Origin of the sequence: Maledivibacter sp. (genome assembly GCA_025210375.1) — a bacterium.
Lineage (GTDB): Bacteria > Bacillota > Clostridia > Peptostreptococcales > Caminicellaceae > JAOASB01.
In genome coordinates this window covers 1-57,671 of sequence record JAOASB010000022.1, presented here as the reverse complement: position 1 = coordinate 57,671, position 57,671 = coordinate 1, and the positions used below count along the sequence as shown (strand labels likewise).

Genomic DNA, 57,671 nt, shown 5'->3' with positions numbered 1-57,671 from the left:
GGCAAATTTATATAAATTACTATTATTCCTAATACTTTTACTACTTGGAAGCATTATATGGGCCATTCCAGATACTTTTACTACAGGGTCATAGAGGCAAATCCCAACACAAGAACCTAGTCCCAATGTCGTCAATATTCCCGGTGATTTTGTTGTTTTTAAATCAGCCATTCCAACCTTTACTAAATCACCCATCGCTCGGTACTCCTAAGCTATTTAATAATACGTCATATGAATCATAATCCGGAACCAGAAAGAAAAAGCCTCTAACATTATCATGACCTTCCATAAATGCTGTCTCAATTATAAGTATTTTATCACTAACTTGCCCAAATTCAATAGCAGGTACACTGAGTATTGCCCCGGCCATATCAATAGCTAGTGATGGAATAGATATTTTCATATTCAATCCTGTCAAACCCGATAACGATGAAACATAGGCCCCAGAAAGAATATTGCCTATTTCCTTTAATGCCGATTTTGCAAAATCGTCAATTTCATTTAGCTCATATCCATTCATCAGTAAATTAATTAAGGTTTTTGACGATTCAATCTCTAAAAGAAACATTATACTTCCATTTAAATCTCCTTCTATTTCAAAGAAAATACTGCAAACTAGAGTTTCTGCTCCACCAATCAAATCTGCTACATCTGAAAAATCTAGGATATTAACTTTAGGAACTGTCATGTCAATCTTTTTATTTAGCATTTTAGCTAAGGCTGTAGTAGCATTACCAGCTCCTATATTACCAACCTCTTTCAATATGTCAAGAACTAATGCATCCATATTATTTAGATAATTATTCATATTAGCACTCCTCATTAATTATATATAGGGTTTTCATAGTATAATTTAATTTATACATGGACAAGTATGCGATGGCTTTGGGCATTTTGGACTTGTATAAGTTAAAGTCTATACTAAAATCCCTATAGAGAGTTTAGGTTAAATCTTAATCTATGCATATCTAAATACTCGATCTTAAAGTTTTTCAGACATATAAAATTCAATAATTTTATTTTAATTTCTATATGTCCTTTTCAATATCATTTATATCTAGTATCTTTTGAAGGTCGATAATCATAATAATGCGTTCATTTTTCTTCCCAATACATTTAACAAAGTTTTCTTCACTATTGCCCTTAAGGGATGGAGCTTCTTCAACATCTTCTTCCGATAATTGGATAACTTCCGACGAAGAGTCTACGATCATTCCAACTGTTATTTCATCTAATTTAACGATGATTATTCTTGAATTCTCGTCATATTCTTTATCCGCAAGTTCAAATCTTTTTCTCAAATCAATTACAGGTACAACGTTACCCCTTAAATTTACAACACCTTTTATAAATTTTTTTGTGTAAGGTACACGGGTTATTGGCATAACCTTTTCTATGGTCTCTACATTGTGAATATCAATGCCATAGTATTCGTTATCCAATTTAAAAAGAACATATTCTTGAATAGACATACGCTTCCTCCTTTTACGATGACTTATTGAACAATCTTCTTAGTCAATTTCTATACATTTTAGAATAATGAATTTGGATCTACTATTAAAGCTATTTGCCCATTTCCTAAGATTGTAGCTCCAGCTATAACTTTTATTCCCGATAAGTATTTCCCTAGGGATTTTATTACGACCTCTTGTTGACCTATTAAGTTATCCACCACAAGCCCAGCCGTTCTGTCGCCCTTCTTCACAACTACAATTATCATTTCCTCTTTATCCTGTGAAGCAGTATCAACTTGAAGAATATTATTCATTCTTAGTATTGGTAGGGTACTATTTCTAAATAGAACAACTTCTTGATTATGTACTTTTCTTATAGTATTTGACTTTATTGTTGCTATTTCCTTAATTGAATTCAATGGAAGTGCATATTTTTCTTCACCTATTGTAACCATTAAAGCTTGTATAATTGCTAAGGTCAGCGGTAATCTGATAACAAACTTAGAACCCTTCTTTGCTTCTGAATGAACCTCAACTAATCCACCTAGGGATTCAATTTTTGTTTTAACTACATCAAGTCCAACTCCTCTTCCCGAGATGTCAGAGATTTTTTCTGCCGTACTAAATCCAGGCTTAAATAAAAGATTTATTATCTCCTGATTATTCATATTAGCAACGGCTTCTTGGGATATTATGCCCTTTGACATAGCCTTATCCTTTACCTTCTCTATGGAAATTCCTTTACCATCATCCTCTACTTCTATTACAACAGTATTTCCATCTGGGTATGCCCTTAAATATACATTACCAGCCTTAGGCTTCTCTAATTTTTCCCTCTCCATAGGCTCTTCTATACCATGATCAATAGAATTCCTTAATAAATGTATCAATGGATCTCCTATTTCATCAATTACAGTTCTATCTACCTCTGTTTCTTCACCCGTCATAAATAGATTTATTTCTTTACCTAATCCTTTAGTTAAATCACGAACCATTCTCGGGAATCTATTGAATACTCTTTCAATAGGAACCATTCTTACCTTCATAACTGCATCATGTAGACTAGTGGTTATTCTTTCAAGGTATTCAACGGCTTCATTCATATTTGCATTTACCTTTGAATCCTCTATATCTTCTAATCTAGTCTTTATAATAATCAATTCACTTACAAGATTCATTAAGTTATCCAAACGATCAATATCTACCCTTACGGTTTTAGAAGTTTTTGTTGTTCTCGATTTAGTCTGATTTGGCCTAACATTATTAGGTGATTGATTCTTTGTATTAGTCTTTTCTTTCTTTTCAACTGACTTGTCCTCATTGCTAGTATTAATATCCCTTTGGTTTTGAATTTTTTCTACTATTACTTCTTCTATTTCCGATATGTTTTGTATCTCATTTTTAACTGTCAAACCATCTAATTTAGTAATATAGATGATCTCAAAGAAGTCATTAAACTTTTCATCCTCTATTTCCTCTGCACTAGGTCTAGATTTTATGATCTCACCGAATTTTTCCATGGTATTAAATACAATAAAGGCTCTAGCTGCTTTCAACATACAATCGGAATTCAAAACAACCTTGATCTTAAAGGAGTTAAAGCCACTCTTGCTTGCCTTACCTATAACATTAGATGTGATTTCTTCAATATCAATTGTAAATTCTGCTTCAGTATTATTATGATCTTCTTCTATACTTTCTTCAACCTCGATTTGTACTGGATCATCATGATTCATAATTCCAGTTAGTTTTTGTATCAATGGTTTAGGGTCAAGATCTCCTTCAACACCATTTTTAGTTAGCTCATTAACATATTCCTCAAGGGTATCAAAGCATTCAAATAATACGTCAATAATATACTCATTCACTTCAATTTCTTTATTCCTAATGGACTGAAGAACATTTTCCATCTCATGGGTTAAGTTTGCCATTCTTACATATCCCATTGTTCCAGACATTCCCTTTAGGGTATGGGCAATTCTAAATATTTCATTTAAAAGACTTAGGTCATCGGTAGCAGCTTCTAGCTTCAGAAGCAATTGATTCATGTTTTGAAGATGTTCCTTAGACTCTTCAATAAAAATGTCAAGATACTGATTCATATTCATATCCATATTCTACCCCTCCACTGCTTTTGTTATTTCATCACTAATATCATAAATTGGTAATACCTTGTCAACGATTCCAAGCTTTATTGTTGACTTAGGCATTCCAAAAACAACACAACTTTCTTCATCTTGAGCAATTATGTATGCTGAATTCTCCTTTAACTTTTTAAGCCCCTGAGCCCCATCAGCACCCATTCCAGTAAGAATAACGCCAATAACATTTCTAATTCCTGTATCAGCTATGGAACCCATTAATACATCAACCGATGGTCTATGACCCGATACTGTTGGGCCACCATCTAGGTGTATTTTAAGTTGATTATTCTCTTTAACAACAACCATATGATGGCCACCCTGTGCAATATAAGCATGACCTGGGAGAAGTATATCATTATGCTCTGCTTCCTTAACACTTATTTCACATATTGAGTCCAGTCTATTTGCTAAGGATTTTGTGAATCCTGAGGGCATATGCTGTACAATGACAATTGCTGCATCTATATCCTTTGGTATACTTGGTAAAAGGTTTTGTAATGCTCTTGGACCTCCTGTAGATGTACCGATGGCTACAACTTTTTTAAAAGTGGTTTTTTTCACACCCAAATCCCTAGTTTTTCTTGGATATGTCTTCCTTATTTCCCCACGAGGTGAAGTATTTAAAAGAACTTTTTTTCTAAACTTTACCTTTGAAGCAACAATGATTTTATCAAGTAAATGCTTTCTCATATCTTCCACATTTATTTTAAATATATTACTTGGCTTAGCTATAAAATCCACTGCCCCAAATTGTAGTGCCTTAATAGTCTCATCAGCACCTTTTTTAGTTAAACTACTTAGCATCAATACTGGGACCGGGCAATTTTCCATTATTTTTTGAAGTGCATCCAATCCATCCATCTTTGGCATTTCAACATCTAGGGTTACAACATCAGGTTTTAGCTTTTCTATCTTAACTAATGCATCTTCTCCATTTCTAGCTGTATCAATAACCTCGATATCAGGATGGGAATTTATAATATCTGAAAGTATCCTCCTCATAAAAGCCGAATCATCTACTACAAGAACCTTTATTCTAGACATCTATATCAACCCCTTTTTAATTATTTTTCTTTGGCTATCAAAGACAAATGAAATTATTTTTGAACGATTTTTTTCATCAATAGATGTAAATGAAACTCCTACATCATACTTTAATATGGAATCCGGCATTGGATCGCATCTCACAATTTTTCCAAGGGCCTCTATGGCTTCATCATCAATGTATATAATACATTTAACAGCAGTATGCTTTTGTATTTTTTCTTTAGTAATTATTCTTAGTCCACCACCACTTATATCTTTACTTATAGCTGGCACGGTTTTTACAGTAACCCCATTTTCAATTATTTCCAAATTTATATTCAGAAGAATACTCAGTCTGTAAAAGTCTCTCCTTTGAAAATGCCTTATATCACTGTGCTTCTTAACAAATAATACTGTTAAATTCCCCTTTTTCTTCCTATCAATAATTTCACCTATAAAATAGAATTTCCCTTTACTATCCTTATTAAAAACAATAGTCACATTGCTTCCAACCGATATAGGATAAATCGTTCCTTTGTGAATCGGAGCAGATATACTTATGATACTGTCATTTAAAACCTTTACTATATCACTTTTCATCTTTAGAAAAGAACTACCTTTTTCAATTTCTATTTCAATGTTATCACCGATATTTAACAAATTAGTAATTTTCTTTTCCAAAAGAAGTCCTCCTTAATTTCTGTAAAACTAAATTTTATTGAATAGATTATTAACAAAACGCTTAAAGCTATTTACATTTTTTACCTCATTTTTCTTATTAATCAGATTATATGCTATAAGATCAATTCCCTTACTCGCAACAGAATTAGGAAACTTTAGGATAAAGGGTTTTTGTTCTCTAACTGATTTCCTTACGGCTGAATCTTCATATATAAAGCCTAGGTTTTCTACCTCAAAATCTAAAAATCTTTTAGTAGCTGAGTTTATCTTATTATACACCTCATAGCCTTCTTTACTTGACTCGATGCGATTGACCATCAATTTAACGGATTTATTACTTCTTCTGATATTTTTAATTAGTGCATATGCATCTGTGATAGAAGTAGGCTCGGGAGTTATAACTATAACAACCTCATCGGATGCTTCTATAAAAGATACAACAGAACTATTTATGCCAGCCCCCGTATCTATTAATATATAGTCGGAAATCTCATTAAGTAAATAAAAGTTAGATATTAGATTATCGATCTCTTCCCTAGACAAATCAATTAAATCATTTATTCCTGAACCTCCTGATATGATATTGATCCCATTAGGCCCCTTATTAATTATATCAAGTATACTGGCTTCTCCTCTCATTACATTAGCCAAAGTAAACCTTGGAACCATACCTAAGACAACATCCACATTGCCAAGTCCTAAATCTGCATCTATTATGGTAACTTTTTTATTTTTTTTACTGAGTGCAATACCTAAATTAATAGTAAAATTAGTTTTTCCTACTCCACCTTTACCACTGGTCACAGCAAGTACCCTTGCACCAGTCTCCGGCTTTTGGTTCATTTTAATTATCTTATTATTATTTTGTCTAAAGCTGCTTATGAGTTCTCTTAAGTTAGTGGCTTGATCATTCATATTAATCACCTACAAACGTATTGACAAGATTTTCCATATCAACAATTTCAATATCATCGGGAACACTTTGTCCAATGGTTAAATATGATAAGGGCTTAGAAGTAAGAAATTTTGCATTAAGAATATTACCTAAGCTTGACGACTCATCTGCTTTAGTAAATATCAAGCTGTAATCCTCTAAAAATTCATATGATTTTACTATATCTTCAATGTTATCATAGGAAGTAGTCAAACTCAAAAGAAGAAATATATCCGGCGATTCAACATAGTCTATAAGACTTTTTAATTCCGTTAACAATTCCTTATTTTTATGATTTCTTCCAGCGGTATCAATGAAAATATAATCTTTATCTGAATACTTTTCGATGGCATCCTTTACTTCACTTGGTTCATAAATAACAGTTAAAGGAACATCTAAAATCTCACTATAGGTTCTTAGCTGGTCAACAGCAGCAATCCTATATGTATCAGCAGTAATAAATGCAACAGAACGCTTGTTTATTATAGTTTGTTTTGCTGCAAGCTTTGCAAGGGTTGTAGTCTTTCCAACACCCGTTGGCCCCGCAAATAATACTACATTCTGTTTGCCTAATTTGTTCTCCATGGCATATGGTGTTCCCAGATAGTCCTTTAAAATTATTTTTAAAGCATTTTTAATAGATTGCTCATTTCCATTTGATATACTTATCTGCCTTTTAACAATAGATAAAATTTTATCGGTAACTGGCTTTATCACACCTTTTTCCTCAAAGATTTTTTCATACTTGCTAAGGATACTATTGTTTTCCTTTGAAGGCTCATCCTGCATTTTGCCAAGTACCGTTGAAAGCATGGATTTAATTGAGTTTATATCTTCATTCATATTGTTTATATCTATTAAACTTTCATTTTCAACTTCATTCCTGGAAATTATATTCTGTTTTACTTGATTTCTACTTGGAGAATATTCGGGTTTTATATCCTCTTTTCTGCTGGAATCTATAGCAGCTACCACTTCTACCAAGGGCTTCTTAAATAATCCTTTCAAACCTCGTTCTTTAATCTTCCTTGTATGAAGAATAATAGCATCTCTTCCTAATTCATTTTTTACTTTTATCATAGCTTCTTGTACATCCTTAGCTAAATATCTCTTAACTTTCATCTATATTTTCACCGTCCCTATAGACTGAATATCAACATCAGAATCTAATTCATTATAAGATAAAACAATTAAATCAGGAATAATCTGCTCAGTCAAGCTTTTAAAATAATACCTTACTATGGGTGCAGTTATTACTATAGGCTGTTCTCCTATGGATACCAGCTTTTGAATTTCTATAGAAAGATTATTCAATATTACCTGTGTGACACTAGGCTCTAAGGATAGATATGAACCGTGTTCCGATTGTTTAATTGATTCCATGATCAATTTCTCAACATCAGGTTCCAGCATAACAACTTTAGCTCCTTTATCGGGTATATATTGTTTAGTTATAGTCCTACCCAGTGCTTGTCTAACATACTCGGACAACATGTTTGCATCCTTTGTTATTAGACAATAATCAGCAAGGGTTTCTAATATTGTAACTAAATCTCTAATAGATACCTTTTCCCTCAATAGATTAGATAAAACTTTTTGTATTTCTCCATATGACATGAGCTTTGGTACCAGTTCATCAACCAAGGCTGATTGACTTTCCTTAACATTATCAATAAGGGTTTTAACCTCTTGTCTACCCAGTAATTCATAGGCATATTTCTTTATGATCTCAGTTAAATGAGTTGATATTATCGATGATGGATCTACCACCGTATATCCTAGAATTTCAGCCTTTTCTCTATTATTGTCGGTTACCCATTTAGCAGGCAATCCAAAGGCCGGTTCTATAGTATCAATTCCATCAATATTACCTTCAACATTACCGGGATTCATGGCAAGATAATGATTGAACATTATACTTCCCTCTGATACCTCAGTTCCTTTTATTTTAATTAGATATTTATTGGCATCTAATTGTATATTATCCCTAAGTCTAATCATCGGTACAACCATACCTAATTCCAATGCAATTTGTCTTCTTATCATAACTAATCTATCGAACAAATCACCACCTTGATTTGGATCAGCTAAAGGTATGATTCCATAACCAAATTCTAATTCTATAGGATCAACCTGCAACAATGGTATAATGTTTTCTGGTTTTCTTATTTCTTCAACCTCTGCTTCCTCTACTTCCTCTAATTCTACGCTTTCACTCTTGATAATTTCACTACGTAATATATAGCCTAGATATACAAAGGCTGCTGACAACATGAAATAGGGAGTGTTGGGAAGGGGTGTAATACCTAATACAAATAGAACCCCCGCTATAATGAACATTATCTTTGGCTGTCTAAATAGCTGCTGTAGCAAATCATTCCCTAAATCAGAGTCAGAGGCAGCTCTAGTAACAACAATACCTGTTCCCGTTGAAATCAGAAGGGCTGGAATCTGGCTAACAAGACCATCACCAACGGTTAGTAGAGTGTATCTCTGTATTGCCTCGGATATCTCCATGCCATTCATAAACGAACCAATTATAAATCCTGCAACAATATTTATAATTGTTATAATAATACCCGCTATTGCATCATTCTTAACAAATTTACTTGCTCCATCCATAGCTCCATAAAAATCAGCTTCTTTTTGAACTCGAGTCCTACGTTCCCTAGCTTCACTTTCTGTGATCAATCCGGAATTTAAGTCTGCATCAATAGCCATTTGCTTACCTGGCATGGCGTCTAAGGTGAAACGAGCAGCTACTTCGGAAACCCTCTCTGACCCCTTTGTAATAACTAAAAATTGAATAATTATTATGATCATAAATATAATGAAACCTACTATTGCGTTACCACCTATAACAAAATTACCAAAGGCTTCAATTACATTACCCGCATTTCCATCCTTTAAAATATATCTAGTTGTAGATATATTTAAGGATAACCTAAAAAGTGTGGTTATAAGCAGTAATGATGGAAACACTGAAAATTGTAGTGGTTCCTTATTATATATGGAAATTAGTAATATTAACAGTCCAAGAGAAATATTTATACTCAATAATAGATCCAATACTACTAGTGGGACAGGTATTATAATTATTATTACAATGGCTATTATAGCTAAGGCAACAATAATATCGCCAAATTTCATCTAAGTTCCTCCTAATATAGCACTTAGTATATTTCACTATCTAAGATAATTTAATATTTAAAAATATATCGTACATTTTATACGATTATTGATTTTTCAAACTATAAATGTATGCCAATACTTCTGCAACAGCGTGATATAAGTCCGGAGGTATAAACTCTCCAATATCTACTGTGGCAAAAAGCTTTCTGGCAAGGGGTTTATTTTCAAAAAGGGGAATATCATTTTCTTTTGCTATTCTCTTAATATTTTGAGCTATTAAATCCTGTCCCTTTGCTATAACCCTTGGTGCTTCCTGAGAATCGTCATTATATGCTAAGGCAACGGCAAAATGGGTTGGATTTGTTATAACTACATCTGCCTTAGGGACATCCTGCATCATTCTTTGCATAGCTATTTGACGTTGTTTTTCCTTTATTTTTGACTTGATTTTCGGATCCCCTTCTGTTTGTTTATACTCTTCCTTTATTTCTTGTTTGGACATTTTCAGCCCTTTTTCATGCTCCCATTTTTTATAATAGTAATCAATGATTGCTAAAACCAATAAAACCAATGCTGATCTAATAACGATATTCAAAACCAAACTCCAGGCATATTCAACGGTTTGTTCTATATTCATGTCAAATACATTTAATATATTATTATATTCTTTAAGTAAATAGCTAGAAGTCACATATATAAGTACAAATGTCTTGAAAAGAGATTTTAATAACTCTACAATGGACTTCATTGAAAACATTCTTTTTAATCCGCTTATGGGATTAAGCTTACTAAGCTTCATAGTAAGGGTTTTTGTAGTGAAAAGAAAACCTACCTGCATATAATTACATATCAGTCCAACTGCCAATGAAATAAGTAATAAAGGCAAAGACAGTTTTAAAATAAAAAATAAAGTCTCACTTAAAAACTTAGTTATATTTTTATAGGTATAAATGGAGTTTATATCACTTGAATAAGCTAAAACCTTGTGATAGAATTTATAGAACTCTAAATACCAGTACTTCTTAAACAAGTTCATGGATAAAAAAACAGCAAGCAGTACCAATGCCGAATTTATTTCCTTACTTTGAAGAACTTGCCCCTTCTCTCTTGCTTCTCTTCTACGCTTTGGCGTCGCCTTTTCAGTTTTTTCACCAGTGAAAAGCTGCAAATTTATTTTAAGTTTTTGCATTTCATCATCCTTTTACTGCACTGTTTATGAATTCCTTAATATAATCAAACATGATGCCGAAAATATTTCCAAATATTTCAAAGTAAATTGGTAGTATTATAAATATAGTAATAAGTCCAATAAAAATCTTTAATGGCATACCCACAACAAAAACATTCATCTGCGGCATTGCTCTAGATAGAACCCCTAGTAGAACGTTAGTGGCAAATATAGTTATCATTATTGGAGCCGCCATTTTAAATCCTAAAACAAAAGCAGTTCTCATTATTTCGATAACTTTATCAACAAACAAGAGATTAACATTTTCATAACCAATAGGTATGACCTTAAAGCTATGCAAAACAGCTTTTATTAAAATATGATGTAAATCTGTCATCAAAAATACCATTATAGCCATTACATAAAACAAATTAGATGTAATGGGAATTTGAGTCTCGTCCTGGGGATTTATAACACTAACCATGGAAAATCCAATATTCCTATCTATTATAGTACCAGCAATATATATTGAAGAAAGAATCAAAAGGGATATAAATCCAAACACAAGACCAATAAAAAATTCAAATATCATATAATATAGCAGCTGATAAATACTCATTATATGTATAGCCGGTGATAACGTAACAATTGGAAGAGCTATATAGGTTAAAAATCCCGCTAATCCTATTTTTAAAGTTCTAGGAATATTTTTACTACCAAATACAGGAGTTAATAAAAAAATGCCACTAACTCTTGAAAAAACTAAAAAAAGTATAATTGACCTTTCCATTATATCCATATATTTTCTTCCAATCTAATTAAATGGGCAAATTGCATAACCATATTTAGATTATGTGAATTTTACAATTTGCCATGAATTTTACAGCAATTATTTATTCGAAGTAATTTAATAACTCTTACTTGGCTAAGTCTAATATGAGAATATCATCTTTAATTTAATTATTTAAGATATAGCATATTCGGCGGTTCGCCTTCGTAGATACTAAAACTATATATAGTAGATAGCTTTCACAGAAGGTAATTATGCAATTTGCTCATTGAACAAAATTATTTATATTAGAAAAAACATAGGTCGCAAATTCAGTTATTTTTTTCAGCAGCCAAGGTCCCAACATAACCAATGTAAGAAATACCGCTAAAATTTTGGGTACAAAGGCTAAAGTAGCCTCTTGTATTTGCGTGGTTGCCTGAAAGATGCTTACAGCCAAGCCAACAAATAATCCTGCCAATAACAAAGGGGACGCAAGAATAATAATGTGATACAAAGCCTGCTGGAATAAATCCAGTACTAATCCTTCATCCATTTACATAACACTCCTAATTAAAGCCCAGCAAAATATGCTTTATAATTAAATTCCAACCATCTATCATGATAAAAAGCAATATCTTAAATGGTAAAGAAATCATAACCGGCGGCAGCATCATCATGCCCATTGACATAAGAGTACTAGCAACTACCATATCAACTACAATAAAAGGTATAAACAACAGGAATCCTACGGAAAAACCAGTTTTTAATTCACTTATTATAAAGGCTGGTATTAATGCTTTTGTAGGTATATCATCTATACTTTTTGGAACTTCTTCCCCAATGATATTTAGAAATAAAGCTAAATCCTTTTGTCTCGTTTGCTTGAACATAAATTTTCTTAATGGCTTTACAGCATTATCCGTAGCTTCTTCAAAGGATATTTCACCATTAGTATAGGGTTTAATGGCGTTTTCATTAATAGCATCAAAGGTCGGTGCCATAATAAAAAACGTTAAAAAAAGAGCTAGTCCAACCAATACTTGGTTTGGTGGAGTCGTTTGAGTAGATAGCGCTTTTCTTAAAAAGGATAAGATAATTATTATCCTAGTAAAACTAGTAGTCATTATTAAAATAGATGGAGCTATAGTTAAAATTGTAAGTAAAACAAGTATTTCTATACTTGATGCTACTTCCTTTGGATTCTCGGCTTCATCTATATTAAGACTAAGCTTGGGAATCGGAAATTCCGGCTCCGCATAAGCAGTATTAATAACCCCATTAATACAAAAGATGCTTATTATAATTACTGCCATTAATGTGATAATAAAATATTTCGATATTTTATTCATTTTTTCATCCTTACCTGTCTTTGAAATTCTTAAAACTGGAGAGTACATCACTGAATGACATATTTTTAGTTTTGGTTTCTTTTATCTCTAAAGAATCTAATTTATCAATTAGCTGCGCTCCAGTTTTACTTACATACATAAGATAAAAATGTTTATCTAATTCAATTAGAACAAGGGATTTATCAACTCCTAATGGCAATTTATCAATATACCTAATGTTCCTACTTGAATTTTGAATACTAAGCCCCCCAGAAACCAACTTGGTCGTGAAAAAGGCCAGTATTATTATAAAGATCGATGCAATTAAAACAATAATTGGATAGTAGCTTGTCATTTATACAAAACTTCTCCCTTCCCTTATCCAATAACCTTCTTAACAGCTTCAATAACTCTATCAGCTTGGAAAGGCTTCACGATAAAATCACGGGCACCTGCTTGGATTGCTTCTATAACCATAGCCTGTTGTCCCATAGCAGAACACATAACTACCTTTGCATCAGGTGATATTTTCTTAATTTCTTTAACTGCTTGAATCCCATCTACTTCTGGCATAGTTATATCCATAATCACTAGGTCTGGATTTAACTCCTTAAATTTTTCTATTGCCTTTTGTCCATTTTCAGCTTCTCCTAAAATTTCATAGCCATTTTTACTTAGAACATCTCTAATCATCATTCTCATAAATGCTGCATCATCAACTATTAAAATTCCATTTGCCATAATATTTCCTCCTTTAAATTAACTAGAAATTATTTATACGTCTTTGTGGATTAATAATATCTGTAACTCTAATACCATAGTTTTCGTCAACCACTACTACCTCGCCTTTTGCAATCTGTTTGCCATTAACAAATATATCTAATGGCTCACCCACAAGTCTATCTAATTCTATAACAGTTCCAGGTCCAAAATCAAGGATTTCGCTTATTTGCTTAGTTGTTCTTCCTAATTCAACGGTAATACCTAAAGGTACATCCTTTATAAGCTCTATATCACTATAAGCATTATATCCTTGGCCTTCATCATCAAAACTTTCAAATTGCAAGGGTTGTACATTCACTGGATTATTATGAGCATTTTTTTCAATTCTAGGATTAACATTTGCATTTGTTTTCACATTATTAGATCTAGGCTGCTTGACAGTATTCTGATTAGGTATATTAACCGCCTGAGGACTTTCTTCTACCCTAGTATCTGATAATTCACCCATATCATATTGCTCTGGACTAGGGTCAGTATTACCACTTAATAAAGGGGCCACTAATTTTTTCGCAAATTCTATGGGAATAATCTGCATTATTTCACTATCAATCAAATCTCCTACAGTCATTCTAAAGGCAATTCTAACAATTTTTTGACTGCTGTCGATTCCCAAATTATCATACTTCTTATTGGGTAAATCAACGGAAAAGGCATTTGGTGGAAGAATATCAATCTTCTTGCTAAATATTTCGGAAAGAGATGTACACGAAGAACCAATCATTTGGTTCATAGCTTCTCCAATGGCACTTAAGTGAATATCCGTAAGATCTTGAGAAACGTTTTGTCCATCGCCTCCCATCATCAGATCAGTAATTATTTTTACATCTTCCTCATTTAATATCAGTAGGTTGAAACCTTCAATCCCTTCTCTATACTTTATCATGACAGCTACACATGGTATATCATATTCACCAGATAATTCATCCAAGGATGTTATAGAGACTTTTGGCGTGGTAATAGTGACTTTTTGCCCTAACAGTGTAAATAAAGTAGTGGCAGATGTTCCCATGCTAATATTACCTATTTCACCTAAAGCATCTTTCTCATCATCAGTTAATGCATTTCCTTCTTCAATATCAGAAGTAGTTCCCTTCAGTAAAGCATCTATTTCTTCTTGAGAAAGCATATCAGCCATCTAGTCATCTCCCTCCTCTTTGAAGTCACTAATTTTTATAGCAACCTTCTTCTTTTTGATCCCAGGCTTGGCAGTAAATTTATGTTGTTTTCCTACTACAACCTCTATATCTTCATATATTTTCCTATCCAATTGAATGACATCTCCTGGCTGTAAATTTAGGAAATCACTTACAGTAATACTTGCATTACCTATAATTGCTCTAACATTTACATATGTTTTTTCTAATCCAAGCTTTATAGCATCCTTTTCTTCATCTGTAATATCCTTATTATTGTTTGAAAACCAAAGTCTAGTACTTAATTTTGGAATTATTGGTTCAAGGACATAATAGGGAATACACATATTTAACATTCCTTCTACCTCTCCGATTTTTATATTCAAAGTAACTAAAGCTATTATCTCATTCGGAGATACAATCTGAGCGAATTGAGAGTTTGTTTCTATTTTTTCCAAAGAAGGATTCAAACCAATAATATTTTCCCAGGATTCAACTATGAGTTTGTTGATTTTTATAAGAACCCTCTTTAAGAGAGTTACCTCGATCTCAGTAAAGCCACGGGTTTCTTTAAGTAGGCGTCCATTCCCTCCTAAAACTCTTTCGATCATGGTAAAAGCAATATCTGTAGAAACATCCATTATTATCTGTCCATTTAATGGCTCAAAATTAATTATTCCAAGTACTGCGGGGTCCGATATGGAGTTGCTGAATTCATGATAAGTTAACTGTTCAACTGAAAGAACATCTATTGTAATCAATGTTCTAAGATAACCAGATAAAAAAGTATTTAAAAGTCTAGCAAAATTTTCATGAATAATTTGAAGTGTACGTAATTGATCCTTGGCAAATTTATCAGGTCTTCTAAAATCGTACTTCTTTATCTTTTTTTCCTTTGTATCATCTTTGAATTCTTGGACATCAACTTCCCCTGTACTTAATGCTTGAAGCAGATCATCTATTTCACTTTGTGAAAGGACATCTGACAATTACGTCACCCCCAATACTATTGGATTATAAATTCTGTAAAATAGATATTAGAAATGGTATTAGTCCTAACTATTTCCGCTACCTTATTTTGTATATCTTTTCTAGCTTTTTGCTGCCCCTCTTTCCCAGACAATTCCTTTATGGTTTTATTTCTGAGAAGTTCAAGGATATCATTAGAAATTCTTGACTTACCTTTATTAAGGGTTTCAGCAAGCTGGCTATCCGTATATTCTATGGATATATTTATCTTCAATATACTGTTACTTTCCTTAATATTAGTATACATCTCATCAAGTTTAAACTCAAAATATTCAACCTTTTGCTCCTTACTTTCTCCTTTTTTATTGATCACTAGGAAGAAAACTAAAGTGAATATCAATGCTAGGACAAGCAATCCTATTAAGCTTAAAACAAGAACTTTCTTTAAATCCATACCTTTGTCCCCTTTTTATAAATTTGATTTCGTAAATTAATAATTCGGCTCACTTTTTTCATAATCCGAGTTTAATATTACTATATCAACTCTTCTATTTTTAGCCTTGTTTTTTGCATCATCATTTGGAACCACTGGATGGTATTTACTGTAGCCCGATACAACTATTCTTTCGGGAGTCATATCTGTACCCTCAATTAAAAATCGTGCTACATTAACAGCCCTTATAGTCGATAATTCCCAGTTAGTAGGGAACTTTCTACTACTTTTAATAGGATCTGAATCAGTATGCCCTTCAACCCTAATAATTTTGTCAGAAAATTGATCTTGTCTTAATAGTCCCGACATAAACTGCAAGGTTTCCTTCGATTGATACTTTAATTCTGCCCTACCGGAATCAAAGAGAACATTATCGTCAAACCTAATCAAAAGACCTCTATCATCAAGCTCAACTAATATCTTGTTTTCCAGCTTATTCTCCTTTAAATGCTCTTCAAAGCTTTCCTTAAGAGCCTGTAAATCCCTTATTTCCTTTAAGTTATTAGCTATTTCATCTTCAAGGTTCGAATTATTTACAAACTCAGTATCATCTAAGGTTTTACCACCTCTCATAACTCCTGCAGAACCTTGAAAGGATTCCATTATCGCATGAAATTTTTTTGAGTCAATTTCTGAAAAAGCAAACAACAATACAAAAAAGCATAACAACAATGTCATCATATCCCCATAGGTGGCCATATACTCTGGCACTCCACCCGGTTCTTCTTCTTGAGGTTTCCTTCTACTCATCTGCTAAAGCCTCCGTATCCTCGTTATCATTTAATGATTTACGTATTGAAGGTGGTAGGAAGGCTTTAAGTTTTTCCTCTATTATTCTAGGGTTCTCACCTGCCTGGATGGATAATAAACCTTCAATCATGATTTCCTTTAATAGGATCTCTTCTCTACTCTTTAGCTTCAATTTTTTTGCTATTGGTATACAAACTAAGTTTGCTATAATTGACCCATAAAGGGTTGTAATCAAAGCAACTGCCATACTAGGCCCTATTGAACTGGGATCATCAAGCTGCTTAAGCATGGCCACTAACCCTATAAGGGTCCCTATCATACCGAAGGCCGGTGCAAGGGTTCCCATGATATCAAAAATACTTTTCCCTTCATTATGTCTTTCCTCAAGGAAAGCTATCTCTGTTTCAAGTATATTTTTAACCAGTTCTGGGTCTGTACCATCAACAATTAGCATGACACCCTTTTGCAAAAAATCATCCTCAATTTCTTCTACAGCTTCCTCCAGTGCTAGCAGACCTTCTCTCCTAGCAACGTTGGCCAGATTTACTACCTTGCTTATAATTAAGGCAACTTCAAACATATTGTTTGCAAAGGCCTTTTTAACAACCTTTAATGTAGCTAAAACCTTTTTCAGCGGAAAAGCAATAAAAGTTGCTGAAATTGTTCCCCCCAATACTATTAGCAATGAAGAAAGACTCCAGAACCAGCCTAGCTCACCGGCATCAATTATTCCCCATAGAATAAGTACAATACCTGCTATCATTCCTAAGACCGTTGATAAATCCAATGACTACACCTCATTTCTATGATATTTTGTATCGGGGACATTCTCTACAAAAATCCTCTTCTTATATTCTAATATTTTGACAATAATCTCGTCAATACCTTCTTTTACTACAATTTTTCTTCCAGTAGTCATGGATACGACAGTATTGGGCGTAGCCTCTATAAACTCTATTAGGTCTGAGTTCACAGCCAAAACCTCTCCATTAAGCCTAGATACATATATCATATAAATCATCCTTTAAAACGGGACTGTCCCAAAGGACAGTCCCTTGAGTTCATTATCAAAGGGGATTTCAAAATGAATTAAGTCCCTCAATTTGAAATATCCCCATCATTTACCTATTTATCTTTTGAGGTTAACAAGCTCTTGAAGCATCTCATCGGTAGTAGTGATTATCCTAGAGTTAGCTTGGAATCCCCTTTGTGTAGAAATCATATCTGTAAACTCCAGTGAAAGGTCAACATTCGACATCTCCAATGCCCCCGGCGATAGATCACCAAAGCTGCCGCTTGATGGAGTACCATACTTAGGAGTCCCTGAGTTAGGTGAATCTACAAACATGTTGCCGCCTATCTTGAGAAGACCAGCTGGGTTATCGAAGTCTGCCAAGCCTATTCTAGATAAAATCTTCCTTTCCCCGTTTGAGAAGATACCAACTACCTCTCCATTTGGAGATATGGTGAAATCGTTGATCGTTCCAGCTGAGTTACCGTCTACTGCAACGCCCTTGGCATCTGAGGTATTGCTAACTTGTGTTAATAATGGCTTGCCATTAGCATCTTGGAAAGACGAATCATCAATAGTGATCTTTAGGGCTGCCGCTCCAGGTACATCTAAAGTTATGTCCTGAGTAGTAATTTGTGTAGGGGTACCATCTTGTATTTGGGAAAAATTTCCAGACGAATCAAACTGAATATACCTTTCTTCACCTGACTTTCCAAATAAAACTGTTCCTTTTTCATCTTTTATCTCTATTTGTCTAGTACTACCAAGAGTCGGTGCTGTAGTTGCTGCAAAATTCGAGAATTTTATAGTAAATGTATGTACATCACCCAAACTATCATATACATCTACAGTCGTTGTATATTCTGAATCATTTAAATTTATATTCCCTTTAATCTGCATCTTGCTTGTTGGAGTTGCAGCCTTTGTCTCAGACTTATTGATCTGTATAGGCTTTAAATTTTCATCCAATACCTTGTACCCATTCGGTGCAACAAGATATCCTGCTCTGTCCACATTAAAGTTACCTGCCCTAGTATAGAAACGGTTTTGAGCATTTACATCATTAGATAGTATAAAATAACCATTACCATCTACCATTAAGTCAGTGGTATAATCGGTTCTCATGGTGGAACCCTTTGAATGATTTACAGACATTGAAGCCACATTAACCCCTAGACCTACCTGCTGAGGGTTTGTACCCCCTCTACCACCCTGGGGAGAACCTGCCCCCTTTAGGGTTTGACTGAATACCTCTTGGAATGTAACTGAGCTTCTTTTAAATCCAACGGTATTTACATTTGCTATGTTATTACCTATAACATCCATCTTAGCTTGATGTACTCTAAGACCTGAAACTCCAGAATACATTGCTCTCATCATAATAAATGACCTCCTTTATATTTACCGTAAATAATCTCCTCTATCAGTCAGAGATTGAAAGCCCCCTTATGGAAGGTCCAGCTTATACAATTACGGCTCCATCTATATTGGTAAATACATTTTCCTTTAATTGATCATCACTAGCGGCGGTGATGATGGTTCTATTCTTCACACTTGCAATAAATGCCTTGTTACCCATAAGTATGAGGGCCTCATTAACACCCTTTTCCTCGGCCTTCTCAACCCCTACATTTATTCTGCTTATATCTTCACTGCTTAGGTCAATATTTCTTTTCCTCAATCTCTCAAGGGCATGCTTGGAAAATTTTACATCCTCGGGCCTGCCAATTCCATGAAGTATTTCTTGAAATGATTTCTTGGGAGTATTATATTTAACAGGGGATTTTGAAATATTGCTTTGATTTATTATCAAATTATTATTAAATCTTACTCTATCCAAGTATTCACCTCCAATGGCATCAATCCATTAACTATTATCACCATAACCTTTAATGGCTTTATTGATATTTATTAATTGATTTATTACTTCTTTGTCCTTATTTAGGGATTCATTTTGATTATCATTTAAACCCTTAATATCCTTAGTGAGCTTATCTAAACCATTATTAATATGATATAGGCCTTCATTAACATTTTTGCTTTGTCCATTTAAGGCTTCATTGATTTTATCCAGTATGATATTATTTAGCTGAACATTTTTATTAACCTCCTGCATTTGTTCCAAGGAGCTAAATTGAGCCATTTGAGCAATGAATTCCCTGTCCTCCATGGGATTAAGGGGATCTTGATTTGACATCTGAGCCACCAGCAATTTCATAAACAGATCCTTATCCATTTTGTTGGGATCTTTATCTTCCTCTACATTGGCATTTCCATTACCTTCAGAGCCATCATCCTCAGATTTAACTGATACAACATACCTTTGAATATCAAACCCCTTTGTCTTAAGAGCCTTCTTTATATTATCAAAGTCAGAATAAACAGCATTTTTCACTATATGGCTGTCGGCTAAAAATTCAGCATATTCCACACCATCTTTTTCATAGACCTTTATAGATAATTCTCCTAGACTTTCCGGCTTCATCTTTATAACCATCTCGGGAGTCTTTTTGGAAAGCGAGTTTTTTATGTTCTCTGAAATTTGATTTACTATTTCAACATTGGATTCATCATCATCGGATTCAAGGCCCACTACGACCTTCTTTACTAAAAAGCCCTTTTCATTCAACATATTTTTCAATTCTTCCAAATGATCATTTAGTACATCCTTGACAACTTTATTTTCGGTTCCGAATCTAGCAACAGTAATACCACCCTCTACAGAAACCTTTATAGATAGATTACCTAGGCTGCTAGGTTCTAACTTGATAACTATTTGGGAGATGTCTTCTGAAAGTGATTCCTTAGCATTGTTCAATATTTGATTGAATAATTTAGAATCTTCATTAGATGCACCACCTGCTCTTCCACTATCGGCACTATAATAACTCCTATTTACTCCACTTATAGACAAGATGTATCCCTCCTTTATCCTAAGTAGTCAATTGAGGAAGTAATACTTTCAATCCTCTGCTGATTTGAAAAATATTTATCATCCTTTATTTCACTACTTCCTAGAGTGTTCTTCTTCGCTTTTTTCTTACTAAAATAGGAAAAACTGCTTTCTTGATTATCGGAATCCTTGTTAACAGATACGTTAAATTCCTTAATTTCAAAGCCTTTATCGCTTAAAGCATTTCTTAAATCCTCAAGATTAGATTCTATGGTTTCCTTAACCATCTGACTTTCCACATCAAACCTAGCAACCACAATACCCCTTTCTATGGATATTTTCATTGATAGGTTACCAAGGTTATCGGGCTTAAGCTTAAGAAACATCTCAGATACGTCTTCAGAAATAGAAAGCTTTGTACCTTCCATGATTTGGTTAAAAAGATTTTGATCTGGCTTTGGGGTACCGTTGGCGGATGCCTTGCTCAGTTCAACTAATTGAGGGTTTCTTGAGTTATCAACTTCAATATTCCTAAGGACAGCCATTTCCATATCATTATTATTTACAGCATTAGTATCGGTATTTAGATTTTTCCTTTGGGATAATCCAAACTGATTCTTTGACTTTTCTTCCATTGAAGTATTTGTTTCTCGCCCTTCAGAGTTTACCTTTTCTTCATTGGATAACTCCCTTTCTTCATTGGACAATCCTTTTTCTACATCACTACTGTTAGTCATATCTTGGTTTGGCAAATCTGGATTAGAACTGCCAGACTTAGAGCTTTGAACCTTTACTTGGTTAGTATCACCATTATTGGTTTGTATATGGGATTGATCAGAAGCTGAATCCATATTTTTTATAAGTTTTGACAATTTATCAAGCTTTTTATCAATCATTTCCTTAAGCCCTTCATTATGGATAAGCTCAGAACTGCTAAAAAGCTTCAAATCCACTAACAAATCCTTAAGTTTACTTAAATCAAGGGTTGAATCCATATCAAGTCCATCAATATTCAACGAATCCATGATGCTTTCAATTTGTTTGATTAAAGCTTTTAACTTCTCTCCATCAATTATATTATTTGATTGTAAAGTTTGTATTAAATTTTCAATTGCAATATTTAACTCATCTAAAGTTGTTTCCTCATTGGAATCCTTCGCTTTATCATTTTTCTTTATATCCTTAGCTTGATCTAAAGTTGTTTCTTCTTTAGAATCCCTAGAATCGATGGTATCCTTTGCTTTATCATTTTCCTTTATATTCTGAGTTTCATCTGCTTTTTTATCATCATGACTTTGTGAATCCTTAGATTCAATCTTTGGTTCTCTCTTACCTAGCTCCTTATCCTTCTTACCTTCTAATACCTTTTTGAAATCATTATTTTGATCCCTTAAAGAATTTTTCCTTACCCCATTGGTATTATTTGATTTAGCAATCATAAAATTATGCATAAATTGATTTTTATTCACATTCCCCTTCATCACTTTTCACCTCCTTAAAATGATTATATATATTAATGGCTAATAACCATTAATTACAGTATTATATATTTGGCAGTGATAGCTTCTTTGTAACATCTGAGGCCAAGGTATTATCTAGGTTAGATAATACAGCTGCTAATTTTCTTTCATTGAATTCCTTTAAAATTGTTAAGGCCAAATCTTCATCGCTTATGGATATACTTTCACCACTATTAAGTGTATATTTTCTAGTTGACGTACTGTTTCTTATCATCCTTTTTATAAGTTCAGCTATTTGCCTATCTTCCATTTTTTCATATATGGAAGTCAATTCCTTTACATTTTTATCAAAGTCCCTATAAATCTTATAGGCCTTCAAAAGATCCTCGGTTAATAGATCTTCATCGTTTGACAAAATTTCTCTTTCCTTAATCTCATTTACTAATTCATGAACAAAATTATCATCCTCTAGCTTTGCTAGAATTTGTGCCCCTTTTATAACTCCAATATTCTTATAAATAACAGCTAAATCATCTATCTTATAGGTAGCCGTATTACCAATAATGCTAACTAATTTTTCTGGATTTTCTGTCAAATATATTTCTGATGCATACTTTAGCTTTGATTCATTATCATTGATTGTACTTAAAAGAACTTTTATCTCTCTCTTCTTTTCATCATAGCCAAAATTATCAATTATTTTCTCCCTTACTCCTTCATCCATGTGCCTTAGAAGGTTAACTGCATTTTCAGCCTTAATACTTTCAAATATTGTGGCAAGTTCTGAATAAGTAGTTCTTTTTTCTTCAATATCAGCTTCTATTTCATTGATAGCAGTTATAGGTGTAAGGCTTTCAAGATATTTCGCTTTCTCAAGAATCTCATTTTCTTTTTCAACATCAATTTGTTCCACGGTTCTTAAAAGAACATCCTTCTTGACTAAGTTGTTTCGTATCTCATCCATAATAACCTTTGTTTTATTACCGTTAAGCTTTATCATGAGCTTGATAATGTCATTATATAGAACTTCGTCTTCATTCTTAATCAAAGTAAGCTTATCTATGGCTCTATTATTATCTATCTGGGTCAAATATTTAGCAATAGATACTTTTTGCTTGTCAAGCTCAGTCTTAGTGGGATATGATTTAAAATGCTCCCCTAAAGGTCCCGGTAACACCACTAGATATTTATTAGCCTCTAACCTAAAATTATCATTAGTATAGTATATAATTCCCACTATGATCATTGGCGTAATAATAAACACAATAAATATTACCAATAAGATTTTTCCAATTCCTAACTCTTTTTCTGTTTGATTTGTTTTCTTCTCCATATCCATCACCTGTGTATTAAGCTGTTTTTATATGTAACTAACTGATCAATACTTCTTTCTTCCACTTTTTTAAGTTCCATTTTAAATTCTTCAAGATTCTTTTCCTTTAATTTTTCCATTATCTTTTTCTCTTTTGATATCTTTAATAATTCATTTCTTATTGAGTCAATTTCCTTTTCTTTATTGAATATAACATTGTTTTGAAGGACTATATTATTATTTAAATCCTTTCTATAACTCTGTATATTTCTTAGGGTCATGAGCTTGCAACCCGACGAAGTCTTTTCCTTAATTATCTTAGTATATTGATCATCCTTAATGACCAGCGTATTTAACTTATGCTTTTCACGATGCAAAACATTATAGGATTCCCTTAACTTGTTTTTCACATTACTTTCTTTTTTATCAATAAGATCAAGGATGCTTTCATATCTAAATTTAAAGCCTTTCATAACAATCACCCTTCGTTATTATATCAAAGTAATATTTTCTAAGGTTCTTTGAGTGTCTTCAAAGCTAACTCTTTCATCTACTCCTTGCATTAACAATTGATTAAATAAATCTATTTTTTCAATGGCTATGTCAATCTTTTTATTACTACCCTTAGAGTAGGCACCTATATTTATAAGATCTTCTGCCTCCTTATAAATCGAAAGGTATTCCCTAAAAATCCTTGCAGCCTCCAAGTGCCTATTATTTACTATATTGGGCATAACCCTGCTTATACTATCCAAAATATCAATAGCTGGATAATGTCCTTTCCCTGCCAGCTTTCTGGAAAGGAATATATGTCCATCCAATATCCCCCTTACAGCATCGGTTATAGGCTCATTTAGATCATCACCATCAACCAATACCGTATATAGAGCTGTAATAGATCCTTTCTCAGAATTGCCCGCTCGCTCCAGGAGTTTAGGCAATACTGCAAATACCGATGGAGTATACCCCCTCGTAACAGGTGGTTCTCCAACAGCTAGTCCAACTTCTCTTTGAGCCATGGAGAATCTAGTCAATGAATCCATCATAAGCATAACATTTTTACCTAAATCCCTAAAATACTCTGCAATGGCAGTAGCTATATAGGCTGCTTTTGTTCTAACAAGAGCAGGCTGATCTGATGTAGCAATAACTAGCACAGACCTTTTTAAGCCTTCTTCCTGCAAATCATTATCTATGAATTCCCTTACTTCCCTACCACGTTCTCCAACTAAAGCAATGACATTTACATCAGCCTTAGTATTTTTTGCAATCATGCCCATCAATGTACTTTTACCTACACCACTACCTGCAAATATTCCCATCCTTTGTCCATTACCACATGTAAGCAGCCCATCAATAGCCTTAATTCCCAAGGGCAATGGCTCGGACACCTTATTTCTCATTAGTGGATTAGGAGGCATATTATCAACGGAATACTTCTTTTTGCAGATCAATGGACCCTTACCATCAATGGGATTACCTAATCCATCCAAAATCCTTCCCAAGAGCTGCTCACCAACATTTACTTGTAAAGCATGTCCCGTAGCAACCACCTTACTGCCAGGCCCAATCCCATTCATATTTCCCAAGGGCATAAGAAGAACTATTTCATCTTTAAACCCCACAACTTCTGATTTGATTGGTTTTGTACTCTTTAGGGGATATATGTAGCATATTTCCCCTATCTCTACAGCCGGTCCTAAGGATTCGATGGTCAGTCCAACTATTTTTGAAACCCTGCCGCTATATTTTATTAAATTTGCGTCATTTAAAACATTGAAATATTTATCTATCATGGACATAACCATCACTCACTTTTAAGTAATTCTTCATACATTTCTTTAACTCCATTAAATTGAGTTTCTATACTACTGTCAATACTTCCCGATGGCGTATCAATGATACAACCGCCCTTTTTCAAGGACTTGTCCTGAACAATTGAAATATCATTTATATTTTGACTTAAGGCTAATATCCTATCCTTAGAGCCTATGGCAAAATCATAATCCTCTACACTTACTCGTAAAACTAAATCTTCTGTAAAAGCACATTTCTCTAAGCCAAGCTTTATAAGCCCAAGTATGGTATCATGATTTTCCTCAACCACTTTATCCAATATTTTTTCAATTGTAGAGATAGTTAGCTTTACAATATCCTCTTCCAACTGTCCCACCAAAGACTTGGCATTAACCTCCGCTTGCTTCTTAATGGCTAAAGCCTCTTTAATAATGCTATCGGCTTTCCCCTTTCCTTCTTCAAAACCTTCTTTTATCCCTTGTTCAAAGCCATCTTCACGTGCCTTTTCCATTATCTCTTCAGACTTTTCATATGACTGGGAAAGAATTTTTTGTGCTTCTTCCTTAGCATTATCAATTGTTTCCTCATACAATCTATTCATTTCTTCAATTCTTTCACTTATTAAAGCTTCCTCTTCTTCAGCATTAGCTTCTACGCTATCATCGGCTAAAACTTCATCGTCATCCTTGCACAACTCATCACGTGGATTACTAAAGGATATATTGCTTAGTGGAGCTAAATTAGGTATCTTATATGCACTTTTATCAATAATTACTTGGGAAGACTTAAAAACTCTAGACAATAATTTCATCTCCTCCACCACGTGCTAAAATAATCTCTCCTGCTTCTTCAAGCTTTCTAATTATATTAACAATCTTTTGTTGGGCTTCCTCAACATCTCTAAGTCTAATAGGTCCCATAAACTCCATATCTTCTTTAATCATTTCAGCCATTCTCTTAGACATATTTGCAAATATCATATCTCTAACCTCTTGGGTAGAGCCCTTTAATGCAATAGACAATTCATTATTATCAACTTCTCTGATAAACCTTTGTACAGATACACTATCAAGGGTAATGATATCCTCAAATACAAACATTCTTTTCTTGATATCTTCAGCTAATTCTGTATCTTGTATTTCCAATGTCTCCATAATAAACTTTTCGGTACCCCTATCAACAGAGTTTAGAATATCAACTATAGTCTGAACTCCACCAGTTGTAGTATAGTCTTGAGTCACCATAGAGGATAACTTTCTCTCTAAAACATATTCTACCTCTTTAATTATTTCCGGCGATGTTCTGTCCATAGTAGCTATTCTCTGAGCTACATCAGCCTGTTTATCTTGAGGTAGCGAAGACAGAATCTGTCCAGCTTGACCGGAGCCTAGATACGAAAGTATTAAAGCAATGGTCTGGGGATGCTCGTTTTGAATAAAGTTTAATAGCTGACTAGCATCAGCTTTTCTGACAAAATCAAAGGGTCTAACCTGTAATGAGGATGTCAGCTTATTTATAATCTCTAAAGCCTTATTTGATCCCATGGCTTTCTCAAGAACTTCTTTGGCATAGTTTATACCACCCTCAGAAATAAAGTTTTGGGCTAAGCACACTTGATAAAACTCTTCTATTATACTGTCCTTCTCTTCAACGGGTATTTTCCTCATATTAGCTATTTCAAGGGTAAGTTCTTCTATTTCATCATCCTGTAAATGTTTAAATATTTTTGCAGATTTGTCAGGACCTAGGGCAATTAATAAAACCGCCGCTTTTTCACGTCCGGATAATCCCATTTTCCTTGTCATTAATAACACTCCTAATCTTCGTTTAGCCAGGATCTAAGTAGCTGTGCAACGGCATCTGGCTTTTTATCAACGAACTTTTCAATCTGATATTTATAACTTGATTTATCATTGAAGTCAACATCTATTTCTTCTACATCATCAATATCAACACTAGAATCATCCAGAATTTCACTAACTTCATTTTTTCTCCTTCTGATTCTCACCGCTGCAAATACTGCGCCAATAACAAATAAGAAAGCTATAATTCCAACACTTAAGAAAGGTATGTTATTAATGAGCCCCTGCTTGTCCTCACTGCTTATAGCAAGTAAATTTTCTTGATTAGAACTACTAAAATCACGTGCCATTACTTCTACCATCTTTGTTTCTAATCCTCCAGCTGCTGATACCAGCTTTATGAGCCGCGATTTATGTTCATCAGTCAATTCACCATTTTCTAAAGACTTTTTATTTAATATTATTGCAACTGTTATATCCTTGATATTACCTGATTCCTTTACAATATTTCTTCTAATTTCATTAAGTTCATAATTCACACTTCTATTTTCTTTAGAAAATTTAGAATCATTAGAATCTATTTCCTCGTACTCAGTTATAGCATCGGAATTAGAATCAGTGCCCGGAGGCCCTCCCTCAGCCGTATTAACAACTTCTTCCTTGAGTTCTTGCATACTTCTTATTAATCCTATGGTTTCACCTTCAACCGGTGCCCCAAATTCTTTAATATCAGTTATTTCTCTATCAAAATCCAAAGTGACATTCACCATTATGTCAACATTATCGGATCCATATATTTTAGTCAAAAAATCTTTAAGACTTCTTTCCAACCTATTTTTAACTGCTTGCTGCATGTCCATTTTTTTGTTTATGGAGTAACCATCAGCATCTGAACTTTCATCATTTAACATTTTACCCGTATTATCATGAACCGAAACATTATTCATTTCCAATCCTTCAACAGCATTAGCTACAAGCATTACTATTCCATTGACCTCTTGTTCAGATAATCTAAATCCAGGTTTTAAAGTCAATAGAATTGATGCCTTAGATTGCTTAATTTCTTCAGTTAAAAAATTAGAATTATCAGGTACCGTAAGTTGAACATAGGCTTTATTTATACCATCTATGGTTTCAATGATTCTAGCATACTTATTCATATCCGCCTGTAAATATTTTTTTCTTTTATCCTCATTAGTCATAGTCAACGTATTACTATTGAAGGCATCATCCCAAGTAATCCCATTTCGCGGGAATCCTTCAATAGCTAAATCCATTCTAGCTTTATTTAAATTTTCCTTTGGGACTGAAATTGAAGTCCCTCCATTGCCAGACTTATAGGGTATATTTCCTTCTTCAAGCTTTTGAGTAATCTTTCCAGACTCATCTAATTCTAAACCAGTATATAAAGTAACATATTTGGGCTTAGATATATAGAAAATCGATAAAGCTAAAGTTAACACCAAAAAAAAACTACCAAGACCAATTATTATCTTTTGTTTTTTATCAAGGGACTGGAAATATTCATTAAGTTGGTTTTGTATCTTTGCTATTGAATCCCCCATTTGTATCCTCCATTCATTGCTAAATAAATATTTGTATATAAATATTGCCAGATATATAGTCTATCACAGATTTTTTCATAAAAATTTAAAAAAGCTTCAGATGCACTATGGATAATCTGTGATTATACTTGCATTCTCATTATTTCTTTATAAGCATCCATGACCTTGCTTTTCACTTCAATTGCAAGTTGTAGGGCAATCTCAGCTTTTTGAGATGCAATCATGACTTCATGTATACTATCTACTTCACCAGCAGCAAATTTGAACCCCATTTCTTGAGCCTTAGTTTCATACGAGTTCAACTTTTCTATTGAGTCAAGTAAAAAGCTTTTAAAGTCACTATCGGGAATATTTTTGCTTTTATCCATATTAGCATTTAGGAGCTGTGAATTATATATATTAGATATCTTCATAGCTTACCTCCTAAGTAATTTTCTAACGACCTATTTCTATAGCCTTCATAGCCATACTTTTACTGCCATTTAAAGCAGTTACATTAGCTTCATAGGCTCTTGAAGCAGATATTAGATTAATCATTTCTGTAACAATATCTACATTTGGCATTAATACATATCCCTTTTCATTGGCCTCAGGGTGTCCAGGGTTATACACTTTTTTAAACGGGGACTTATCATCCTTAATTTTAGTAACCTCAACACCATTTCCTCCATTGTATCCATCTTTAGCTTCGCTAAGGAATTTAGAAAATGACTTACCCTCTTTTTCTTTAAATATAGGAACTTGCCTTCTATAGGGCATTCCACTACTTGTTCTAGTTGTATTAACATTGGCAATGTTTTTGGAAATCACATCCATACGCAGTCTTTCAGCTGTCAACCCCGTGGAACTTATATTTATAGAATTAAAAAAACTCATTTACCTACTTGCCTCCTTTAGAAATAGACATTTTTATTCTACTCAAATGGCTAGATAATTCACGAGTTAGTGCATTGAATTTTATGTAGTTTTTAGAAAACTCTGCCATTTCAACGTCTATATTTACATTGTTTTTATCTTTTCTAAGACTCGTTCCCATTTTCCTGGTGATTTCGGGCTTCAATGAACTAAAATCACTGTTTGATATATGGTTAACATGGGTCTTCTTTAATTTAATTGAGTTATCGCTGATATAATTCTTCAAAATAGAATCAAACTTTACATCTTGCCTTTTATAACCCGGTGTGTTAACATTCGCAAGATTATTTGAGATCGCTGTTTGCTTTAACCATGATGCATCCAGTGCTTTTTTATAAACACCAATGTTGCTATTTAATTTTCCTAACATTTAAGAACCTCCATTTTTTTTTCCAATATGTCATAATTCTACAAAAAATTCAAAAAACCTTTTTAATTTTTATTTTATTTTTTAAGATTTCATAATATTATTTTACATTATTTGTTATGATTTGTTAATCATAATCAAGTATATTTTAGAGTTTAATTACAATATAGTACTATTTGACTAATAATATTAGAAGAAATTTGTCGACATATAAGTTTCTAGTTCTAAAAATAAAAGTAAGCCTTTGATTTCCGACAGGTTTCGATAATCCAATTCTTTATTTATCAATATATTATCATAACAATATTGTAAGTATACCATTTTGTCGCATAAAAAAAAACAGCCAATTGGCTGTTATCTTTTAAGATTCTTTAATTCTTCAAGTAATTTGTCATTTAATATTTTAATGTGGGTTCCCTTCATACCTAATGATCTAGATTCAATAACCCCTGCACTCTCAAATTTTCTTAATGCATTTACAATAACCGATCTAGTTATACCTACTCTGTCGGCTATTTTACTTGCAACTAATAATCCTTCTAATCCATCTAATTCCTCAAATATATGTTCTACGGCTTCAAGTTCTGAATATGATAGGGTTCCAATTGCCATTTGAACTATTGCTTTCTTTCTAGCTTCTTGTTCAATTTCTTCGCTTTTAGACCTCAATATCTCCATTCCCACAACTGTAGCAGAATATTCCGCTAATATAAGATCTTCATCGGTATATGAATTACCATGTCTAGCCAGAACCATAGTACCTAGTCTTTGTCCACTACCATTAATAGGCACTATTGTAACAAGCTTGTTATAGCTTTCAATATCATATTTGAAGATTGCTAATAATTCATCCCCAGTAATATTGTATTTTGTTTCAGAAATTTTTAATAATTCCTCGTTATATTCTTGAGGAAACTTTTTATCATTTGTTTCTTTATCAACAATAACTGGACAATCCGATGCATCCGCTAGACTAACCCCTAATACCTTTCCTTTAGCACTTGCTACATATACATTTGCATCTAGTATTTCTCCTAATGTTTCACATAGCTCTGAGAAAGAAACAGGTGTATTTCCAGATTGTTGAAGTATTTTGTTTAGTCTCCTTGTTTTTTCCAATAGAGTTTTTGACATAATCTTCCTCCTTGTTGTATATAATTTTATATTCAAATTGCATAATTCTATCCAACTGAAAGTACCACATAATTAAACTTCGTTTATACTAAGGCACATTCGCCTTTTTCTACTGATAAGATTATTTGGTGTAAAGCTTCTATTATTAGTATTATGCAATTTCACCAATAAGTATTTACCTACATGGTTTAATATTTATTTTTCTTCTTCTTTGTATTTACAATCCTTATTTGAGCATTTTATTACTTTCTTATTTTTAGTATTATGGGTCACAAGAATTGATTCACATTCAGGGCATTTTCTATTAATTGGTTGGTTCCATGTCATAAAATTACACTCAGGATAATTGCTACAACCATAGAAAAACCTACCCTTCTTTGTTTTTCTCACAACTATATCCCCATTACAGCGAGGACATTTTACACCAGTTTTATTGATAATAGATTTTGTAAAACTACAATCAGGGTAATTTGAACAAGCAAGAAACTTTCCAAATCTACCATGTTTAATTACCATGAAGTTACCGCATTTTTCACAAATCTCATCGGTTTTTTCAGTTAAGTCAATCTTTTCGATGGATTTTTCTGCTTCTTCTAAAACCTTTTCAAAGGGTCTATAGAATTCATCTATAACTTCAATCCAAGGTATGTTCCCTTCTTCCACTTTATCTAGGTCTGACTCCATATTAGCTGTAAAATCAACATCTACAATATTTGTAAAATGCTTTTCTAATATATCATTAATAAGAATACCAAGCTCAGTAGGTTTAAGAGCTTTATTTTCTCTTTCAATATATCCTCTGCTTAATATGGTAGATATTGTGGGAGAATAGGTACTTGGTCTACCTATGCCCTTTTCTTCCATCTCCTTAACTAATGTAGCTTCTGTATACCTTGCCGGTGGTTGAGTGAAATGCTGTTTAGGGATAAGTTCTTCATTCTCAAAATCCTCTCCCACTTTAACTTCTGGCAATTCTTTTTCAGTTATTTTTGCAAAGGAATATACTTTAAGAAAGCCATCAAATTCCTGCTTAGTTCCCTTTGCTTTAAAAAGGTATTTATCATTGACTATATCAACATTATATGAATTATATGTTGCATCCGCCATCTGACTAGCAACAAATCTCTGCCAAATAAGTTTATATAAGTTATATTGATCATTAGATAACGAATTTCTGATATCTGTCGGAGTTCTTAGGGTGGATGTTGGTCTTATGGCCTCATGGGCATCTTGAGCATCCTTTTTATTTTTCACCTTGCGTTTTTGTTTGGCTAAGTACTTATCAGTAAATTCATCAATAATATATTTCTCTGTCTCAGCTCTTGCTTCATCTGATATTCTGGTTGAGTCAGTTCTTATATAAGTAATTAAACCAACTGTACCCTCACCTTCTATATCTATACCTTCATATAACTGCTGTGCTAAAAGCATGGTTTTTTTAGTAGAATATCCAAATTTATTTGAAGCTTCCTGTTGTAAACTACTTGTTGTAAATGGTAAATAGGGTTTTCTCCTTTTTAGCTTCTTTTCAACATCCTTTACTTTAAATAAATTATTTTTAATATCTTCAATTATGTTTTCCACTTGTTGAGCATTCCCAAGTTCTGTTTTTTTACCATCTATACCATAAAAACTTGCCTCAATCCTTCGTTCTCCATCTAAAGCCTTAAGCATCAGATCTATAGTCCAGTATTCCTTTGGTTTAAATTCTAGGATTTCTTTTTCTCTATCACAAATTATTTTTGTAGATACTGATTGAACTCTTCCTGCACTAAGACCTCTTCTAATTTTTTTCCATAGCAAAGGGCTTATGCTGTAACCTACTAACCTATCAAGTATTCGTCTAGCTTGTTGGGCATCCACTAGCTTCTTCTTTATTGGTCTAGGTTTTTTAACAGCACTTTTTATTGCCTTTGATGTAATTTCATTAAATTCTATTCTGCACTTTTGTTTTTCATCTATGGAAAGTATATTAGCTAAATGCCAAGATATTGCCTCTCCTTCTCTATCGGGGTCAGTTGCCAATAATATTTTGTCGGCTTTTTTAGCTTCTGATTTTAATTCCTTAATAACCGGGCCCTTTCCTCTGATAGTTATATATTGTGGGTCATAATCGTTTTCGACATCAATACCCAACTTGCTTTTAGGTAGATCTCTAACATGACCGATGGAGGCTTTCACTTTATAGTTTCTGCCAAGAAATTTACCTATTGTTTTAGCTTTGGCAGGTGATTCCACTATTACAAGAGTTTTTGCCATTTTTGCACCTCCGAAATTACTTCACAATGAAAGTTATTATATCAAAAAATTTCAACAATTTCAAAACTTATTGCAATTTTTTTTGTTAAAATTTTGTTACTTACTAATTAGTTTTACTTAACAATTCCATAATTTTGCCTTTTATTTAACAATTGTAGGATATAACTAAACTTTGATATTTGTCAACTGTTTTTTTATAACTTCTAAAATAGTATAGTCTAAAATAGTAATTATGTCTACATTTATATTATTATCAAATCATTAGAAGTATATTTTAATTCTTATTTTTTTATCAAGACAAAATTATTAACTATTTCTATTTAGTTTACCATAATTTGATTATGTTCTTTCATTGTTCTAAATATGGAATTAATTTATTATTCTATTAATTAACAAGAAATCCTTCTTTATATTATGAATTTATAAAAAATTCAAATAAAATAACCGCTTTACTAAGCGGCTATTTCAGGCTGCCTCAAAACCCGAATTTCTTCGTTGTTGCTTCACCCAAGAATCCTTACGTATGTCCGTATACGCTACGGCCTCTCGGTTTCAGCACGCCTCGAACTTCGAATTGTTAGGCGGCCTGACATCTTGTTGACTTTGTCAACAATCTGAAATAACCGCTTTACCAAGCGGCTATTTGTTAGTCTCAGTCCATTTCTGATCTGCATATTCATAGCTTTTTACTAGTTTATTATCTTTATTGTAGATGTTTACATTTAAAATATCATATTTATTTTCACGGGGTTTATAATAAACTAATGACTCAAATTTAACCGCAGTCATATCCGTTTCCGATGCACCCGCATTAAAAAAATATTCTATGGTCATTTTTTTATTAGATTCATCTTCTTTTATATCTATTTTTTGCAAATCATATTTACGTGACATGGATTCCTCAAATTCATCCATATTTATATCTTTAACTTCATCTTCATTTTGTGATGCACAGCCAATTACTGATAAACACATAATTATAGAAAAAACTAATATAATATATTTCTTCAACTTTCTACCTCCTCAGTTAAAAATATTATTACCATTAGTATTGTCTATTAGCAATTCCACTAATCAATATTTTTTGTTTCAGATAAAAAATTCAGAATATTTCTTTAGTATGGAAATAGTTTTATTCCCAGGGCAATGTGTATAATAACACAACACTAGCATAATTTCAACAAAAACAGAATTATTTAGACTAAGTTAGGCATGTGAAAAAAATAAATAAGTGAAGTTAAGAAGTAATTTTGATTATTTTAGTATAATGATTTTACCTGGCAATTGTTCTATTAGATCCTTTATTTCCAAAATAGTAATCAAACTGTTAATTGTTGCAGGATTAAAATGTAATATGGAAGATATCATATCTACATGTATGGGCTGCTTTTTTTCTACTATGTCCATAACTAATCTTTCTGATTCACTAAGATCATTATATTTATCTTCTCCATTACAGCTTTTTTTAGTAATATTGTACTCTTCAAGTATGTCTTCTACGCATGTAACAGGCTTTGCACCCTCCTTTATTAATCTGTTTGTACCTTTACTCACACTGCAATTTATATTACCGGGAACTGCAAACACATCCTTACCTTGATCTAAGGCATAATCAATTGTTATCAAAGAGCCACTTTTCAGTCCGGCTTCAACAACTAATACACCTTTACTAAGACCGGATATTATTCTATTTCTTCTGGGAAAATTTCCAGAAGTAGGCTCAGTTCCTAAGGGATATTCTGATATTACCGCACCATTTTCTATTATTTCTCTCATCAGATTATTATTGCTTTTAGGATAACATATATCAACGCCACATCCTAAAACGGATATGGTTCTTCCTCCACCGTCTAGGGCACCTCTATGGGCTGCTGAATCAATTCCATATGCCATTCCACTGACAATAGTAATTCCATACCCAGCTAATTCCTTTGCGAACTTATAAGCAATATTTTTACCATATGAAGTACACTTACGTGAACCAACTATGGCTAAAGCATTGTGATCTTCTTTCTCTATTTTACCCTTCATGTACAGTATATGGGGAGCAGCTTTGATATTTCTTAATATTTCAGGATACGACTTATCACTGCTTATCATATATTTTATATTCTTCAATTCTAGTTCTTCCCTATTTCTATCTATAAAATCCTTATTTCTAGTTTCTAATAATCTATCGGCCACTTTTTTTCTTAGCTTAGGAAATTTATATATCTCACTTGCAGGTGCCTTCCATACGCCTTCAAGGGAACCAAAGTATTTTATGAATCCTTCAATTGTTCTATGCCCTATTCCATATACAGAATTAAGCCAAATAATATAATCTTTATCATTCATTATTTTTCTTCTCCTAGTTTTTAATAAAAACGTCCTCCAACGTCTTTTTTATTATAAGTTTCGTTTATAAACCTGTTTTATGCTTTCTTTGTTAAGATAAAGACCTATATGAAAACATATGTGACTTCTCCTATATATATGTCTTTAGACATTCCAAAAACTTTTATCCAAGCTCCTATATTGAATTGATTCCGTTAAATGTTTTAATTCAATATCTTTACTGTTATCTAGGTCAGCAATTGTTCTGCTTAGTTTAATTATCTTACTATATGACCGGGCACTTAATCTCAACTTTTTGAAAGCTGTTTCAAGTAAATTATTCTCCTGCTCCCCTAGCCTACAGTATTTCTTTATAAGCTTTGGAGAAAGCTGTGAATTACATCTTATTCTTTCCTTTACATATCTATTCATTTGTACCTTCCTGGCTTTGTCTACATTTCCCTTAATTTCCCTTGAGCTTCTATTCTTAGTTTTACCAACTAGGTCCTTATATTCAACCGGGAATACCTCTATATGCATATCAATGCGATCTAAAAGGGGCCCAGATATCTTTGACAAATACTTTCTTACTTGATAGGGTGTACAGCTGCATTCATTTTTGGGATCATTATAATAACCACAGGGACAAGCTTGCATTAGCAAAATACAAAACTTTTAGAATTGAATGTACGTTAAATGACTATGAAAACCTTCCAGAAACTACTCTTGGTCAGCGTGTTACTAAACTTAGAAAGAAATATAAAATGAATAAAAAAGAATTGGCCATAAAATCTGGCTTAACTGAAACTACTCTATATAATGTAGAAACTGATTCATCTTTTCCTAACATGTCAACAGTAAGGAAATTATGTAAAAGCTTAAACACCTCCCCAAGGGAATTATTAAGAATTGATGGCATGTCCGAAGATACGCCAGGTCAAATAATTAAAAAATATAGGTTGATAAAAGGCCTTTCCCAAGAAGAATTAGCCCATATATGTAATCTTCATAAGTCAACAATTAAAGACTATGAGGATGGCAATATTAAAGGTAATTCTGAGACACTCAAATTAATATATGCAGCAATTGACTATAAATCTTTATTATAAAGAAGAAACACGATTTTTTACCATATATTACTAATTTTATATAGTATAGTATATAATATTTTAAGCAATTAGAGTAAAAGACCAGGTCTACCCTGGTCTAATTCTCTTTCAACTATTCAAATCTAGAAACTTCATTACCAGCTTTATCATATAATACTCCTGGATCTCCATCATTATTCCAAATGTACGCTCCACTCCATTTTAAATCCCCTGTAGCTTTTTTACCACTAGCAATCGTTAAAGTAGCTCCGGCTTTAATAATCGTTCCACTAGGTATATTATATGTTTGATTTCCTTTAACACTAACTAGCTTCCATCCAGATATATCTATATCATTTGTTCCATTATTTTTTATTTTTACAATTTCTCCATCTAGATCAATACTCTCAATTACTACATCTGAGTTTTGACTAACCGCTACAGTTTCTTCTTTATTAATAGAAGGTACTTTAGTAGTTGGTTCTGCATTAGTAGTTGGTTCTGCATTAGTAGTTGATATCTCCTCATCCGTGCTTACCTTATATGTATTTCCATCTGTTGTTACTACTATATCCCCAGATATCCAAGTTCCGTATATCTCTACATTTTTATTTTGCAATTTTTCAAGAGTTTCAGCATGAGGATGTCCATACTTATTATTTTCTCCTGCCGATATAACTGCTACTTCAGGCTTGACTTTATTTAAAAACTCTAGAGCTGTAGCAGTTCTTGAACCATGGTGTCCTACCTTTAATACTTCTACATCAGACAATTTATCTAATAGTGCCTTTTCCCCTTGTTCTTCTAAGTCACCTGTAAATAAAAATTCTATATCTCCAACGTCTAATAGTACAACTGTACTACTATTATTAGAATCGTCGTTTATTTGATTTCCTATAATCTTGATAGTCATATCTTCATTTTCAGTATATGTAGGTTGTGAACCATCAGGATTAATAGAAATACTGATATCACTATCATTATTTCTATATATCGTCTTTCCATCAGAAGAATCTTTTATCATAGCATTTTTATAATCTTCAAAAGTTTTTGATTCATCAATCCAATCACAATCAACTATAAATTCAGCATCATATGCATTTAATACAGCATCAGCACCGCCAATATGATCAGCATGTGAATGTGTAGCTACAAAAAGCTCTAAGTCGTCTACATTATTTTCTTTTAAGTAATTAACCACTGTCTCTTCTGCATTGTTATCGCCTGCATCAATCAATGCATGAAACTTTTCATATTCTATTAGTATTGCATCACCTTGTCCAACATCTATAAAATGTACTTTTACCTGAGGACCTACTGATGATACAATAACAACAGTTCTTGTATCATTATCCCAAGTCACCTTTGCTCCAACTGATTCTGCTATAAATTTGGCTGGAACCATTGTGCTTTCATTTACAATAGTCGCTGGAACATCTAATTCGATTTGTTCATTTCCTTTTTTAGCAAATTTGCTGTCTATTGGTAATTCAATTCTTAGATTATCTTTTTCACCAATAACAGTCCTAGTTTCATTATCCCATCCTACTGTAACCCCAAGAGATTCAAATATTGCTCTTACAGGCACTAACGTTGTACCCTCAATAATCGTAGGTGGTACATCAAACTCTAATATCTTGCCATCTACAGAAACCTTTACTGGCTCTTTTGCATAAGTTGGTACAAATAAAGAAAGTACTAAAATAACAGTTAACATAATTGATATTCTTTTTTTCATTTCTATTCCCCCATCGTTGTCAAAGTAATTATTGTATATCCATCTATCATTTTACATAACACCCTTTAGAATGACAAGTTTTATTTTAACTACCACCCTATATACTCATTCAAACTATCATAAGAAAAATACTAACTTCACTTTATGTATTAGCTTTGTTTTTGCTAATACAACTTAGAAATTCCTCATCATAACCACATATTTCAATTAGAAATTCAGTATAAGTACATCTATATTTCTCGTAATAGAACCTAAAATATGGCATGTCTAGCTTCTCAAACTCTCTTGACTTTGGTAGTCTTTTGTTTTCAGATAAGAATTCATTGATTACTAATTTTGTCATCTCAAGCATGGTATTAATATCTACTCTATAAAACTGTTTGTAAAGTTTTACGTGAATATTTTTAGGCTCAAAACCCGTTTTTCTTATTCCTTCATTCCAGCCCCATCTATTTCCTATTGCATTTGCCACTTGCTTGTTATATTTTGTGAATTTTTTTCTAGTAGGAACTTCATTATTCTTTTTTATATACGTCTTTAAACATTCTATTAAATACTCATCAGACAAACTTTGTTTCATAGCACTCACCTTTGTACATATATTTTCAGACAACATCCAAATAATATATTCTACATATTTTGATATATTCCTTCTCTATTTTTCCTATATTTGATAAAATATCCCTATACGAAAGACTTGTGGTAATAAGTCAAGATGGAAACAGGTAATTTTTTACTGGATTCATGAAAAAATTTGCTAAAAAAAGAGTCACTTAATAAATCTAAGGCAAATTAGGCTTAAAACGAAAGGATTACGTATCGAAGTTTATTCGATATTATACACTCCTTTCCGGTGCATAAAGTTGGTGATTGCCTAGCAGCACATCCCCCATGCGCACAAATTTTCTTGCGGTAATGACGAGATCTCTTCTATGTTGATGTTTGGGAAATTAATGATACTTTTTGAGATAGTATTCTCTATAAACCGGTTCATTTCGCATAACTGAATTGGTAGCTTCAATCAAGTAATAACGAAGGTAATGATTCCCCGTTTTGGTCATGGTAGTTCTTTCAGATTTAAAATTTATATATTTTTTCATTTACAGTAAACACCATCATATTTGGCAATTTTAGCTTCGTTTTCAAAGCATTTAATTTGACCAATTTTAGCCATGATGCCAGTAGCATAAACTGGTCCGATACCTGGCAATGATTTAGATTCGGGAAGAATCTCAAACAGTTTCTGAATGACTTTATCAAATTCTTTAATCTGCTTTTTTATAGTTTTGATCATCATAACGTATGAGGCCAACACAACATCGATGGAATCCTACATGACTTTTCCTAAGCGATAAGAGTCTCTAATGGCTTTCATGACAAAAACTTCGATTCCTAAAGACCCCAGTTCAGCATCTTCTGCTAAGGAAGTTGAAGAATGAAAACTGTAAACAGAAGTGGCTTCTATACCAACAATGATGCGATCGCACTAGATGTGTTCAGTAAACCTAATAATATTATCTTTAATTTCACCAGCACCAACAATATTATTTTGAAGTGAAATTTCAAGCAAAATATGATCTTCACTATTGAGAAAACAAGTGTCAAGTTTTTCAGAACTAACATCAATACCAACAAACAATTTCATGGATAGGCCCCTCCTTTCTATGAATTTGTAACGGCTTGGATACTGAAACCTATCCCTAGTTACCAACAGGATGGCAACAACCTCGCTTATGAGTATTCAATACCTGCCTATCATAAGCTGCTCCGAAGCTGCTAACATTAGGTATGACAGGCAAGAGATATAGCTTTTAAGTTTACAGTACAACCGTAAGTTGGGAGACAGAGTCTTGCTGCAGGAGATGATAGCCTTAATCCAGATAGATCCTAATTCCATATTTCTATCACCTAGGAATAGGGTTCAATATCCAAGTCAATAGAAGAAAATTTATAACTTAAATTTATTATACGAGGAGATGTGATATATGAAATTTGGTGATAAACTTCAAGCCTTAAGGGAAGGAAAAGGTCTTACTCAAGCTGAATTAGCTGAATTCTTATCTGTAAATGAAGCTAACATATACTTTTTTGAGAAAGACATGAGACCCCCTACATATAAACTGTTAAATAAGATCGCTAAGTATTTTAACGTAAAAACAGAATATCTAATAGGGCATAAAGATATTGATAAAACTGTATTTGGCAATAGATTACGAGAGTTAAGAAAAGATAAACTATTAAATCAACCTGAGTTATCTGGCGTAATAAACGTATCACCTAGCAATATTTCCTATTATGAGCAAGGAAAGTCCTTTCCAAGTGTTGAAACGCTTTATATAATTGCTGATTTTTTTGATGTTAGTATAGATTACCTTCTTGGAAGAACTGATAGAAAGGAAATTATATTTTCAAAAGATGAAGAACTACAAACCATCGGAGAACAGTATATAGAACTTCATAAGAAATTACAAAGTATGGGTTTGACTCCTAAAAAGACCTTGGAAATTATAAAAGCTCTTTACGAGTCAGGTCTAATAAATAGAAAACTTTAAATTAATCCATAAAAATACTTAACTATGAGCATTTTCTGGTATTCAATATTAAAATTCATTATAGAAAAGATTTCAAACAACAATAGCAAAAATAAATTTTTGAAAATAGGAAACTATAGAGATTCCCACTTAATAATTAATATACACATTAAAATTTTTGGCTTGATTTCAAGGTCTACAATGATATATAAATTAATCAAAACTACCCGCTCAGCGGGTAGTTTGCTCAGCCCTATAAGGGCATGTTACATGCTTGAGCCTTAAGGCTCTTTGAATGGTTCGCCAACTGCATTGATTCTACTGGCTGCTGCTAAAGCAGCTTATTTATTTTTTCTTGCCTTTGTTTACTTGCTCACCCGTAAACGGGTCAACATATTCTTTTATACTTATTTGGTCATTCGCTATATCTTCTTGTAATTGATTCTTCACATATTCTCTTATTGCTTTTTCATTTCTTCCCACTGTATCAACATAGTATCCTCTACACCAAAAATGTCTATTTCCATATTTATATTTAAGGTTTGCGTGCCTATCAAATATCATCAATGAACTCTTTCCTTTTAAGTAGCCCATTATACTTGATACACTATACTTTGGTGGTATGGCTAGTACCATATGTATATGGTCTGGACATGCTGTTGCTTCTAATATTTCTACTCCTTTTTGCTCACATAACTTTCTCAGTATTTTCCCTATATCAACTTTTATTTTCCCATATATAACTTGTCTTCTGTATTTTGGTGCAAACACTATGTGATATTTGCAATTCCATTTTGTATGTGCTAAACTGTTTTTATCCATTTCGGATACCTCCTTTGTAATTTATTGGTTGGCGAACCTACATATATTTTACCAAAGGAGGTTTTATTTTTTTTTGCTCAAAGCTAAAGCTCTTTGGAACCCCCTGTAGAACAGGGGGTTTACATTTACACAATCATTAACTTGGGATATCTATAGATATCCCAAGTTAAAACTTAATCTATACCAAGAAACTTTTGGCATAGGTTAGTAAATAAACTCCATTAATACTAGAATTAAATTCGCAATAAATATCAAAAATATCAGCCATAAGTTCTTCAATACAACATCTTGCAGAAGGTCTAAACAAAAGAGCTTTCAATCTATTCCAGAGATTTTCCTGGTGATTCATACCAAGAGAATATTTAGGTGAATTGATAGTAATTAAGCGCTTTTCATTGACTTTAAGATATTGTTGAATCATTGTGCTAGTATGGGTACGTGCATCATCCCAGACCAGATATACCTTTTTCCCTGGATTTATTTCTAATAAATGTTCTAGAAAAGCTTTTATTTCAACGGAGGTTATTGATTTTTGTGAATGATAAATATCTATGACAGTATCAAAGTTCTTTAAAACTTCAGTGGCTCCAATGGCATTGATTCCATTATGAGTAGCATTACGTTCTAATATAGGGGATACCCCAATGGGGCTCCAAATTCGTCTGTTATTGGATTCGGTTCTAATATAAGTTTCATCCTGAGGGTAAAGAATACAGTCATCAGAGGACTCTACAGTTTCCAATATCTCCGACATTTTTTTAAAAGCGTTCCTGTTGTATTTGTCAATTGAAAATTAGGAATACAAATTTGTGATGGCCAAGATGGAGATTATGCACTTTGTAATACTGTCTTGACAATACCGATAATGACTTTATCTAGTATTATTTAGCTTATATAGTTTGCAAGTTTTAAATTTATAAACTAATTTGATTACCTAAAGAATCATATATTTTTATTTCATCACTAGTAATTTTTTTATTGGTTTCTATATACCAAATTCTAATATTATCTTCATTTTGAATTATTTTGGCTGGTTTCTCATCTATAAAAATTCTATTTATTTTTTTGTTATATATAATCCCACCATAAATATGAAGCTTCTTATTTTTATTGAATATTAATGTGTGTTTAAAAAAGCTAATATTTTGATCTTTAGACTTTATAGGTACTTGCCCCCTAATTGAAATAACTTCCCATGTTTTATTCCATTTCTTTAACACAAAAGCATGTGACAAATTATTTCTATAATTTCTATAAAAGATGAATTTAGAATTAGAATTAATGTCAATTGTATTTAAGACCGTTTTTAAGTTAAAAGGTGTAGAATCACTTGCAAATTCATATTCCAGTGCACTTTCAGGTGTTCTTGTTTGAAAAAAATTAATAAACATATCAAAAACCATGACAAACACGAAAAATAATATTAAAATATTTAATTTTTTTGCAGAAAAATATTTCATCATAAAAATTCTCCTTTTGATATTTTTAGTACACTTGATTAATATATCATATTATGTTATTATTTTACAGTAAGTTTATGGATGATATTACATTTTTTAAAAAAGGAGTGAGTTTTATGAAACACAAAATTTTATCATTGATTATCGTTTTTTCCATGCTATTAGTTTCATTTACATCATTTGCTGAAACACCTAGTTTTGTTAGAGACGATATCCTAGAAAAACATTTAAACGAAAAAATTTCAAACTTAAATCCCTCTACTTTAAACAAGCTAAAATCACTAGGTTTTCCTGAAGAACGTATTAAGTATCTGTCAAATAAAGAAATAAAAGAAATAGTAAAAAATAATTACAAGTTCATAGGAAGCAGTGAAGATACAATATATTTAGTTCTATATAAAAAAGATAATAATTCGAACAGCGATTCATATTCTTGTGAAAAACTTGAAAATGGAAGCATATACTCAGCAATGATACCTATTTCAAAACAAGAAGAAAAAAAATATTTTCAGAATAAAGAAACATTTATAGAAGGTATAGTAAACAATCTAGAAAATATTAGCAAACAAAGAAATATTTCTGTATATAAAATTACAAATGGGAAAAAAGAAGAAAGTTCCTTAAGTAATTTCAAAACCAAAAAATCAGGTGGTACAACAGTTACAGAGCATTTTGATTCAGGCGTTTTGAGATTCGGAATAAATGCATATGACATGTCTACTAGCACAAAAATAAAAAAGAAACTGGGAATGGATTTTAGTTGGTCTGATATGCCGTACACTTTTAGTCGAGACGTTATGGCTTTATCTCATACAGGTGTACATGTTGGTATAACAGATTACTATGATTATGATGCATCTATGAAAGCTTATTTTATGAATAAATGGAGCAGTGTTGATAATATGATTGATGCTGATCCAGAAGGACATGGTCTCTCCGCTTCTATTGATCTTCCTACTGCAAATAAATGTTACGGTAGAGCATATATAGTAATTGGTAATGTTAAAAGACATGTTGATGAGGGTAATTATTTCTTCATGGTAGCAAAATATGGTCATGTCACAAAAGGATACAAACTAAACCCTAGCATTGGAATTGGTTCAGTAGGATTTTCTCCAAGTTCTTCTACTAAATATGATGAATCAGATCAAGTTTCATTAAACAGTATAAAGACATATTAATTTAGAATTATATTATTCTTTTAGAGTTGACATCCAAAACTTACTATATGAATCAATACTAGTAAAGCTGTAACCAAGGACAAAGTAGATTTTAATAATGAGGTCTACTTTGTTTTTTATATGCTTCTATCACCAAGGCAAGAGCAAACGTTTACGGATATAAAAATGCGGAATTTATAAGCTAAAAACTGTAGACTCGTGGTTTTATCTAAATCTGTGATTTAATAGTCAGCCATAATTTTACATAATCCCATCAACTAGCCAATCTATAAAATTTGAGAATCCGTCGTGAGCGGAGTAGTCAGTGCATTTTAACCTTGATAAATTCCTAAGTTTTATCAGACTATAAAATAGGATTATTCAAAGGGAATGTAAAAAAATCTGTGTTTGAATGAAAATAAAAGCTCCTTTCTGGCAATAATTAACAAATAAAACCAGAGAGGAGTTTTTGTATGAGTACAGTACCAAAAAAAGTATTAAGAGAAATGATTTCGGGAGGAAATTTAAAAACAGCAGGAGACCTACATTCATATCTAAAAGATTTATTTAAAGATACCCTGCAAGAAATGTTAGAAGCAGAATTAGAAACTAACTTAGGTTACGAAAAGGGAGATAGAAAAAACAAAAAGACAGATAACTGTAGAAATGGTTATGGTGAAAAGACAGTTAAAACTAAGTTTGGAGAAATGGAAATAGAAGTTCCAAGGGACCGAAATGGAGAATTTGAACCTACAGTTGTTCCAAAGAACAAAAGAGATACTTCAGGTATTGAAGATAAGGTAATATCCCTTTATGCCAGGGGTATGTCTACTAGAGATATTCATGATCAATTACAAGACATATATGGTATTGAAATGTCAGCAGAAATGGTAAGTAAAATAACAGATAGAATTTTACCCCAGATAAAGGAGTGGCAAAATAGAACTCTAGAAACTATTTACCCCTTCGTATTCATGGATGCTGTACACTATAAGGTTAGAGAAGATGGTCAGATAAAGAGTAAAGCAGCATATGTGGTTCTAGGAATAACTATGGATGGAATAAAGGATATTTTAGGAATTTGGATAGGTGAAAGCGAATCTTCAAAGTTTTGGCTAGGAATCTTAAATGAGCTTAAAAATCGAGGTGTTAAGGACGTATTAATATTTAGTGTAGATGGCCTAACCGGAATAAAGGAAGCAATCCAGGCTTCATTTCCTAAGTCAGAAATTCAAAGATGCATAATACACCAGCTTCGCTATTCATTTAAATATGTTAATTACAAGGATAGAAAGTCATTCTCTAAGGATTTTAAAGAAGTATATACTGCTGTTAATGAAGAAAGTGCTTATGAAAAGTTAATGGAGCTTGAGGAAAAATGGGGTAAGAAATATCCTTATGCTATCAAGAGTTGGGAGTCAAATTGGGATATTTTATCACCTTTCTTCAAATTTCCTTTAGAGATTAGAAGAATTATGTACACTACTAACATAATAGAAGGACTTCATCGTCAATTTAGGAAGGTAACAAAAACAAAGTCCGTTTTCCCATCTGATCAGTCACTAGAAAAGATGCTCTATTTAGCTAGCCAGAACATAATGAGAAAGTGGACATTGAGATATAGGAACTGGGATGTAGTCCTTAATCAACTAATGATTTTCTACAGCGAGAGATTATCTCCCTATGTAAAATAAAAGCTTTAAATCTTTAATCCAGCCTTTTATTTTAGGCTTAAAATGGAGGTATTACATATGTTGCTTACGAAAAAATATCTTGGTAGTAGGGGAATCTCTATCTCAAATACCCTAAAACATCAATTGTTAACACAGTATGGTTCCCCTATAACAGATGATGATGGACACATATTTGAATACTCTGAACAAGATATTTATGAACAGATAAGGAAAGTAATTAGTAATAAAATTTAAAAACCACACCTAAAAAATCTAAAATTTAGACTGCATAAAGCTAGTATTCCTTATCGTAATAATGGTTTAAGATAAAATTCACCCTATTATAAAAATTATTGCCAAAATTATTCAATTTTATGTATAAAATCTATAACTTTGGCAAATATATAAACAACTTTATATATTAAAATTCTATTTATTCTTGTCAGTTATCTATTGTCAGTCAGGATACATCTTCCTTCGGACACAGATTTATTTACACCCTCTATTCAAACCAAAAAATGAATTGATCCATAGATTGCTTCTATTTAACGATTTACATCATCAGTACAAATATTTTTACTTTATTTAATTTTAGGCTGTTTTTTAATAAAATAAAATGCCAGTATTAAAGTTAGTAGTAAGCCCCCTAATAAAATTATCATAAAATAGTTTGTGCCATTAGCTTTATATATCACTCCATTATATATCACTTCATTTCCTGCTAAATCAACTGCTCTTATATTAAGCTTGTTTTCTTTGTCTAACAAATCCATTTTATAGTCAAAAGTTCTATTATGGGGTATATCTATTTCTCTTCCATTTATATATAGCTTTGCATTAGGTTCTAAAGCACCTGAGATTATTATATTATCAGATTTAGTTTGTATGTTATCATAATCCTTGCTTAAATTTAACTGAGGAGGATAAGTATCTACAAAATACTTTTTATCATAATATTTTTTGTTTCCACTATCATCTTCCAGAATAACATTTACATTATTTACTCCTTCTACTAAATTGACTAAGAAAGTATTGGTTTCTGAAATATCTTTCATAATAATTATATCATTTACTAATAAACTTGCTCTGCAATCATCTACAAAATCAATAGGCAAGATAATTTTTTTGGTATTCAATATTTCTACTTTGGGAAATCCTATTTTTGCTTCTAGAGTTTTATAGTTTTTAATATCCACTGATTTTTTATCATATTTTCCTCTAATACCTTCATTACTAATTGCAGCAACAGCAACTTCCATATCTTCTTCATCATAATATGAATAATTGTAGCCTATATCATTTATGTCTTCAAAGAAAAAAGGTCTACTATTTTCTTTTTTGAATAACATTATTCTATAAGATTTTATATTTGGATCTTTTGATTTATCCCAAACAATGTTTAGCTGATTATTATCAAACATCATCTTAATATTTTCTACTTTTTCTGGTGCATTTGGACTATTTACTAATAATGGTTTATCATAGTACATATAATCAACTGCTTTATTACTAGACTCTGCTTTCATATAAAAGTAATATTCTCCATAACTTAAGTTATCAATTTTAATGTTTTTGCTTCCACTAACATCACCACTAAAACTGATAATTTTTGTACCATCATATCCTTTGTTGTCAATATCAGCATACAAAGAAATAGTAAATTCTTTCTTTGTATTTTTTATATTCCATTCAAATTTATAGCTATTTCTATTATCTTCAGTTAAAATATTAAAATCTTCAATTTCTATTAATTCAGTGATTTCACTCACCTCAATTGATACCTTGCCAAGATTTTCACCACTAATTTTAAATTTCCAATTCCCAATTTCAGGAGTATTTATAAAAATAGCGATACATTTTTCATATAATTTATATCTTTCTTTTAAATTTTCAGCATTTAATGTTTCTCCATTAGGTGTTGTCAATTCAACCAATGCCTCACTATCATTTTGCCATGTAATTAAGAAAAGAGAGTTTTTCATCTTATCTTTGATTTCTAAATCAACTTTTTTCTCACTTCCATATACTGTAAAGTCAGAAAAAATAAAAACAATTAACAAAATAAATGCAATGTATTTTTTCATTATTTATTTTCCTTTCTTAGAAATCTATTTCAACCTTAACTTTCTTAAATAAATTGAGTATATTTCCTTCATTATCTAAAGCGACTCTAATACTCATAGCATCATTATTTCCTCTAGCTGTCAAAACAAACACAGTGACATCTTTATTAAAGATAAATTTAGAGTTACCATCACCACTATACTTTTCACTAGTCCATAATTTATTAATATATACTTCTGAATTATTTTCAGCTAAAAGTCCATCATTAGTAACTGAAAATAACATATCTCCTTTGGTTCCAAACTCAACTAAAATAAGAGCAAGTTCTATCTCACCATTTGCTTTTGCCGTAAATCCATTGCAACAATCATATTCCATGGAGCCATCAGCTAAATTAAACCCTAACAGTTTTAATTTACCCTCTATTGATAAATTCTTAAAATCTAGTTTCGCACTGCCTTTTAAATCTTCCAGTCCAATAATATCAACATCTCCAACTAAAGGAAGTTTTAAAGCATTTAGACCAATACCAATATCGCAAGCTGCATTTATTTTTATACCTCTAAGATTATTATTCTTGACCATTTCATATAACTGACTAGCTCCTCCACCAAAACCTTTCAGATAGACAAGTTTTGAAGGGTGAAGTGGTATAGAATTATTACCTAAACCAAGTTTTACACCTATTTCATCAGGATATCTTAAATCTTTACTATAAGCCTTATAAAATATACTGAAAGATGAATTATTCTTTTTAACTTTATTAAATAATGAAATTCCACAGTCTCCTTTAAGCATAAAATTTTTATTTTCACTTATAGTATCAATCTCTAAAGTCAGATTACTAGGAGTAGCGGATTTTAATAACGGTAACTTGATGCTATCACCTATAAAGTCAATTCCAAAGTTGGCTTTACATAGAACATCATTTACTGTTATCTTCATTTTTACTTCATCAATAATCGGGAAGAACTTTCCCTTAACAGAATTATTCTTTTCAAAATCTCCTAATAAATTACCAAATGCAAACTTTCCAATTGTTAAATTAATCTCATTTTTTAGTACGCATATCGTTCCTGCTTCAAGTTTAAAAACTCCTAAGTCTATATTACACAATCCAGTTTTTTTAAAAAAACTTTTATTGCTACTTGACGCATCAATAAAAAAATTACCTTTTGATATATTTATTTCTTTATAACTCAATACTCTATGGATAAAACTATCATTATTGCCATTTAAAGAAACATACAGCTTATTATCACCTTTTATATCACCTGTTCTATATTCACTATCTTTAACTAAACTATATGCATGAATTTCTAGTTCTCCTGGTGTTCTTAAAAAATTGTTTATTTTTACATTGCCTCTGGCTAAGAATTTTTCATCATCTATTTTCGTTATTATATTAGCTTCAATATCTAAATTTCCTACCTTAATTGAAGTTAATGTTAAAGATTCGTAAATAGTGAAAGCATTATCAAGTACTGAAGTTTGTCCCTCATTATTAATTCCAATTACATCATATACTCCCGGCTCAATTTCTTTAGGAAGTTTAGCTTTTAGCTTTGTATCACTAATCGCCTTGACGTCACTTGACAAAATGTTACCGAACTTTATTTTTGTTTCATTTGTGATATTTACTCCATCTATTTCTATATAAATCTCATCATACAACTCATTCTTATTAATGGATTCATTTACTACATTAGTTAAAACAAATTCATTATTATATATTACTGCAGATGGAACATCTTCTGTACTTTCTCCTAGTACTTCATCTACTGCACTATTTGAATAATCGTTATCGTCCTTTAACTTTAATACCCATGCCTCTGACCATCCTTGATGATCAGGGTATCCAGGTAAACTATCTGATCTAGTCTCACAACTAACAATATATCCACCATCTTTAACTTGCTTTACATATGAATATAACTCATGCCCATTTCCTCCAAAATTTTTAGACCATTGAAGATTACCCTTACTAGAAATCTTTAATATTGAAATGTCAGTATTTCCTTCACTAACATTCCACCAGTTTTCTCCTTCCCCAAAACCACACGATAGAATATATCCATCATCTTCCGTTTTGTCCATAAATGATGTGAATTCAGTTTCTTGTGTACCAAGGCACTTTTGCCACTCAATATTTCCTTTCTGAAATAATTTAACTATCCAAATATCTCTTGCTCCATGATTACCTGAAACATCTCTGTCATTTGAATCAGTATATCCTGAAAATAAGTACCCACCATCTTCCGTCGGATAAATGTTACTAGCTCCATCAGAGTTACTACCACCATAAGTCTTTTGCCATTCAATATCACCTTGCTTAGACAGCTTTAATACGCAGGCATCATAACGATCTTCTCCACTAGAAGGAGAATACTTTTCACCACAAATTATATATCCTCCATCATTTACAGTCTTAATATCTGTAATGCTAATACGCTCACGTCCATTTATACACTTTGTCCATTCGAGTTTACCATTATTTGATACTTTTGCCATCCAATTGCTATTGCCTTCATCATTGTCAGAAACATCTCCATCGTTTGATTGTGTACTTGCTAAAATTATGTACCCTCCATCATCAGTTAATATTAAGCCCCCATAATTATCTTCTTCATCACCCATAGCCTCTGGATTACTACCACCAAAACATTTCTGCCATTGTATGTTTCCTTTACTTGAAATTTTAACTAGCCAAATATCAGTTGAGCCATGATTACCAGAAACATCTCCATCATTTGAAGATGTGGTACCTATAAAAACATATCCCTCATCACTTGTTTCCTTAATTATTTCAACATTATCATAATCACTACCACCATATAGTTTTTCCCATTCAAGCTTACCTTCTGCTGATAGCTTTGCAACCACAATATTATCCTTTTTCAACTTATCAACATTACCGCCGTCTGAACTTGTAGACCCAGCAATCATATATCCTCCACCACTCAATTCCTGTATACACCGAGGTTCAAACCAACCTTCACCACTAGAAATTATTTTGGACCACTGAATCGTAACATTATCAGATAAAATATCTTCTTCAGCATATGTTGACCAGATAAAGATAGATGCTAATACTATCATCATAAGTATACATATAAATAATTTTTTCATTATCGCCCTCCCGTTAAAGTAATCTTTTAGAATTCAAGTTAAATTTTATCATATAATGATTCTAGTTACAATTTTTTGTATATTATACATTTTTTCAACATATTGTTGCTATTTATAATACAATATTCAAAATGCAATTATTGTAGGGTAAGATGATGGATTTGATTTATTGTCTTCCATCATTTCCTCATCAAACCATACGTTAAGTTTTTCCTCATACGGCTTTGCAATGTTCTTCTTACATCTGCATTACGAGTTTTGATCAACGTATTTTAAGCCATTGTTTAGAAAGGTATACTTTTAGGACATATGTAAAAGTGCCTTCTATCTCAGTTTATAAATATCATATTTTTTATATATAAACGTTTATTAATTCCTATATACCTTTATCACCGTTTTTGTTAAAATATAGCTATACGAATTTTACATTTTATAAAGGTGTGTGAAGACTTATGAAAATTGGATATATAAGAGTCAGCTCTAAAGATCAAAATGAAAATAGGCAATTAGAAAAAATGAAACATCTAGAAATTGAAGATAGATTTATTTTTATCGATAAGCAAAGTGGAGCAAATTTTGACAGGCCTAACTATATAGCTATGAAAAATATCATTCGGGAAGGTGATTTAATATATATAGATGCCCTTGATAGACTTGGTAGAAATTATGATGGGATTATTAAGGAATGGAAAGAAATAACTAGGAATTTAGGTGCAGATATAATCATACTAGAAAATAAAACTTTATTTGATAGCAGAAAGTTTAGAGATATGGGTGATCTAGGGAAGCTTATGGAGGATCAGTTTTTAAGCTTACTTTCTTATGTAGCTGACCAAGAGCGAAAGAAGATTAGACAAAGACAATCTGAAGGCATAGCTTTGGCCAAGGCCCAAGGCAAACACCTTGGCAGGCCTAGAATAGCTTTGGATACTTTAAGTAAAAGTCAAATCAATATATTAAAGAATAATTATGCTAAATGGAAAAATAAAGAGATTACAGGGGTTAAATTTATGAATATGTTAGACGTTAAAAAAAATACATTTTATAAAATAATGAACGAATACGGGGCCAGAAAAAGTCTGTAATAACAACTTTCTCTGGCCTCATAGCAATTCCTTTTTTCATTATAGTTAGTATATTTAATTTTAGTTGCTATGGATAATAGTCAGATCAAATTGCACTACCGTTCCCAGAGTTCCCAACGTAAGCATTCAATAGGGTTTGGCATTAATTTTGCCTACCAATAAGTCATCCTTAACTTAGCAAGAACGGTTTAAAAGTTTGTGTTGAAAACTACTTTGATATCGGATGTTTTGGGCTATATTATTACTTAAAAGCTACACCAATTTTCTGGGGGAATTCAGCTTCAATATTTACAACTTCATTATCGTCATTACATTTAAAAACAAAACCCTGCTTATACTCATTCATAAAACAATCAAAGAATGTTAAGTACAAAGTCTGCTCTCTACTTTCATTTAAATAAACATTTACTAAATAAGTCTTATTCAGTTTCATATTAGCTTTAATAATATGATTAAATGCATATCCACCAAAATTAGTTCCATTGTTATATGTTAGAGTTCTTGCAAAATTCTTTCCTATATTCTCTATTTCAATTAGTACGGGTACTTTATTATCACCCTTACCTAAATCGCATATTATATCTATATTGTCTGTACTTTCAGTAATATTTAGATTTAGAAAAGGCCTATTTTCAATTATTTTATTTTCCGCATCAGATTTACGATAGTAACTAATCGTAAACATAATTCCTATAATAGATAAGAACCCTGAAATTATACCTCCTAAAGCTCCACCCCAAAATGATGCAATAGAACTAATACTAGTACCTATAGTAGCCTCAAAATAACATAAATTCATATATACTGAACGCCAGTATGTTTCAACATTCATACAGAGTAAGACCACTATAATGAAGATTAAAGGTATAATTAAAAACCATCTTTTATTAATCTTAATTTTGTTATTGCAATCTTTATATTCTAAACCCAATCTTGTCATCTTTATTTTATTACTCATAATATATCCCTCATTTACTTAATTTATATTTTCCGATAACTACAATATACACCATACTCATGAATTAAGTGTTTATTTATTTAAATGCCGATTATTGCTATACTGAGTATACTCTATGCTACTGAACATATCCATAACCCTTATTAATAAGAAAAGCAAAACTAATCAAAAAATCGAATTATTCATCCTTACTCAATGAATACATTTACATTAATTATTATATTATAATTCCTTAAATAATAAAAATTGGTATATAATCATTTGAATATTTTTATGTTGCTAATTGCTTAATATAATTTTGAATAATTCATTTAATTTGCTATATGTCAAATCTTATTGAATAAATGTCAAATAATATGGTATATTATAAATAGATACTTTTGTTCGATGCAAAATAGTTACTAATGAAAAAAGCAGGTGTTGCAGCACCTGCTTTTTTCCTACCTTAGAGCTGAAATCAATGCAGCTAATGCCATTATTAACGACGCTATAGCTGTTATAAGCTCCAATATGTAGTTTTTTCTTTTGTTCGATGTCAAATATAGTCACCTCCTTTCGAAAGAAAGGATAATATTATTATAGCATATTAAGAGAGCTCTTTATGATACGAAGAGCTTTCATTTTTTGTAATATACTGCATTCCCTTATAGACTATTTTAAATTACGCTATCCGATAAGAAGCTGTTATTACCATTGCTAAAAATGCTTATTCTACAAGCAATCTCTTCATCATTAAACTTACAAGTCGGATATATTTTAATAATTGAAGACAGGTTTAAACTTGCCTATCATTATTATATTTTTTCCCACTACCACAATACATGGATCATTCCTTCCTATTTTTACGCTCTTTCTCATATTAACCAGCCTCCTTAATATACCAAATCAAAATATGAATTTTCTTATCATGCCATATTATAAGATAAAGGAGAATATTCCTTAATAAAGGCACAAAATATCAACATTTAGAATGTACGTTCGTATTTTAAAGTATTTATGGTATAATTTAAAAAGTATACTTAATCGGAGGTATTTCTAATGCATCGTACTAAACTTACTGAAAGACAAACGGATATTTTAGGCTTCATTGAATCTGAATTCACTAAAAAAGGCTATCCTCCTACAGTTCGGGAAATTTGTAAAGCCGTTGGCTTAAGTTCCACTTCAACTGTTCATGGGCATTTAACAAGGCTTGTAAAAAAGGGATATCTTACCAAAGAAGACTATAAACCTAGATCCTTAAGCTCAATCAAAACAGATGATTCTTATATGTTAAATGTAATTAATGAAACTTATATACAAATTCCTGTTGTTAAAAATGTTGTAGACATCATTCCAATATTAGCAGTTGAAAATATAGAAACAACCTTTCCTGTTCCTATAGACTTTATTGAGTCGGGTACGCATTTCTTATTAAAAATACAAGACAATAGTATGCTTGAAGCTGGTATTTTAGATAACGATTATGTTTTGGTAAAACAGCAAAGCTTTGCAGACAATGGAGATATTGTTGCAGCCCATATAAATGGCTCAGCTACTGTGAAAAGATTCTTCAAAGATTCTCACTATATAAGGCTACAACCTAAAAATTCTTCTATGCAACCAATCATATTACCTGAAGTGACACTATTAGGATTGGTAAAAGGTGTATTTAGAAAACTATAAGCAGGCATATAAAAAGAGCAAGCTAATTACTTAACTTACTCTTTTTATATGCCAATCATTTTAAATTTATTAATCTAATTCTTTAATCGAACCTTTTAGGTGAATTTTCTAACAAGTTCAATACATCATTAAAGATTTCTTCAAATTCTTCCCTAGGACTTAAATACCATCCCCTATCATACTTAACTATTTCCCCTAATTCTCTACTCCATATAAATAACTTACATCCCCTTAATCTTTCTAGAACTCTCTCAATAGCTATATCTTGATTACTACTAGTTAGTCTAACATTCCTTATAAGCTCTATAATTAAGCTTTCCAGTCCATCAATGCTACAATCATAAGAATCTTTTATGCAATCATTTACATTATACTTTATATTAGCTTTATTATTTTCCTTAATAATAACATCTATTTTCAATCCTGAAGCTATTGTCTCATCAACAACTCTAATGTTTTTAATGACTTTATCTTCTATTTGGTTCTCCTCCTTCATATGCCAAATATGGACATACTTTTTTCATTGTTAAGCAGCCACTTGTTGAATTTGTTGATTGCTACAACTTGTGTCATAGTTGGTTATAATCAGCTCATTATATTTTTTCCGGCTCTCACTTTTCTTGGCCACAGAATAATTGACCTTAGTTTCAATAATATTAAAACCCTCATATAACTCTCTGATAAAAGGATGATCATTAATTGTAAGTAAGAATTTACCCTTTATATTTTTTAGGATATTAGATAGCTTTACATGTTCATCTTTATCAAAATTAATTTTACAATCCACTGAAAACTTTATATCTGTTTCCAGGTACGGTGGATCACAAAAGAAAACGGTCCACTGTCTATCATATTTTTCAAATATCACTTTATAATCTAGGTTTTCAACATATGTATTACGTAAACGTCTTTTGAGCTCTATTAGAATCTCTGTATTAAAAATTTGCGGAGAAGGCCTTGTGTTGGTTCCGTATCCAAAACTACCACCTTTTGCTCCATAGCTTTGTGATACTAAATACATATACCTTACCGCCCTTTGAATTTCAGTCATACTTGTTATATCAGCATATTTATATTCATTGAATCTATCTCTACTACTTATCTCATAATACATTACCCTTTCAATTTCCTCTGCATGATGCTTGATCATTTTAAATAAATTGATTAATTCTCCATCAACATCATTTACTACTTCTACCTTTGAATGACTTTTTCCAAAGTAGACCCATCCCACGCCAAAAAATGGTTCTACATAGCAATCATGTTTTGGTAGCATACTTAACACTTGTTTTCTTAGCCTTGATTTTCCACCAAGCCTCGGTATAGGAGGTTTTAGCATTTTAAAATTAGTCATATTTTCACCTCATCCCATGTTACTCTATGTTATATATGTCTTTTGTCGGAACACCAGCTATATATATTGTACTAGAAAAAATTTCAAAATGATACATCGAAAACGAACAAGTGTTCGTTTATAATGTATATAACTTATTTAAAAAAGGAGTGACTAGATGCTACAAGATTGTCATATTGTTTTATATAAAGTCATGGAGAAATGATCTGGAAATATGCTAATGAAATTGAAGATTCTAGCGTCAGGTCTTCAAATCATATGATTATTAAGGGACTAGGAAATTCAACAACCATGGCCTTTGACGTTGATAACAAAGAAACAGCTCATTTAATTTTACTTTCGCTAACAGAAATGACGACCATGAGGCTAAGGGACTCAGGAAATATGTGTACATTGATTTCTGTTAAGGCAAAAACCCATGAATTCAATAGCTATTCTCATCAACGCAAGCTATTTTCGGCTACAGACTGTACTAATGAAATATTTAAAGTTTTAAAGAATATTTTCGATGAGTCCTGGGATGGTACGCCCTTAAGACATTTAGGTATACGTCTTTCGGGTCTTATAACTAATGAGTCTTACCAAATTTCAATCTTTGATAGTAAGTATAAAGAAAAATATAGACTCCTTGATAATACTATCGATGATATAAGAATGAGGTATGGATCAAAATCCATTACAAGAGCTGTTTTTTTACATTTAGGAATAAGAAATATGACTGGTGGAGTCCATGAAGATTATCCACTTATGACTAGCATTTTATAGGAGGTTAGTATGAAGATTGTTGCTTTACCTGTAGACATGATTGCGTGGTTTACCAAGGATGGAATTCCCAATCCTATTAAGTTTAGGATTGTAACCGATGATGAATCTAATGCAGTAATAAAGGTAGATAGAATAATTACTAGGGACGTGGAGAAGCTTGCAGGAAATAAGATGCATGTATTCAGATGTCAAAGTTATATTAATGGAATAGAAAAAACCTTTGAATTGAAATTTGAGGTCGACAGCTGCAAATGGCTGCTGTATAAGATATAGTCTATCAATTTCATTTGAAGTATAATATATCAAAGGATATATATTATATAGTTAGGAGTGTCAACATGGAAAATACAATTTGCTTGAAGCATTATAATACTATTAGAAATTTAATTAAAACTCTAGGAACCGATGAAACAGATAGTTATCTTGTATGTGAATTAAGCAATCTCACTAATCAAGTTGCCACAATACGAGAAAAGTTATCTACTATTAAAAAATCAATAGCTCTACAAAACAATAGTGATGAAAAGGAACATTTACAATATAATCTTAATGCAGCTAGAGCCCTTCTAAATGACATGCT

The 57,671-nt window shown here is 32.0% G+C and carries 62 protein-coding genes (1 of these 62 running past the window's edge); 10 read left to right on the top strand and 52 right to left on the bottom strand.

Features of this window, described 5'->3' with window-relative positions:
• The 39 genes from N4A68_07155 to N4A68_06965 all read right to left on the bottom strand — a co-directional run.
• Positions 1–195, bottom strand: the beginning of a protein-coding gene (locus N4A68_07155) for a chemotaxis protein CheD (GenBank protein MCT4564084.1). It extends 291 nt beyond the left edge of the window; the window shows 195 of its 486 coding nt (coding positions 1–195); the start codon lies at positions 193–195; the stop codon falls past the left edge of the window.
• Positions 188–808, bottom strand: a complete 621-nt coding sequence (locus N4A68_07150; protein MCT4564083.1) for a chemotaxis protein CheC — start codon at positions 806–808, stop codon at positions 188–190. Before N4A68_07150 ends, N4A68_07155 begins: the two co-directional genes overlap by 8 nt.
• 220 nt (positions 809–1,028) lie before the next feature.
• Positions 1,029–1,472 (bottom strand): chemotaxis protein CheW, encoded by a 444-nt coding sequence (locus tag N4A68_07145; protein MCT4564082.1) that lies wholly within the window; start codon positions 1,470–1,472, stop codon positions 1,029–1,031.
• Between the two features lie 59 nt (positions 1,473–1,531).
• Positions 1,532–3,562 carry a chemotaxis protein CheA gene (locus N4A68_07140; protein MCT4564081.1) on the bottom strand — a complete coding sequence of 677 codons (2,031 nt, stop codon included), beginning with the start codon at positions 3,560–3,562 and terminating at the stop codon, positions 1,532–1,534.
• Between the two features lie 9 nt (positions 3,563–3,571).
• Complete coding sequence (locus N4A68_07135; GenBank protein ID MCT4564080.1) at positions 3,572–4,642, bottom strand: chemotaxis response regulator protein-glutamate methylesterase; 1,071 nt, start codon at positions 4,640–4,642, stop codon at positions 3,572–3,574.
• Entirely contained in the window at positions 4,643–5,305 is a 663-nt protein-coding gene (locus N4A68_07130) for a flagellar brake protein (protein MCT4564079.1), read from the bottom strand. It abuts the gene before it with no gap.
• Between the two features lie 27 nt (positions 5,306–5,332).
• Positions 5,333–6,220 (bottom strand): MinD/ParA family protein, encoded by an 888-nt coding sequence (locus N4A68_07125; GenBank protein MCT4564078.1) that lies wholly within the window; start codon positions 6,218–6,220, stop codon positions 5,333–5,335.
• Between the two features lies 1 nt (position 6,221).
• Positions 6,222–7,361 carry a flagellar biosynthesis protein FlhF gene (gene flhF / locus N4A68_07120; protein ID MCT4564077.1) on the bottom strand — a complete coding sequence of 380 codons (1,140 nt, stop codon included), beginning with the start codon at positions 7,359–7,361 and terminating at the stop codon, positions 6,222–6,224.
• On the bottom strand, positions 7,362–9,389 hold the full coding sequence (gene flhA, locus N4A68_07115) for a flagellar biosynthesis protein FlhA (protein MCT4564076.1): 2,028 nt from the start codon (positions 9,387–9,389) through the stop codon (positions 7,362–7,364).
• 85 nt (positions 9,390–9,474) lie between these two features.
• Positions 9,475–10,560 carry a flagellar biosynthesis protein FlhB gene (gene flhB, locus N4A68_07110; protein MCT4564075.1) on the bottom strand — a complete coding sequence of 362 codons (1,086 nt, stop codon included), beginning with the start codon at positions 10,558–10,560 and terminating at the stop codon, positions 9,475–9,477.
• A gap of 4 nt (positions 10,561–10,564) precedes the next feature.
• Complete coding sequence (fliR, locus tag N4A68_07105; protein ID MCT4564074.1) at positions 10,565–11,338, bottom strand: flagellar biosynthetic protein FliR; 774 nt, start codon at positions 11,336–11,338, stop codon at positions 10,565–10,567.
• A 256-nt stretch (positions 11,339–11,594) separates the two neighbouring features.
• Positions 11,595–11,864: a flagellar biosynthesis protein FliQ gene (gene fliQ / locus N4A68_07100; protein MCT4564073.1), complete on the bottom strand. Its 270-nt coding sequence runs from the start codon at positions 11,862–11,864 to the stop codon at positions 11,595–11,597.
• A gap of 13 nt (positions 11,865–11,877) precedes the next feature.
• Positions 11,878–12,660: a flagellar type III secretion system pore protein FliP gene (gene fliP, locus N4A68_07095; GenBank protein ID MCT4564072.1), complete on the bottom strand. Its 783-nt coding sequence runs from the start codon at positions 12,658–12,660 to the stop codon at positions 11,878–11,880.
• A gap of 10 nt (positions 12,661–12,670) precedes the next feature.
• On the bottom strand, positions 12,671–12,994 hold the full coding sequence (locus tag N4A68_07090; protein ID MCT4564071.1) for a flagellar biosynthetic protein FliO: 324 nt from the start codon (positions 12,992–12,994) through the stop codon (positions 12,671–12,673).
• Between the two features lie 23 nt (positions 12,995–13,017).
• A complete protein-coding gene (locus N4A68_07085) occupies positions 13,018–13,380 on the bottom strand; it encodes a response regulator (GenBank protein MCT4564070.1) in 363 nt (120 codons plus the stop codon).
• Between the two features lie 22 nt (positions 13,381–13,402).
• Positions 13,403–14,557 carry a flagellar motor switch phosphatase FliY gene (gene fliY, locus N4A68_07080; GenBank protein MCT4564069.1) on the bottom strand — a complete coding sequence of 385 codons (1,155 nt, stop codon included), beginning with the start codon at positions 14,555–14,557 and terminating at the stop codon, positions 13,403–13,405.
• Positions 14,558–15,544: a flagellar motor switch protein FliM gene (gene fliM / locus N4A68_07075; GenBank protein MCT4564068.1), complete on the bottom strand. Its 987-nt coding sequence runs from the start codon at positions 15,542–15,544 to the stop codon at positions 14,558–14,560.
• Positions 15,545–15,561: 17 nt separating this feature from the next.
• Positions 15,562–15,978 carry a flagellar basal body-associated FliL family protein gene (locus tag N4A68_07070; protein ID MCT4564067.1) on the bottom strand — a complete coding sequence of 139 codons (417 nt, stop codon included), beginning with the start codon at positions 15,976–15,978 and terminating at the stop codon, positions 15,562–15,564.
• 36 nt (positions 15,979–16,014) lie between these two features.
• A complete protein-coding gene (locus tag N4A68_07065) occupies positions 16,015–16,767 on the bottom strand; it encodes an OmpA family protein (protein MCT4564066.1) in 753 nt (250 codons plus the stop codon).
• Positions 16,760–17,554, bottom strand: a complete 795-nt coding sequence (locus tag N4A68_07060; protein MCT4564065.1) for a MotA/TolQ/ExbB proton channel family protein — start codon at positions 17,552–17,554, stop codon at positions 16,760–16,762. The genes N4A68_07065 and N4A68_07060 overlap by 8 nt, the downstream gene beginning before the upstream one ends.
• A gap of 3 nt (positions 17,555–17,557) precedes the next feature.
• On the bottom strand, positions 17,558–17,779 hold the full coding sequence (locus N4A68_07055) for a flagellar FlbD family protein (GenBank protein MCT4564064.1): 222 nt from the start codon (positions 17,777–17,779) through the stop codon (positions 17,558–17,560).
• Positions 17,780–17,896: 117 nt separating this feature from the next.
• Positions 17,897–19,159, bottom strand: coding sequence for a flagellar hook protein FlgE (locus N4A68_07050; protein ID MCT4564063.1), 1,263 nt, complete (start codon positions 19,157–19,159; stop codon positions 17,897–17,899).
• Positions 19,160–19,241: 82 nt separating this feature from the next.
• On the bottom strand, positions 19,242–19,619 hold the full coding sequence (locus N4A68_07045) for a flagellar protein (protein MCT4564062.1): 378 nt from the start codon (positions 19,617–19,619) through the stop codon (positions 19,242–19,244).
• 27 nt (positions 19,620–19,646) lie between these two features.
• A complete protein-coding gene (locus N4A68_07040; GenBank protein ID MCT4564061.1) occupies positions 19,647–20,693 on the bottom strand; it encodes a flagellar hook-length control protein FliK in 1,047 nt (348 codons plus the stop codon).
• 14 nt (positions 20,694–20,707) lie between these two features.
• On the bottom strand, positions 20,708–22,153 hold the full coding sequence (locus N4A68_07035; GenBank protein ID MCT4564060.1) for a flagellar hook-length control protein FliK: 1,446 nt from the start codon (positions 22,151–22,153) through the stop codon (positions 20,708–20,710).
• A gap of 61 nt (positions 22,154–22,214) precedes the next feature.
• The gene (locus N4A68_07030; protein MCT4564059.1) at positions 22,215–23,465 is read right to left on the bottom strand and encodes a hypothetical protein; all 1,251 of its coding nucleotides are present in this window, start codon (positions 23,463–23,465) and stop codon (positions 22,215–22,217) included.
• A gap of 5 nt (positions 23,466–23,470) precedes the next feature.
• A complete protein-coding gene (gene fliJ / locus N4A68_07025; GenBank protein ID MCT4564058.1) occupies positions 23,471–23,917 on the bottom strand; it encodes a flagellar export protein FliJ in 447 nt (148 codons plus the stop codon).
• A gap of 18 nt (positions 23,918–23,935) precedes the next feature.
• Complete coding sequence (fliI, locus tag N4A68_07020) at positions 23,936–25,252, bottom strand: flagellar protein export ATPase FliI (protein ID MCT4564057.1); 1,317 nt, start codon at positions 25,250–25,252, stop codon at positions 23,936–23,938.
• On the bottom strand, positions 25,252–26,043 hold the full coding sequence (locus N4A68_07015; GenBank protein ID MCT4564056.1) for a FliH/SctL family protein: 792 nt from the start codon (positions 26,041–26,043) through the stop codon (positions 25,252–25,254). The genes fliI and N4A68_07015 overlap by 1 nt, the downstream gene beginning before the upstream one ends.
• The gene (fliG, locus tag N4A68_07010) at positions 26,036–27,046 is read right to left on the bottom strand and encodes a flagellar motor switch protein FliG (GenBank protein ID MCT4564055.1); all 1,011 of its coding nucleotides are present in this window, start codon (positions 27,044–27,046) and stop codon (positions 26,036–26,038) included. The genes N4A68_07015 and fliG overlap by 8 nt, the downstream gene beginning before the upstream one ends.
• A gap of 11 nt (positions 27,047–27,057) precedes the next feature.
• Positions 27,058–28,608, bottom strand: a complete 1,551-nt coding sequence (fliF, locus tag N4A68_07005) for a flagellar basal-body MS-ring/collar protein FliF (GenBank protein ID MCT4564054.1) — start codon at positions 28,606–28,608, stop codon at positions 27,058–27,060.
• A gap of 122 nt (positions 28,609–28,730) precedes the next feature.
• Positions 28,731–29,021 carry a flagellar hook-basal body complex protein FliE gene (gene fliE / locus N4A68_07000; protein ID MCT4564053.1) on the bottom strand — a complete coding sequence of 97 codons (291 nt, stop codon included), beginning with the start codon at positions 29,019–29,021 and terminating at the stop codon, positions 28,731–28,733.
• A 22-nt stretch (positions 29,022–29,043) separates the two neighbouring features.
• Positions 29,044–29,484: a flagellar basal body rod protein FlgC gene (gene flgC / locus N4A68_06995; GenBank protein MCT4564052.1), complete on the bottom strand. Its 441-nt coding sequence runs from the start codon at positions 29,482–29,484 to the stop codon at positions 29,044–29,046.
• A 4-nt stretch (positions 29,485–29,488) separates the two neighbouring features.
• The gene (gene flgB / locus N4A68_06990; protein MCT4564051.1) at positions 29,489–29,893 is read right to left on the bottom strand and encodes a flagellar basal body rod protein FlgB; all 405 of its coding nucleotides are present in this window, start codon (positions 29,891–29,893) and stop codon (positions 29,489–29,491) included.
• A gap of 351 nt (positions 29,894–30,244) precedes the next feature.
• Positions 30,245–31,024 (bottom strand): GTP-sensing pleiotropic transcriptional regulator CodY, encoded by a 780-nt coding sequence (codY, locus tag N4A68_06985; protein MCT4564050.1) that lies wholly within the window; start codon positions 31,022–31,024, stop codon positions 30,245–30,247.
• A gap of 195 nt (positions 31,025–31,219) precedes the next feature.
• Positions 31,220–33,283, bottom strand: a complete 2,064-nt coding sequence (gene topA / locus N4A68_06980; GenBank protein ID MCT4564049.1) for a type I DNA topoisomerase — start codon at positions 33,281–33,283, stop codon at positions 31,220–31,222.
• Positions 33,284–33,922: 639 nt separating this feature from the next.
• The gene (locus N4A68_06975) at positions 33,923–34,294 is read right to left on the bottom strand and encodes a hypothetical protein (protein ID MCT4564048.1); all 372 of its coding nucleotides are present in this window, start codon (positions 34,292–34,294) and stop codon (positions 33,923–33,925) included.
• Between the two features lie 243 nt (positions 34,295–34,537).
• Complete coding sequence (gene dprA / locus N4A68_06970; GenBank protein ID MCT4564047.1) at positions 34,538–35,620, bottom strand: DNA-processing protein DprA; 1,083 nt, start codon at positions 35,618–35,620, stop codon at positions 34,538–34,540.
• 144 nt (positions 35,621–35,764) lie between these two features.
• Entirely contained in the window at positions 35,765–36,256 is a 492-nt protein-coding gene (locus tag N4A68_06965; protein ID MCT4564046.1) for an ATP-binding protein, read from the bottom strand.
• Here N4A68_06965 and N4A68_06960 point away from each other — a divergent pair.
• Complete coding sequence (locus N4A68_06960; protein ID MCT4564045.1) at positions 36,172–36,708, top strand: helix-turn-helix domain-containing protein; 537 nt, start codon at positions 36,172–36,174, stop codon at positions 36,706–36,708. The genes N4A68_06965 and N4A68_06960 overlap by 85 nt on opposite strands.
• A gap of 112 nt (positions 36,709–36,820) precedes the next feature.
• On the opposite strand, the gene N4A68_06955 is transcribed toward N4A68_06960, so the two are convergent.
• The 5 genes from N4A68_06955 to N4A68_06935 all read right to left on the bottom strand — a co-directional run bounded on the left by N4A68_06955 (position 36,821) and on the right by N4A68_06935 (position 40,070).
• Positions 36,821–38,425: a stalk domain-containing protein gene (locus N4A68_06955; GenBank protein ID MCT4564044.1), complete on the bottom strand. Its 1,605-nt coding sequence runs from the start codon at positions 38,423–38,425 to the stop codon at positions 36,821–36,823.
• A 142-nt stretch (positions 38,426–38,567) separates the two neighbouring features.
• Positions 38,568–39,005 (bottom strand): hypothetical protein, encoded by a 438-nt coding sequence (locus N4A68_06950; protein ID MCT4564043.1) that lies wholly within the window; start codon positions 39,003–39,005, stop codon positions 38,568–38,570.
• 370 nt (positions 39,006–39,375) lie between these two features.
• Entirely contained in the window at positions 39,376–39,486 is a 111-nt protein-coding gene (locus N4A68_06945) for an IS110 family transposase (GenBank protein MCT4564042.1), read from the bottom strand.
• 35 nt (positions 39,487–39,521) lie between these two features.
• A complete protein-coding gene (locus N4A68_06940; GenBank protein ID MCT4564041.1) occupies positions 39,522–39,740 on the bottom strand; it encodes a transposase in 219 nt (72 codons plus the stop codon).
• A gap of 171 nt (positions 39,741–39,911) precedes the next feature.
• A complete protein-coding gene (locus tag N4A68_06935; GenBank protein ID MCT4564040.1) occupies positions 39,912–40,070 on the bottom strand; it encodes a hypothetical protein in 159 nt (52 codons plus the stop codon).
• Between the two features lie 340 nt (positions 40,071–40,410).
• Between N4A68_06935 and N4A68_06930 the strand changes: the two genes are divergently transcribed.
• Positions 40,411–40,977, top strand: a complete 567-nt coding sequence (locus N4A68_06930) for a helix-turn-helix domain-containing protein (protein ID MCT4564039.1) — start codon at positions 40,411–40,413, stop codon at positions 40,975–40,977.
• Between the two features lie 324 nt (positions 40,978–41,301).
• Here the strand turns inward: N4A68_06930 and tnpA are convergent, their stop codons facing one another.
• From tnpA to N4A68_06915, 3 genes are all read right to left on the bottom strand, one after another.
• Positions 41,302–41,778 carry an IS200/IS605 family transposase gene (gene tnpA / locus N4A68_06925; GenBank protein MCT4564038.1) on the bottom strand — a complete coding sequence of 159 codons (477 nt, stop codon included), beginning with the start codon at positions 41,776–41,778 and terminating at the stop codon, positions 41,302–41,304.
• 178 nt (positions 41,779–41,956) lie between these two features.
• A complete protein-coding gene (locus tag N4A68_06920; protein ID MCT4564037.1) occupies positions 41,957–42,532 on the bottom strand; it encodes a transposase in 576 nt (191 codons plus the stop codon).
• A gap of 160 nt (positions 42,533–42,692) precedes the next feature.
• The gene (locus N4A68_06915) at positions 42,693–43,241 is read right to left on the bottom strand and encodes a hypothetical protein (GenBank protein MCT4564036.1); all 549 of its coding nucleotides are present in this window, start codon (positions 43,239–43,241) and stop codon (positions 42,693–42,695) included.
• Between the two features lie 113 nt (positions 43,242–43,354).
• Here N4A68_06915 and N4A68_06910 point away from each other — a divergent pair, with 113 nt between their 5' ends.
• From N4A68_06910 to N4A68_06900, 3 genes are all read left to right on the top strand, one after another.
• Positions 43,355–44,419 carry a hypothetical protein gene (locus N4A68_06910; GenBank protein MCT4564035.1) on the top strand — a complete coding sequence of 355 codons (1,065 nt, stop codon included), beginning with the start codon at positions 43,355–43,357 and terminating at the stop codon, positions 44,417–44,419.
• Positions 44,420–44,871: 452 nt separating this feature from the next.
• On the top strand, positions 44,872–46,092 hold the full coding sequence (locus tag N4A68_06905; GenBank protein MCT4564034.1) for an IS256 family transposase: 1,221 nt from the start codon (positions 44,872–44,874) through the stop codon (positions 46,090–46,092).
• A gap of 57 nt (positions 46,093–46,149) precedes the next feature.
• Positions 46,150–46,326 (top strand): hypothetical protein, encoded by a 177-nt coding sequence (locus N4A68_06900; GenBank protein MCT4564033.1) that lies wholly within the window; start codon positions 46,150–46,152, stop codon positions 46,324–46,326.
• A 326-nt stretch (positions 46,327–46,652) separates the two neighbouring features.
• Here the strand turns inward: N4A68_06900 and N4A68_06895 are convergent, their stop codons facing one another.
• The gene (locus N4A68_06895; GenBank protein MCT4564032.1) at positions 46,653–48,155 is read right to left on the bottom strand and encodes a hypothetical protein; all 1,503 of its coding nucleotides are present in this window, start codon (positions 48,153–48,155) and stop codon (positions 46,653–46,655) included.
• 16 nt (positions 48,156–48,171) lie between these two features.
• Entirely contained in the window at positions 48,172–51,264 is a 3,093-nt protein-coding gene (locus tag N4A68_06890) for a hypothetical protein (GenBank protein ID MCT4564031.1), read from the bottom strand.
• A gap of 452 nt (positions 51,265–51,716) precedes the next feature.
• Between N4A68_06890 and N4A68_06885 the strand changes: the two genes are divergently transcribed.
• Complete coding sequence (locus tag N4A68_06885) at positions 51,717–52,349, top strand: recombinase family protein (GenBank protein MCT4564030.1); 633 nt, start codon at positions 51,717–51,719, stop codon at positions 52,347–52,349.
• A gap of 241 nt (positions 52,350–52,590) precedes the next feature.
• Here N4A68_06885 and N4A68_06880 read toward each other — a convergent pair whose 3' ends face one another.
• A complete protein-coding gene (locus N4A68_06880) occupies positions 52,591–53,307 on the bottom strand; it encodes a hypothetical protein (protein MCT4564029.1) in 717 nt (238 codons plus the stop codon).
• A gap of 1,038 nt (positions 53,308–54,345) precedes the next feature.
• On the opposite strand from N4A68_06880, the gene lexA reads away from it, so the two are divergent.
• Positions 54,346–54,972, top strand: coding sequence for a transcriptional repressor LexA (gene lexA, locus N4A68_06875; protein MCT4564028.1), 627 nt, complete (start codon positions 54,346–54,348; stop codon positions 54,970–54,972).
• An 82-nt stretch (positions 54,973–55,054) separates the two neighbouring features.
• Here lexA and N4A68_06870 read toward each other — a convergent pair whose 3' ends face one another.
• A complete protein-coding gene (locus N4A68_06870; GenBank protein ID MCT4564027.1) occupies positions 55,055–55,468 on the bottom strand; it encodes a hypothetical protein in 414 nt (137 codons plus the stop codon).
• A gap of 30 nt (positions 55,469–55,498) precedes the next feature.
• A complete protein-coding gene (locus N4A68_06865) occupies positions 55,499–56,326 on the bottom strand; it encodes a DNA adenine methylase (GenBank protein MCT4564026.1) in 828 nt (275 codons plus the stop codon).
• Between the two features lie 201 nt (positions 56,327–56,527).
• Here N4A68_06865 and N4A68_06860 point away from each other — a divergent pair, with 201 nt between their 5' ends.
• The 3 genes from N4A68_06860 to N4A68_06850 all read left to right on the top strand — a co-directional run.
• Positions 56,528–57,091 carry a hypothetical protein gene (locus N4A68_06860; GenBank protein MCT4564025.1) on the top strand — a complete coding sequence of 188 codons (564 nt, stop codon included), beginning with the start codon at positions 56,528–56,530 and terminating at the stop codon, positions 57,089–57,091.
• A 9-nt stretch (positions 57,092–57,100) separates the two neighbouring features.
• Positions 57,101–57,364 carry a hypothetical protein gene (locus tag N4A68_06855; protein MCT4564024.1) on the top strand — a complete coding sequence of 88 codons (264 nt, stop codon included), beginning with the start codon at positions 57,101–57,103 and terminating at the stop codon, positions 57,362–57,364.
• 65 nt (positions 57,365–57,429) lie between these two features.
• Positions 57,430–57,671: hypothetical protein (locus N4A68_06850; protein MCT4564023.1), on the top strand; the 242-nt coding region annotated here is incomplete at its 3' end.

Excerpts from the sequence above, each read along its gene's own strand:
- N4A68_07150 (MCT4564083.1), bottom strand. The coding sequence starts at position 808 with ATGAATAATTATCTAAATAATATGGATGCATTAGTTCTTGACATATTG.
- N4A68_07145 (MCT4564082.1), bottom strand. The coding sequence starts at position 1,472 with ATGTCTATTCAAGAATATGTTCTTTTTAAATTGGATAACGAATACTAT.
- N4A68_07140 (MCT4564081.1), bottom strand. The coding sequence starts at position 3,562 with ATGAATATGAATCAGTATCTTGACATTTTTATTGAAGAGTCTAAGGAA.
- N4A68_07135 (MCT4564080.1), bottom strand. The coding sequence starts at position 4,642 with ATGTCTAGAATAAAGGTTCTTGTAGTAGATGATTCGGCTTTTATGAGG.
- N4A68_07125 (MCT4564078.1), bottom strand. The coding sequence starts at position 6,220 with ATGAATGATCAAGCCACTAACTTAAGAGAACTCATAAGCAGCTTTAGA.
- flhF (MCT4564077.1), bottom strand. The coding sequence starts at position 7,361 with ATGAAAGTTAAGAGATATTTAGCTAAGGATGTACAAGAAGCTATGATA.
- flhA (MCT4564076.1), bottom strand. The coding sequence starts at position 9,389 with ATGAAATTTGGCGATATTATTGTTGCCTTAGCTATAATAGCCATTGTA.
- flhB (MCT4564075.1), bottom strand. The coding sequence starts at position 10,560 with ATGCAAAAACTTAAAATAAATTTGCAGCTTTTCACTGGTGAAAAAACT.
- fliR (MCT4564074.1), bottom strand. The coding sequence starts at position 11,338 with ATGGATATAATGGAAAGGTCAATTATACTTTTTTTAGTTTTTTCAAGA.
- fliQ (MCT4564073.1), bottom strand. The coding sequence starts at position 11,864 with ATGGATGAAGGATTAGTACTGGATTTATTCCAGCAGGCTTTGTATCAC.
- fliP (MCT4564072.1), bottom strand. The coding sequence starts at position 12,660 with ATGAATAAAATATCGAAATATTTTATTATCACATTAATGGCAGTAATT.
- N4A68_07090 (MCT4564071.1), bottom strand. The coding sequence starts at position 12,994 with ATGACAAGCTACTATCCAATTATTGTTTTAATTGCATCGATCTTTATA.
- N4A68_07085 (MCT4564070.1), bottom strand. The coding sequence starts at position 13,380 with ATGGCAAATGGAATTTTAATAGTTGATGATGCAGCATTTATGAGAATG.
- fliY (MCT4564069.1), bottom strand. The coding sequence starts at position 14,557 with ATGGCTGATATGCTTTCTCAAGAAGAAATAGATGCTTTACTGAAGGGA.
- N4A68_07070 (MCT4564067.1), bottom strand. The coding sequence starts at position 15,978 with ATGGATTTAAAGAAAGTTCTTGTTTTAAGCTTAATAGGATTGCTTGTC.
- N4A68_07065 (MCT4564066.1), bottom strand. The coding sequence starts at position 16,767 with ATGAGTAGAAGGAAACCTCAAGAAGAAGAACCGGGTGGAGTGCCAGAG.
- N4A68_07055 (MCT4564064.1), bottom strand. The coding sequence starts at position 17,779 with ATGATATATGTATCTAGGCTTAATGGAGAGGTTTTGGCTGTGAACTCA.
- N4A68_07050 (MCT4564063.1), bottom strand. The coding sequence starts at position 19,159 with ATGATGAGAGCAATGTATTCTGGAGTTTCAGGTCTTAGAGTACATCAA.
- N4A68_07035 (MCT4564060.1), bottom strand. The coding sequence starts at position 22,153 with ATGAAGGGGAATGTGAATAAAAATCAATTTATGCATAATTTTATGATT.
- N4A68_07030 (MCT4564059.1), bottom strand. The coding sequence starts at position 23,465 with ATGGAGAAGAAAACAAATCAAACAGAAAAAGAGTTAGGAATTGGAAAA.
- fliJ (MCT4564058.1), bottom strand. The coding sequence starts at position 23,917 with ATGAAAGGCTTTAAATTTAGATATGAAAGCATCCTTGATCTTATTGAT.
- fliI (MCT4564057.1), bottom strand. The coding sequence starts at position 25,252 with ATGGTTATGTCCATGATAGATAAATATTTCAATGTTTTAAATGACGCA.
- fliG (MCT4564055.1), bottom strand. The coding sequence starts at position 27,046 with ATGACAAGGAAAATGGGATTATCCGGACGTGAAAAAGCGGCGGTTTTA.
- fliF (MCT4564054.1), bottom strand. The coding sequence starts at position 28,608 with ATGGGGGATTCAATAGCAAAGATACAAAACCAACTTAATGAATATTTC.
- fliE (MCT4564053.1), bottom strand. The coding sequence starts at position 29,021 with ATGAAGATATCTAATATATATAATTCACAGCTCCTAAATGCTAATATG.
- flgC (MCT4564052.1), bottom strand. The coding sequence starts at position 29,484 with ATGAGTTTTTTTAATTCTATAAATATAAGTTCCACGGGGTTGACAGCT.
- flgB (MCT4564051.1), bottom strand. The coding sequence starts at position 29,893 with ATGTTAGGAAAATTAAATAGCAACATTGGTGTTTATAAAAAAGCACTG.
- codY (MCT4564050.1), bottom strand. The coding sequence starts at position 31,024 with ATGTCAAAAACTCTATTGGAAAAAACAAGGAGACTAAACAAAATACTT.
- topA (MCT4564049.1), bottom strand. The coding sequence starts at position 33,283 with ATGGCAAAAACTCTTGTAATAGTGGAATCACCTGCCAAAGCTAAAACA.
- dprA (MCT4564047.1), bottom strand. The coding sequence starts at position 35,620 with ATGAATGATAAAGATTATATTATTTGGCTTAATTCTGTATATGGAATA.
- N4A68_06965 (MCT4564046.1), bottom strand. The coding sequence starts at position 36,256 with ATGCAAGCTTGTCCCTGTGGTTATTATAATGATCCCAAAAATGAATGC.
- N4A68_06955 (MCT4564044.1), bottom strand. The coding sequence starts at position 38,425 with ATGAAAAAAAGAATATCAATTATGTTAACTGTTATTTTAGTACTTTCT.
- N4A68_06950 (MCT4564043.1), bottom strand. The coding sequence starts at position 39,005 with ATGAAACAAAGTTTGTCTGATGAGTATTTAATAGAATGTTTAAAGACG.
- N4A68_06945 (MCT4564042.1), bottom strand. The coding sequence starts at position 39,486 with ATGACCAAAACGGGGAATCATTACCTTCGTTATTACTTGATTGAAGCT.
- N4A68_06935 (MCT4564040.1), bottom strand. The coding sequence starts at position 40,070 with ATGAAATTGTTTGTTGGTATTGATGTTAGTTCTGAAAAACTTGACACT.
- N4A68_06930 (MCT4564039.1), top strand. The coding sequence starts at position 40,411 with ATGAAATTTGGTGATAAACTTCAAGCCTTAAGGGAAGGAAAAGGTCTT.
- tnpA (MCT4564038.1), bottom strand. The coding sequence starts at position 41,778 with ATGGATAAAAACAGTTTAGCACATACAAAATGGAATTGCAAATATCAC.
- N4A68_06920 (MCT4564037.1), bottom strand. The coding sequence starts at position 42,532 with ATGTCGGAGATATTGGAAACTGTAGAGTCCTCTGATGACTGTATTCTT.
- N4A68_06915 (MCT4564036.1), bottom strand. The coding sequence starts at position 43,241 with ATGATGAAATATTTTTCTGCAAAAAAATTAAATATTTTAATATTATTT.
- N4A68_06910 (MCT4564035.1), top strand. The coding sequence starts at position 43,355 with ATGAAACACAAAATTTTATCATTGATTATCGTTTTTTCCATGCTATTA.
- N4A68_06905 (MCT4564034.1), top strand. The coding sequence starts at position 44,872 with ATGAGTACAGTACCAAAAAAAGTATTAAGAGAAATGATTTCGGGAGGA.
- N4A68_06900 (MCT4564033.1), top strand. The coding sequence starts at position 46,150 with ATGTTGCTTACGAAAAAATATCTTGGTAGTAGGGGAATCTCTATCTCA.
- N4A68_06895 (MCT4564032.1), bottom strand. The coding sequence starts at position 48,155 with ATGAAAAAATACATTGCATTTATTTTGTTAATTGTTTTTATTTTTTCT.
- N4A68_06890 (MCT4564031.1), bottom strand. The coding sequence starts at position 51,264 with ATGAAAAAATTATTTATATGTATACTTATGATGATAGTATTAGCATCT.
- N4A68_06885 (MCT4564030.1), top strand. The coding sequence starts at position 51,717 with ATGAAAATTGGATATATAAGAGTCAGCTCTAAAGATCAAAATGAAAAT.
- N4A68_06880 (MCT4564029.1), bottom strand. The coding sequence starts at position 53,307 with ATGAGTAATAAAATAAAGATGACAAGATTGGGTTTAGAATATAAAGAT.
- lexA (MCT4564028.1), top strand. The coding sequence starts at position 54,346 with ATGCATCGTACTAAACTTACTGAAAGACAAACGGATATTTTAGGCTTC.
- N4A68_06870 (MCT4564027.1), bottom strand. The coding sequence starts at position 55,468 with ATGAAGGAGGAGAACCAAATAGAAGATAAAGTCATTAAAAACATTAGA.
- N4A68_06865 (MCT4564026.1), bottom strand. The coding sequence starts at position 56,326 with ATGACTAATTTTAAAATGCTAAAACCTCCTATACCGAGGCTTGGTGGA.
- N4A68_06860 (MCT4564025.1), top strand. The coding sequence starts at position 56,528 with ATGATCTGGAAATATGCTAATGAAATTGAAGATTCTAGCGTCAGGTCT.
- N4A68_06855 (MCT4564024.1), top strand. The coding sequence starts at position 57,101 with ATGAAGATTGTTGCTTTACCTGTAGACATGATTGCGTGGTTTACCAAG.